The organism is Streptomyces sp. NPDC051217 (assembly GCF_044455465.1).
Classification (GTDB): Bacteria; Actinomycetota; Actinomycetes; order Streptomycetales; family Streptomycetaceae; genus Streptomyces.
This window is the reverse complement of the sequence record NZ_JBITEV010000020.1, coordinates 100,139-142,940: the sequence shown is the minus strand read 5'-3', so window position 1 is coordinate 142,940 and position 42,802 is coordinate 100,139. Positions and strand designations below refer to the sequence as shown.

The window sequence follows — 42,802 nt, the reverse complement described above, 5'->3', positions numbered from 1 at the left end:
GTCTTGCTGTCCTGCGTTTCCGACTCTATCAGAACCTTTCGGCGCCTGATTCCCAGTCGGCGGGTTTGTCTTTCCGGCCCTGCGGCCGTTCCGACGTTTCAAACTCTAGCCCGTTTCCCCGCCGTCTCACAAATCGAGTCCCGGTAATGGATTTTCGGCATGCCGAAATTGTTCCCGGTCGAGAGGGTCCCGCAGAGTTTGTGTGCCGCATTCAAGCGGCCGGAGTGCGTCGTAGAACCGTTACGGCTCCATGACAACTCGAAGAACCTTACGGACCGGCCCCTGTGGTGTCAACTTGGACTGTTCGCCCTGCGTCAATCCAGGTCGGTCAGACGCCCGCCGGCGTCCGGCTGCTCGTGTTCCACGCGGCGGAGCAGGCGGATCAGCAGCTCTCCCAGCACTCCGCGTTCCGCCCCCGAGAGGTCCTGGAGCAGGTCCTCCTCGAAGTGCGAGGCCATGCGCATGGCTTCCAGCCACTTGGTGCGGCCCTCGTCCGTCAGCTCGACGATCACGCGTACCCGGTTGTTCTCGTCCCGGTCCCGTGTGACCAGGCCCTCGCCCGCCATGCGGTCGATCCGGTGGGTCATCGCCGCCGGGGTGAGGCCCAGACGCTTTGCCAGTTCCCCCGGGCCGAGGCGGTACGGGGCTCCCGCCAGGACCAGTGTCTTGAGGACCTCCCACTCGGCGTTGCTGATGCCGAGGTCGGAGACCTGCCGTCCGTACGCCACGTTCATCCGGCGGTTGAGCCGGCCGAGGGCCGAGACGACCTTCTCCACCTGGGGGTCGAGGTCGTCGAACTCCCGCTGATAGGCGGCGATCTGTTCGTCGAGGCTCGGCTCCTCGGGGCTGTCTGACATGCGGCGCAGTATGGCACGCACGTCGTTCGCGTTGAAGTCCTTCGATGTGTATTGTTGAGGCTCTAACTTTAGCTTTGAAGTCTTCAGACCTCAGTAGTTCGTACTTCTCCTTCTTCATCAAGGCAGGTGAGTGTTGACCAGGGTGATGGGCGCCGCGATGCGCCGGATCCAGGCAGGGAACGCGCTGAGCGCGTTCGGGCTCGGGTTCACCGTCCCGTATCTCTATGTGTATGTGGCCCAGGTGCGGGACCTGGGCGCGAGTACGGCGGGGGCCGTGCTGGCCGTCTTCGCCATGGCCGCGCTCGTCGCCCTGCCCTTCACCGGTCGTGTGATCGACCGGCGCGGTCCGCTGCCCGTCGTCGTCGGTGGTGCGGCTCTCGCTGCCGTGGGTGCCGTGGGCATGGGGGTGGCGGCCGACGTGCCGGCCACCGTGCTCTCGGCCGCGCTGCTCGGCGGCGGTACCGCCGTCATGCAGCCCGCGCTCGCCACGATGATCGTGTGGTGCTCGGCGCCGTCCGCCCGTACGCGGGCCTTCGCCACGCAGTTCTTCCTGCAGAACCTGGGGCTCGGTGTCGGTGGTCTGATCGGCGGGCAGATCGTCGACGTCAACAGGCCGGGGAGCTTCACCCTGCTTTTCGGTGTCGAGGCCGCGATGTTCCTGGTGCTGGCCGCCCTTGCCGGGACGGTCCGGCTCCCCCGTACGTCCTCCGCCTTGTCCGCGCTTCCCAAAGAGGCGGCGCGAGCCGGCGGTGGTGGGCCCCGGGCGCTGCTCGGGCACCGGGCGATGGTGCAGCTGTGCGTGCTGGGCTTCGTGCTGTTCTTCGCCTGCTACGGACAGTTCGAGTCCGGGCTGGCCGCGTACGGGACCGAGGCGGCCGGGATCGGCCCGTCGACGCTCGGTATCGCGCTTGCCGCCAACACCGCCGTGATCGTCGTCGCGCAGTTCGTCGTGCTCAGGCTGGTCGAGCGGCGCAGGCGGAGCCGGGTCATCGCCTCGGTCGGGCTGATCTGGGCGGTCGCCTGGATCGTCGCGGGGTACGCGGGCCTGGGGCACGGGAGCCAGACGATGGCGACCGCGGCCTTCATCTCCACGTACGCGCTCTTCGGACTCGGTGAGTCGATGCTGTCGCCGACCGTGGCTCCGCTGGTGGCCGATCTGGCGCCGGACGGGATGGTCGGGCAGTACAACGCCGCTTTCGCTCTCGTCAAGCAGCTCGCGCTGGCCGTCGGACCGGCTGTGGGCGGGCCGATGGGGGCCGCGCTGCACGGCCCGTACATCGTGACGTTCGTGCTCTTCTCGCTCGGCGTGAGTGTGCTGGCGCTGCGGCTGGGGCGGCGGCTCACCCCCGTACAGGACCGGCCTTCGCTCGCGCGGAAGTCGCGTGTGGTGGCCGTGCACAAGCCGGAGACCGTCGCCCTTCCTCAGTAGGAGAGGCGGTCAGTGGGGCAGGGCGAACTCGCACCAGACCGCCTTGCCGCCGCCCGGTGTGCGGCGGGAGCCCCAGGAGGAGGCGATCGTCGCGACGATCGAGATGCCGCGGCCCGCCTCGTCCGCCGGTTCGGCGTGGCGGCGCAGTGGCAGATGGTCGTCGCCGTCGGTGACCTCGATGATCAGCCGGCGATCCGTACGGCGGAGTCTGAGCCGCATGGGCGGGGTGCCGTGCTGGAGGGAGTTGGCGACGAGTTCGCTGGTGGCGAGCACGCCGAGGTCTCTGAGCTCGACGGGGAAGCGCCACGAGGAGAGGACTCCCGAGGCGAACGCGCGGGCGCGTGGCGCTGCCTCGATACCGCCGAGCAGGTCGAGCGCTGCGTTGTGAAACAGCTCGGCGGCCTGGCCGGTACGGGCGGGGTGCTGGAGGACCAGTACCGCCACGTCGTCGTCGTGCTCGGCCGTGACGCCCATCGCGCGGATCAGCCGGTCGCAGACCACCTGGGGTGATCCCTTGGCCCCGGCGAGCGCGCGCTCCAGAGATGCCACGCCCTCGTCGATGTCCTCGCTGCGGCGCTCGACGAGCCCATCCGTATAGAGGACGGCGGTGGAGCCGGGCGCCAGCTCGATGCTGCCGGAGGTGTGGATCCAGCCGCCGGTGCCGAGCGGGGGGCCTGTCGGGTCGGCGGCGCGCGCGACCGTGCCGTCCTCGGCGCGTACGAGGATCGGCAGATGGCCCGCGGACGCGTAGACGAGACGGCCCTCGTTGGGGTCGTGGACGGCGTAGACGCAGGTGGCGATCTGGCTGGCGTCGATCTCCGCGGCGAGTCCGTCGAGCAGTTGCAGTACTTCGTGCGGCGGCAGGTCGAGGCGTGCGTACGCGCGGACGGCGGTGCGCAGCTGGCCCATGACGGCCGCCGCGCGGACGCCGCGGCCCATGACGTCGCCGATGACCAGGGCCGTGCGGCCGGCGCCGAGGGTGATGACGTCGTACCAGTCGCCGCCGACCGCCGCGTCCGTACCGCCCGGCTGGTATGTGGCGGCGACGCGTAGGTCGTCGGGCTGTTCCAACTCCTGCGGGAGGAGCGAGCGCTGGAGGGCGACGGCCGTCTCTCGGAGTCTGCGCTCGCTGGCGCGCAGACGCTCGGCGGCCTCGGCGTGGTCGGTGACGTCGGCGGCGAAGATGAGGACGCCGCCGGATCCGCTGGTGTCGACGGGGGTGCAGGTCACCGTGTACGAGCCGTCGCGCGCCACGGTGGCGGCGCCGTTGGCCGAGGCGTGGGGCGCGCCGGATGTGGCCGCCTGGACCTTGCGGGACTTGACCGTACGGGGCTTTCCGCTGCGCAGGACCTGGTCCATGAGGGGCATCAGGCCCAGCTCGATCAGCTCGGGGCAGCTCTCGGCCGCGGTCGTGCCCGGCTCGCGTGGTCCGAAGGCGTCCTCGTAGGCGTCGTTGACGTACGCGACGCGGTGGTCGGGGCCGTACACCAGCGCGACGAGGGCGGGGAGGCCGCCGAGGACGTCGCGGACGGTCAGCTCTTCGAGCTCGGGGATTCCGGCCGGTCTGCGGTCGCTCCCGTCGCTGCCGCCTCTGCTGTCTTTTCCGCCTCTGCCGCCCTGGCGCTCACCGCGGCGTCCGTCGTGGCGCTCGCCGTGTCGTTCGAATTCACCACGGGCGGCGGGCACGGAACCGGCGGAACCCGACGAGTGCGCGGAATTCTCCCGTGGCTTCGCCTGGGAGTCTCCAGGGTCCGTCCGCGCGGCGATGCGGCGCTGTGTACCGGGGAGCCGGGCGCTCCAACGCGTGAAATTCACGGATTTTCAGGCCTCATGGTGTCGTTGCTGTTCGCCTTGGCGGGCTACCGGGTCGCTCTCTGCGGAATCACGCTGTGCAGATGTGAACCCACCTATGGTCACACGTTCAGTGTTGCCGACCGCACTGACATTGGACGTCAGACGTCTCTGGGTCGTTCCCGTCCGGCGGCGAGTTCGAATTCGGCACGTGGGTGCTCCAGAGAGCCGAGGGAGACGATCTCCCGTTTGAAGAGCCCGGCAAGGGTCCATTCCGCCAGTACTCGCGCCTTGCGGTTGAAGGTCGGTACGCGGCTGAGGTGGTACACGCGGTGCATCAGCCAGGCCGGATATCCCTTGAGTTTACGGCCATACACCTGTGCGACGCCCTTGTGGAGACCGAGTGACGCGACGGAACCGGCGTACCGGTGACGGTAGTCGTGCTGCTGCTCGCCTCTTAGTGAGGCGACGATGTTCTCGGCGAGGACCCGGGCCTGGCGGACGGCGTGTTGCGCGTTGGGAGCGCATTCGGCGCCGGGCCCGTCCGCCGCCAGGTCGGGGACGGCGGCGGCGTCACCGGCCGACCAGGCGTGTTCGGCGCCGTCGACGGCGAGCTTGGCCGTACAGACGAGGCGGCCGCGTTTGTCGAGGGGCAGATCGCTGGCGGCGAGGATCGGATGCGGTTTGACGCCGGCCGTCCAGACGAGGGTGCGGGTGGGGAAGCGGGTGCCGTCGGAGAGGACGGCGACCCGGTTCTCGCAGGAGTCGAGCCGGGTTTCGAGGCGTACGTCGATGTTGCGGGCGCGCAGCTCGCGGACCGCGTACTTGCCCATGTCGTGACCGACCTCGGGAAGGATGTGGTCCGAGGCCTCGACGAGGATCCACTTCAGGTCGTCGGCTTTGACGTTGTGGTAGTAGCGGGTGGCGTAGCGGGCCATGTCGGCCAGCTCGGCGAGGGCTTCGACGCCCGCGTAGCCGCCGCCGACGAAGACGTAGGTGAGGGCGGCGTCGCGCAGTTCCGGGTCGCGGGTGGAGGAGGCGATGTCCATCTGCTCCAGGACGTGGTTGCGCAGGGCGATGGCCTCCTCGACGGTCTTGAAGCCGATGCCGTGTTCGGCGAGGCCGGGGACCGGGAGGGTGCGCGAGATCGAGCCCGGGGCGAGGACGAGTTCGTCGTACGTCATCTCGAAGGCGCCGGGGGGCTGGTCCGAGCCAATGGCGTCCCGGCCACCGGCGTTCGCGCCGTTGGTCTTCAAGCCGTTGGCGGCCGCTCTCGACTCGGCCTCTTCCTCCGACGCGGCGGTGACGAGCGTCGCGACGCGCTTGCTGTGGTCGATGGCTCTCGCCTCACCGACGATGATCGTGCAGTCCGGCAGGACCCGGCGCAGCGGCACCACGACATGGCGTGGTGAGATCGAGCCCGCGGCGGCCTCGGGCAGGAACGGCTGGTAGGTCATGTACGCGTTGGGCGACACGACCACGACCTCCGCCTCGCCGCGCCGGAGCTTCCGCTGGAGCCGGAGCGCGGTGTACATCCCGACGCAGCCGCCCCCGATGACGAGAACGCGTGCGCGGGGCGGTTGTGCGGGGGTCGTCCCCCGGGAGATCTCTGCCTTCACCACCCCATGAGGCAACGGGCTCCTTGGTTTGTCCACAGCCCCGGCAAATTGTGTGACCGGAGCCCTTCGGCGGCCCGACGTGCGCAAATCCCCCTGTGGTGGGGAAGGTTCGCAGGTCAGGCGGTACGGACCCGGTGGTGGGAGAGTGCCGAATCAGGCATCTTCCGGTCCTTGCTCCGATCGGGGGGCGCACTGTGCGGAACCACCCCCTTCTGAATTCCCCGGGGCTCAACTATGTTCGTACTTCGTCGGGGGCGTCGACCGTGACTTGGTCGGACGGTCCCGGCTGTCAAGGCGGGGAGGTCTCCGGGGGGAGACGTCATTACCGGGGGAACGCTTATGCACATTCAGGATTCTCATTGGCAGGCCGTCGTGTCCGTGGACGGCAACGGACGCGCGAGCGCGGGCGGGATCGGCCGTGCCGCACCGCTGCGTGTCGACGCACAGCGCAATCTTGAGCATGTCCTGCGGGCGGCTCGTGAGGTGTTCGGCGAGCTCGGTTACGGGGCGCCGATGGAGGACGTGGCGCGCCGTGCCCGGGTCGGGGTCGGCACGGTCTACCGGCGGTTTCCCAGCAAGGACGTGCTGGTCCGCCGTATAGCCGAGGAGGAGACTTCCCGGCTGACGGAGCAGGCGCGTGCCGCTCTGGGGCAGGAGGACGAGCCGTGGTCCGCGCTCGCCCGCTTCCTGCGGACGTCGGTGGCTTCCGGCGCGGGCAGGCTGCTGCCGCCGCAGGTGCTGAGGGTCGGGGTGGACGTCGACGAGTCGACAGTCGGCCCGGAACCGGCCGACGAGGCACGCGTGCCGCACCAGCGGCAGTCCGGGCACCCGGATCTGCGGGTGGTCGGTCCCGGCGAGCATGCCGGGCAGCATGCCTCGGTGCCGCTGGGGTCGGCGGAAACGGCCGAGTCGGCGGGATCCCTGGGCGACGACCTGGCGGATCCGGCTTCGGGCACGGTCGAACTGCTCGATGTCGTGGGGCAGTTGGTCGAGCGCGCGCGGGCGGCCGGCGAGCTTCGGCCCGGCGTGACGGTGGCCGATGTCCTGCTGGTGATAGCCACGGCGGCCCCGGCGCTGCCGGACGCGGCGCAGCAGGCGGCGGCTTCCGCACGGCTGCTGGACATCCTGCTCGAAGGACTTCGGTCCCGGGCGGCGTAGAGCGGGCCGGGGCCCGACGGATGCCGGCCGAGGTGGTCGGCGCGTCAACTTGAGGCTGTGGGGCGGTCGCCGGACACCTGTTCGTCCGACGACCGTGCCGCCCTTGCCGTGAACCGGCCGTCGTGGGTCGCGCGCCCCAGGCGGGCCAGGCACGTGCGCTGCGGAACATCCTGGTGGACGGCGTGGGTGCCGCACCCGGTCGAGTCCTTGGCGCACGGCCGCGGGCCGACGCCCTGTTCCGGTGCCGAATCACGTAAGAGTGGTCGCTGTCCACAGGGGTTTGGCGGTGGCGGGCGCTGTGGCACGCTGGCCAGGTGTTTCGGGTCTGCAGGACGCTACGGGGGCTTCCGCGATGAGCGGTGACGGACGGGACGGGCCACTGGGTGGTGGCGATGCCGGGGGTACGGAGACGGGCGGGCTGCCGTCCGGGCAGGTGCCGTACCAGGGCGGGCGGGGAGGTTCCTCCGGAGCCGCCGGTCCTGCTCTTCCCGGGCCGCCCCCGGGCGAGGCGGACCCGAGTGTGCCGCAGCAGCGCGAGGGCGCTCCGGGGACGGCCGAGGCCGAGGCTCTTACCGAGGGACCGGTCACCGATCTGCCGCCCTCCGACGCCGAGTTGATCCAGCGCATGCGGGCCGGCGACGACGGTGCGTACGAGGAGCTGTACCGGCGGCACGCGGCGGCCGTCCTGCGTTACGCGCGGACCTGCTGCCGGGACGGTCACACCGCCGACGACCTGACGGCCGAGGTGTTCGCGCGCACGCTCCAGGCGGTGCGCGGGGGCGCCGGGCCGGAGCAGGCAGTGCGCGCGTATCTGCTCACGACCGTGCGGCGTGTCGCCGCCGCGTGGACGAAGACCGCCAAGCGCGAGCAACTGGTCGAGGACTTCGCGGTGTTCGCGGCGGAGTCGGCCCGCTCGGCCGAGGTGTCGGACGACGAGACCCTCGACCTGGGCGCCGACGTACGGGCGATGCACGAGGCCGAACGGTCGCTCGCGATGCAGGCGTTCCGCAGTCTGCCCGAGCGCTGGCAGGCGGTGCTCTGGCACACCACCGTCGAGGAGGAGTCGCCGAGCGCGATCGCGCCGCTGTTCGGTCTGACGGCCAACGCCACCGCCGTGCTGGCCAGTCGGGCGCGTGAGGGCCTCAAGCAGGCGTATCTCCAGGCGCATGTGAACACGGCGGTCGCCTCGGCCGGTGACTGCGCGCAGTACGCGGACCGGCTGGGCGCGTACGCGCGGGGCGGTCTGCGGATCCGGGCCGAGCGCGGGCTGAGCAAGCACTTGGACGAGTGCGCGAAGTGCCGCGTCGTGGCCGGCGAGTTGGCCCATGTCAACGCCGGGATTCCGGCGGTGCTTCCGCTCGCGGTCATCGGTTGGTTCGCGGCCGGTTACTCGCTCAAGGCCGCCGGGGTCGTCGCCGGCGGGGCGGCGGGTGCCGCGGGAGCGGGGGCGGCGGCAGCTGCGGCAGGTGGTGCGTCGGGCTCCGCGGGAGGCGCAGCGGGCGGTGCGGCGGCCGAAGGGCTCGGCGCGCCGTTGAAGGCCGGGATCGCGGCCGTGGTCGCTCTCGCCGCGGCGGCGGGGCTGGTGTGGGCCCTGTCCGGGGACGAGGTCCCCGACAAGCCGAAGGCGAAGCCGCCCGTCGTACAGCCCGTCGTACCGGAAGGGCCCGCGCCGCCACCGGAGTTGAAGCCGCCGGCCGCGCCCGCTCCGCCGCCCCCGACGGCACCGCCCCGGGCCGACAAGCCGACGACTTCGTCTGCGCCGAAACCGAGTCCCACGCCGACGAAGGCGAAGCCGACACCGCCCAAGCCCCAACCCCCGGCGCCGCCCCCCGCCCGTCCGAAGCCTCCCGCTCCACCGCCTCCGCCTCCGCCTCCGCCTCCGCCCGCGCCCGCGCCGGAGGTCTATCAGGTGAACCGGCTCAAGTTCGACGTGGCGGGTGACGGGTCCGGGCCCGAGGTGCGGATCGGGCAGAGCAGCTGGCTCTGGCAGCGCCCCGGGATGTCGATCGGCGGCACGCGGTACGGGCACGGGGCCTCCATGCACGCCTCCGGTTCGGTGACGATCGACCTCAACCGCCGGTGCGCCACCTACCAGGCGCTGGTCGGCATCGACGACATGACGCTGGGGCTGGGCGCGGTGCGCTTCTCCGTGTACGGCGACGGCAGCCGGCTCTGGCGCTCCCCCGTGGTGCGCGGCGGCGACGCGGCCGTCCCGGTGACCGTGGGGATCGGCGGCCGGAAGACGATCCGTATGGTGGTCGAGGCGCACACGCCGTTCGAGGCAGTGGCGGTCGCGGACTGGGCACAGTCCAGGATCAGCTGCGGCTGAGAGACAGCCCCCGGCGGGGACCGCGCCGGACCGAGGGCCCGACCGGTCGTCGGCGCGGGCCGGTCGTCCTCCTACGGATGCAGCGTCGGGCGGGGCATCACGCCGCCCGCCACGGCGCGTTGGCGAGGCGCCGCCGTGCCCGTCCAGCAGGTGCCGCGGCGCGAGAGCAGCCGCCTGAGCCACAGTTCCGTGGAGACCAGGTCCGCGATGCCGTCCAGCGGGATCGGCTCGCCCTCGGCCGCCTTGCGCAGCGCCTTGCGCACCACGCGCGCCTCGATCAGGCCCGCGTCAGCGAGCAGCGGCGCGTCGAACAGCGCCATCAGGTCGTTGACGGCCGCCCGCAGCCCGGTGCGGGTCGCGGCCACCGACGTCGCGTGCGTCGTGGCACCCCAGCCCGGCGGCAGGTCGTGGATGCCCGCCCCGGCGAGGACCGCGCGCAGCACGTCGGAGCGGGCGCCGGGCTGGACCCGTAGCGATTCGGGGAGCGCCCGGCAGGCCCGTACGACCTGGTTGTCGAAGAACGGCGCGTGCAGCCGCTGGCTGCGGATCTCGGCGGCCTGCTCGAAGATACGGTGATCGGCGGCCTGCCGGGCCAGAGCGGCCCGTGCGCGGGCCTCGCCGGGCCGCTGGACGGAGGTGGGGCGGATCGCCGCCGCCGTCAGGCGAACCGATACTTCAGCCAGAGCCTCCCCCGTCAGCCACCGGGCAGCCGGTCCGGGACGCGACCAGGTGAGCGCGGCGAGGGAGGCGCCCAACGGGCCTTGCGCGGCGGGGGCGTTGCGGTCGCGGTGCACGCCGGGGAGCTGGGCGGCAGCCTCTTCGAGGCCGGTGCGGTACGGCGTACGGGCGAGTCGGCGGGCCGCGCGGTAGACGGTCAGCGGCACGAACAGCGAGCCCGGCGCGGACCCCTGGGCCTTGGCGAGCGCGGTGGTCGGCCGCAGCAGATCGCGGCGGCGACGGTCGATCAGCAGGTCCGCCAGGCGCGCCGGGTGGGCGTCCAGCACCTCGCGGGCCCCGGCACCGGTGAAGTGGTCGGCGCTGCCTGCGGCGAGCCGGCGGCGGTGGCGTTCGGCGGTGACGAGGGACGGGCCGGGCTCGTCGGTCAGGGGGCCTTCCAAGTCCGCGTACGGCAGGGCCTCTTCGCCGGCCGCGACGACCACGTGGTGCAGCCGGGGGTTGGAGGCCATGGCGCGGGCCCGTTCCAGCTCGGCCTCGCGCCCGCCGGTGACGAGGTCGTTGAAGGTGACGGCGAGGAGCCGTTCGCCGGCGCCGGTGCCGTGGCCGAGGACGGTGCCCGGCGCGCCCGGCAGCCCGGCGGCGAGCAGGGCGAGCGTGCCGGACGCGCTGCCGCCCGACAGGTCGGCGCCGATGCCCGGGACGGGTCCGCCGCGCGCGGCCCGCCGGTCGGCGGGTCCCATGCCCGGCACGGGCCCGGGGTCGGGCGGCGCCGTGTCGGGCGCGTGGCGCGGCGCCAGGAGCCTGGCGCGTACGGCTTCCACGAGGGCGTCCCTGACGCCCTCGACGGCCCGTTCGGGGTCGGTCTGGGGCGCGGCGACGGCGAGGGAGGCGACCTGTTCGTACCCGGTGATCTCGCGGGATCCCTCGCGCAGCACGAGCGCGTGGCCGGGCGGGACGCGTTTGACGCCCGCGTACGGCGTGGAGTCGCGCAGCGCCTCGGGGGTCTCGGGGCAGGCGAGCAGCGCGGCGAGATGCCCGATGTCCAGTTGCGCCTCGATGAGGTCGGCGAGCGGCAGGGCGGCGGTGGCGTACGCGGTGCCGCTCGCCCACGGCGTGTGGAAGACGGGTCTCGCGCCCGCCAGATCGCCCGCGACGGTGATCCGCCGGCCGATCTGGGCGACGGCCGTGTAACTGCCCGGCCAGGCGGTGAGATGGCGCAGGGCGCCGCCGCGGGCCGCGAACAGACCGATCTTCAGCTGTTCGTCGGTGGCTCCGCAGCAGCCGAAGACGGCGAGCCTGGTGAAGGGGTCGACGCTGACGACGCGGACCTCGTCGTCGCGCCAGTCGCCGACGGCCCACAGCGGATCCGGGTCGCCCCACAGGAGTTGGGAGCCGACGGGGTGGACCGTACGGCCCTCGGACTGATCGCCGACGGAGCCCGCCGTGCCGAAGCTCGCGGCGATACTGCTCCACCCCACCAACCAGCGCATCGCCGCCTCCACAGCCTGTGGATCAAGAGTCGTACCCGTTGTCATCAGTCGTTCGTGAACATGCTGCCACGACAACGGCACACAGGAGGGGCCCCGGGGCGGGAGCGCGAAACACGAATGCGCCCCTGGCAAAGGACAATTGGCGCGCTGAGGGGCTCAGGTCGGACAGGCAGCATTCAGCCAATCTCCGAGCCCGATCGGCCGACAGAACGTCGGCAAACGTACAGTCCGGGAGGCGCCTTCGCCTCCCGGACCGATCCGCCACCCGCGGGGAAATGAGGCGGCGGTGTCCCCCAGCCCACTGGTTCCAGTACGCAGTGGGCCGACCCACGCAGCACTCATGGAAGCGCTCCCGGTCTCTTTTGGCCAAGAGCGCACGGCCGGGCGCACGGCCACACACCCGGAGCACGTGTCGGCCGGGGCGAGTTTCGCGCGTACTCGCGTACGGACAACAATCCCGCCATCCGGACCTCCGCCCCTTAACGGTAGGGATGCGGCGAACTACGCTGGGTTTACGAATGCCACGGGGTCCCTCACAAGAGGGGTCGGCGGGGCGGCCGTCTGTGTGTCGAGGGGTGGCGCATGTCCAGGGAGCTACGCGGGCCGAACGAGAAACTCGGCACCGTTCTCGCCCTCGCGGGAATCAGCAACGCCGGTCTCGCCCGGCGGGTCAACGACCTCGGGTCGCAGCGCGGTCTGACGCTTCGATACGACAAAACCTCAGTGGCGCGGTGGGTTTCGAAGGGGATGGTTCCGCAGGGTGCGGCGCCCCATCTGATCGCCGCGGCCATCGGCGCCAAGCTGGGCCGTCCCGTACCGCTGCACGAAATCGGCCTGGCCGACGCCGATCCGGCGCCTGAGGTGGGTCTCGCCTTCCCGCGCGACGTGGGTGAGGCGGTGCGCTCGGCGACGGATCTGTACCGGCTGGACCTGGCGGGCCGGCGGGCCGGCAGCGGTGGCATCTGGCAGTCGCTGGCCGGTTCTTTCGCGGTCAGCGCGTACGCCACGCCCGCTTCACGGTGGCTGATATCGCCCGCCGACTCGTCCGTCGCGCGGGACGCGGCGATGGCCGAGGCGGCACGGCGAGCGCACGCGGCGCACGGCGGACCGGGGTTGACCGGACCACCGCCTTCCACCACCGGCTCCGGCTCGGCGGGAGCGACCGGCCCACCGGCCGCCCCGGGGGCGCCCGGGGCCTCAGCGGCCGACGCCGCCGGCGAGGTCTCGCCACTGCGCGTGGGCCACAGCGATGTCGCCAAACTCCGCGAGGCGGCGGCCGACGCGCGGCGCTGGGACTCCAAGTACGGCGGCGGGGACTGGCGTTCGTCGATGGTGCCCGAGTGTCTGCGGGTCGACGCGGCGCCGCTGCTGCTCGCCGCGTACAGCGACGAGGTCGGCCGCGGCCTCTTCGGCGCGACCGCCGAACTGACCCGGCTGGCCGGGTGGATGGCCTTCGACACCGGACAGCAGGAGGCCGCGCAGCGCTACTACATCCAGGCGCTTCGGCTCGCCCGCGCGGCGGCCGACGTGCCGCTCGGCGGCTACGTCCTGGCCTCCATGTCCCTCCAGGCGACCTACCGCGGCTTCGCCGACGAGGGCGTCGACCTGGCCCAGGCGGCGCTGGAGCGCAACAGGGGCCTCGCGACGGCCCGCACCATGAGTTTCTTCCGGCTGGTTGAGGCACGCGCGCACGCGAAGGCGGGCGACGCGGCGGCCGCCGGAGCGGCGCTGAAGGCGGCGGAGGGGTGGCTGGAGCGCTCGCGGTCGGGCGACGCGGATCCCAGCTGGCTGGGCTTCTACTCGTACGATCGCTTCGCCGCCGACGCCGCCGAGTGCTATCGCGATCTGAAGGCGCCGCGGCAGATGCGGCGTTTCACGGAGCAGGCGCTGTCCCGTCCGACGGAGGAGTTCGCGCGCTCGCACGGGCTGCGCCTGGTGGTGAGCGCGGTCGCGGAGCTGGAGTCCGGCAATCTGGACGCGGCGTGCGCGGCGGGGACCCGGGCCGTGGAGGTGGCGGGGCGGATCTCGTCGGCGCGCACCACGGAGTACGTACGGGACCTGCTGCACCGCCTTGAGCCGTACGGCGACGAGCCGAGGGTCGCGGAGCTGCGGGAGCGGGCGCGCCCGCTGCTGGTGGCGCCGGCGTAGCGGAGGGCGGGGACGGGGGCGGTTCCGGCTGAGGCGAGGGCCGGCGGCCTGCGCCCCCGACCTGGCGCCGGGCCACCGCCCGAATGCTTGGTGAACGATGTAAGACACGCGTGGTACCCCGATGGTTTAAGGGCATTGTCAGTGGGCCAGTGCACTATCGGGTGGGAGGTTGCGCGGGTGAAGAACGACGGCTCGGGTCGCGTCGGCGGCCACGGCTACGGCTATGACTGCGACGTGCTGGTGATCGGTGGCGGCATCGTCGGTCTGTCGACGGCCTACGCCCTCACCCGCGCGGCGCCCGGCACCCGAGTCACGGTCCTGGAGAAGGAGCCCGGTCCCGCGCGGCACCAGACGGGGCACAACAGCGGAGTCATCCACAGCGGCGTGTACTACCGGCCGGGCTCCCTCAAGGCGCGGTACGCGATCAAGGGCGCGGCCGAGATGGTCAAGTTCTGCGCGGAGTACGGCATCGCGCACGAGGTCACCGGCAAGCTCATCGTCGCCACCGGCCGCGACGAGCTGCCCCGGCTGCACGCCCTGGTCCAGCGCGGCCGGGAGAACGGCGTTCCGGTGCGGGAGCTGGGCCCGGCGCAGATCATGGAGTACGAGCCGGAGGTGCGCGGCCTGGCCGCGATCCACGTCGGTACGACCGGGGTGTGCGACTTCGTCGCCGTCACGGCGCGGCTGGCCGATTCGGCGGAGGCGTCCGGCGCGTCCGTGCGGTACGGCATGGAGGTCACCGTCGTCGACCGGCGGGCGTGGGGCGTCGCCGTCCGTACGTCCTCCGGAGAGGTGGTCAGGGCCCGCGCCCTCGTCAACTGCGCGGGGCTCCAGTGCGACCAGGTGGCGCGGCTGACCGGCGACGACCCGGGCATGCGGATCGTCCCGTTCCGGGGCGAGTACTACGAACTGGCCCGGCCCGGTCTCGTCCGGGGGCTGGTCTATCCGGTGCCGGATCCGGCCTTTCCGTTCCTGGGGGTGCATCTGACGCGCGGCGTCGACGGCGGCGTCCACGTCGGCCCGAACGCGGTGCCCGCACTGGCCAGGGAGGGCTACTCCTGGTCCACCGTGCGCCCCCGTGAGCTGGCGGGCACGCTCCGCTGGCCCGGATCCTGGCGGACAGCGCGCAGACACTGGCGGTACGGCGCGGGCGAGCTGCGCCGCTCGTTCTCCAAGCGCGCCTTCGCCACCGCCGTACGCCGGCTGCTGCCCGAGGTGACGGACGCGGATCTGCGCCCGGCGGCGGCCGGGGTGCGGGCCCAGGCGGTGCTGCGGGACGGCACGCTGGCCGACGACTTCCTGATCCAGGAGGCACCGCGCGCGGTGCACGTGCTCAACGCCCCGTCGCCGGCGGCGACGGCCGCGCTCCCGATCGGCCGCGAGGTGGCAAGGCGGGCGCTGACGATGCTGAGGGACGCGGGCAGGGTGTAGGGCGTCGGTGGGCGGCTGATCTTTTCGGGCCGCCCGGACGGGTCCGTAGAATCGGAGGTCCCTGCCCCATTCCGACGTGGCTGAGAAAACGTGTCCGAGACCCAGATGAACGTGAACAGCGACCGCGACGGCGCGCGCGCCGGCGACACCCACCCCTGGTCCCGGATGTTCCCCGGGGGCACGGGACCGGCCGCCGACCCCGCCGGATCGCACTTCGAGCGCCGTATCCGCAGCTTCCAGCCGCGCCGCAGCCGGGTCACGACCGGTCAGGCCGAGGTCCTGCGGCGGCTGTGGCCGTTCTGGGGGCTGGACATCGACGGACAGCGGGTCCTCGACCTCGACGCCCTGTTCGACGGGCTCCCGGTCGTCCTGGAGATCGGCTTCGGCATGGGCGAGGCGACCGCGCGGATGGCGGCGGACGATCCCGGCACCGGGATCCTCGCCGCCGACGTCCACACGCCGGGGCAGGGCAACCTGCTGCGGCTTGCGGAGCGGACCGGGCTGTCCAACATCCGGGTGGCCAACGGCGACGCGATCATCCTGCTGCGGGAGATGCTGGCGCCGGAGTCGCTTGACGGGATACGCGTCTACTTCCCCGACCCGTGGCCCAAGACACGCCACCACAAACGGCGGCTGATCCAGCCCGAGTTCCTCACGCTGGCGGCGCCCGTGCTCAAGCCGGGGGCCGTACTGCACTGCGCGACGGACTGGGAGCCGTACGCCGAGCGGATGCTCGACGTGCTGAGCGCGCACCCCGCGTTCGAGAACACCGCCCCGGACGGGGGCTACGCGCCGCGGCCCGTCTCGCGGCCGCTGACGCGGTTCGAGGGCCAGGGCCTCGAAAAGGGCCATGCCGTACGGGACCTGGTCTTCCGCCGCGTCGCGGGCGAAGGGGCGGCGGAGGGTGCGGCGGCGGACGACGCGGCGGACAGGGCGGCTTCGGACGGCGCGCCCGCCGAGTAGGGCCGGGGTTGGCCGGGACGAGCCGGACGCCGTCGCGGGTTGTCGGTGGCCCTCGTTAGGGTCAGTAGGTGTCCGAACCGCCCCGACCGCCCCCGTACGACCCTCAAGTCCCCGAGCCGGCGATCCCCGCCGCCGAGCGGCAACAGCAGCTCGGCGACATGTGGGCCGCCGTTCCGGAGCGCTCCCGCTGGCGCTACCGGCCGTACCGCGCGTTCTGGCGGCACCCGGCCGTGCGCGCGGGCGCCGTGATCATCCTGCTCGCGCTCTGCGGCCTGCTGCTCATGTCGCTCGTACGGGAACAGACCGGCACACAGGGCTTTCTGGTCGGTCTCGGGCTGGCGATCCTGCCCGTACCGCTGCTGATGGCGGCCTTCCGCTGGCTTGACCGGGTGGAGCCGGGCCCCTGGCGGAATCTCCTGTTCTCCTTCGCCTGGGGCGCCTGCGCCGCCGCGCTCGTGGCGATCACGGCGAACTCCTTCGCGACCCGGTGGATAGCCACCGCGACCGCCGACCCCGCGGGCGCGGAGTCCCTGGGGGCCACGGTGGTCGCGCCGATCGTCGAGGAGAGCGCGAAAGCCGCCGCGATCCTGCTGATCTTCCTCTTCCGGCGGCGGTCCTTCACCGGTCTCGTCGACGGAGTCGTCGTCGCGGGCTTCACCGCGACCGGCTTCGCGTTCACCGAGAACATCCTCTATCTCGGCAGCGCCTACGGAGAGGACCAGCAGATCGGCAACTCGGGGCTGCCTGCCGTGACCGCGGCGACCTTCTTCGTACGGGTCGTGATGTCGCCGTTCGCGCACCCGCTCTTCACGGTCCTGACGGGCATCGGCTTCGGCATCGCCGCTCTCGCCACCCGCCGCCAGCGCGTGCGCCGGTGGCTGATGCCGGTGCTGGGCCTGCTGCTCGCGATGGGCACGCACGCGCTGTGGAACGGTTCCTCGTCGCTGTTCGGCCCGTACGGCTTCTACGCGGTGTACGCGGCCTTCATGGTCCCCGCCTTCGCCCTGCTCACCTGGCTGGCGATATGGACCCGGCAGCGCGAACTGCACATGGTTTCGGCCGAGCTGCCCGCGTACGCGGCGGCAGGCTGGCTCGCCGAGACCGAGCCGCTCGCCCTGTCCTCGATGCGGGCGCGCTCGATGGCGCGCGACGTGGCGGGACGCGCGTACGGCCCGAAGGCGGCCCGTACGGTCGGCGAGTACCAGGCGTTCGCGACCGCTCTGGCGTTCCTGCGCCACCGGGCCGGGCGCGGCACGGCGGGCCCCGACTTCGCCGCGCGCGAGCAGGAGCTGCTGCACCACATGTGGCAGCGCCGGGAAACGGCGTCGCCCGCGCTGACGTACGCGGCGCGGGCGACGGGGCGGGTGTGGTCTCCGCCGCCGTACATCGACTACGGCGGCTACAACCCGTATCGGAGCTAGGGTCTGTCGTTTGGATCAGGCCGGATCAGGCTGGACGGACCGACCTGATCAACCACGTACTACGGCGTGAGTCCCTTGCTGCTCAGCCAGCTCATCGGGTCGATGCCACTGCCGCCCGCGGTGTGCACCTCCAGGTGCAGGTGCGGGCCGGTGACGTTGCCGGTGGCTCCCACGCGTCCGATGGTCTCGCCGGTGGTGACCTTCTGGCCGGCGCCGACGGTCATCGAGGACAGGTGGGCGTACCAGATCTCCGTACCGTCATCGAGCTCAAGCACCACGCGGTAGCCGTACGAACCCGACCAGCCGGCCGACTTGACGGTCCCGCTGTGGACGGCCTTGGTGGGCGTGCCCGTGGGGGCGGCGAAGTCCAGGCCGGTGTGCTGGCCGGAGGACCACATGGAGCCGGCCTGGCCGAAGGTGGAGGTGAGCGTGTACGAGGAGGTGGGGAGCGAGAAGCTGGCGGCCAGCTTCTCCAGGCGCTCCTGCTCGGCCTTGCGCTCGGCCTCTTCCTCCGCCTTGCGCTTCGCCTCGGCGGCCTTCTTCTCCGCGTCGGTCTGCTGCTTCCGGGCCTCGGCTGCCGCCTTCTCGGCGGCGGCCTTCTCGACGCTCGCCTTCTGGGCGGCGTCGGCCTCGGCCTGCTGCTGCTCCGCCTGCTGGAGGATGCGGGCGCGCAGCGCCTCGCCGGAGTCGGTGGTGCCCTGCTGGGTGTCCGCGGCGGTGAGGCCCGCCGTGGTCAGCGGGGAGGGAGTCTCGTCGGTCTTCTTGTCGCCGTCGGACATGAAAGACCCGACACCGGGAAGGGACTTGGCGTCGGGAAGGTTGTCCGAGAGCGCGTCGGGAAGTGATATCGAGACCGCGGGCTTGTCCTGGGCGGAGGCGATGCCTCCGGCGCCGACCGCGGCGATGACACCCACTCCGAGGACCGTGGAGCTGCGGGCCAGCGCGTTGCGCTGCTTGGCGACACGGTGCTTGCCGCGTACGGGACGGATGGACTCCGCGGTGGGATTCCACTCCTCCCAGTCCCTGTTCGCCTCGCCATCGGCGAGATCGGTACCGGCGAGCCGGCTCCCGGGGCCGAAACGGACCGGGACTGAGGCTTCGGGAGCAGGCCTGTTGGACGCCACTGGGGCGCTCTCCTTTCCTTCCTTCTCGCCTACCGGGTTAGCTGACGGGTTCGGAGCAGGAAGGTCTCCTACGAGCGTGTTTCGCCGCACGAGGCAACAAAAGACGCCCGATTCACCCCAATTGGTGGTTCCCCGGTTTCCTAGCGGAATTCGGCGCGTGCGCACGGTGCCGTCTCTTTCGACGGCTGGGACAACCGCGCTGCGTTATCGAACGTTAATAGACGACGGGGACTTATTCCAAGCTGTTCCCGGTGATCGTTAGCGAGCACGGCGGGGATCAACCGGGACACAAGCTGGCGCAATCGGGCGAGTTGATCGCGGTTCGGGCCGTGTGCGATCACACACTCGATCTGACGGTGCGTCAAATATTATGCGGAGTGGTGTGTCTCAACTACGCAGCGTGGCGGGGGAGATGACATCACGGCACGCGGGTCCCACGCGTCCGACGGTCTCGTCGCAACGAAGGGCCGACGCGGGCGGACCCACACGGGCGGACCCACGCGATCGCGTCACGGCACGACGGGCATCGTCCGGCGCCGCTCCGGCTGCCGCTCGGTGGGCCGGCTGATGGCCAGCAGCGCCATGTCGTCCGTACTGCCGCCGCCGGTGTGCAGCCGTACGTCCCCGACGATCGCCTCCAGCAGGTCGTCGGGACCGGGAAAGATCCGTCCCGCGAGCCGTTCGCCCGGGTCGTAGAAGACGCCCTCCGCGTTGCGCGCCTCGGAGAGCCCGTCCGTGTAGAGGAGCAGCGTCGCCCCGGGCCGGTACGGGATCTCCTCCGCGCGGTCCGGCCATGTCCCCAGCTCCCCCATCCCGAGCGGCAGTGCCGGGTCGGTGGGGGCCAGCACGGTCACCGCGCCGTCGGGGCCGAGCAGCAGCGGCTCCGGGTGCCCGCGGTTCAGCACGCGCGCTATGCCCTCGCCGTGCGGTACCTCCGCCAGTACGGCGGTGGTGAAGCCCTCGAACAGGTCGATCCCGCTGCGCCGCCTGCCTTCGCGCGCCAGCGCCCGCTCCAGCCGCCGCGCGACGCCTTCGAGCGACCTCTCCTGCTCGGCGGCCTCCCGGAATGCGCCGATGACGACGGCCACGGTCTCGATGGCGCCCATGCCCTTGCCGCGTACGTCGCCGACCACCACCCGTACGCCGTACTCCGTGTCCTGGACGGCGAACAGGTCACCGCCGATGTAGGCGCCCTCCTCGGCCGCCTCGTAGCGCGCGGCGATGTGCAGCCCGCCGATCCGGGCCTCGGGTGTCGGCAGGACGGCGCGCTGGGCGGCCTCGGCGATGACCCTCGCCGAGGCCAGGCGTTCACCACTGCGGCGTACGACACCGTTGATGGCCAGTGCGAGGACGGAGACGGTGAAGACGGTCAGCGATTCGGTGATCATCTCGACCCCGTCCCCGGAGTTGTTGACGTAGCGCAGTCCGAGAACGGCGCCGACGGACAGGATGCCGATGACGAGAGTGCGCGTGAACGAGAAGAAGGGGGCGGCCACCAGCGGCGCCGCCGAGAAGAACGGGGACGCGGTGAAGGCGGTCGGGGTCGCCTGATCCAGGATGATCCCCGCCACGATGATCAGACCGGGCAGCAGTTCCACGAGCGGATGCGTCGGCCGGGCGGCGAGCCGACCGCTCCCCCGCCTGGGCGGCCGGGGGTCTTCGGGACCGAAGCCGGGCGGGTGCTTCTCGGCGGGATGCGAGCGGTTCCAGGTGGGGTCGTCCGGGCCGGCGTCCGCCGGCCGGAAACCTTCGTCGGCGCGGCGGAAACCGCGCTGGATGCCACGCCGGAGGCTGCCGCTGAGCCGGCGGAGCCTGGAGGGGACGTGGGGGTGGTGGGGCGGGGCCTTACGGGTGGGCCCCCCGGCGGAGGGGCTGGGGACGGCCCCCTCGGCGGGAGGGTGCTCGCTCCCGCCGAGGGGGCCGTCCCCGGTCCCGTCGTCCCCGCTGTCTCTCAGGTGCCCCACCAGTGGCCTCCTGCCCGGTCCGTCGACGGCCGCGGACGGTACCGCGTCCCCCCAGGCTGGCCTCTTACGCGCCGGGCGGCTACCCGCTGTCGACCGACTGGGCTACCGGTGGGCCGGTGCGGTGACGGCGGCCCGGCCCACCGTCACCGCACCGGCGTACCTCGTCGTACCTCCCCGTCGTACGCCGGTCGTAAGTCCGTCAGTCGTCGGTGAGATGGCGCTCGGCGTAGACCTTCATCGCGTCCCGTACGAGGACGGCGGTGCCCTCCTCGTACTTGTCGTAGTTGCGGCCGAAGCGCGGATCGTCGACGTACATCGCGGTGACCCCGATGACGTACGACCTCGCGGGGCTCGTCGTGGTCGACAGCCAGTCGCAGTGTCTGCGGGCGATGGCCTGCGCCTCCTCGCTGTCGGCGGCGAGACCGTCCTTCCTGGCCCGGCCCCAGTCCCGGGCGATGCTCTCGTGCCGTTCCATGAACTCCTTCCGTTCGCGCTCGCTCAGGGACCGCCACCAGCGGTCACCCTTCTCGTACGCGTCCCGGCCCCACCGCTCGGTCACCTCCTGCTCGTACCGCGTGTGATCGAAGCCGTCGAGAATTTCCTCGGCCATGAGTTCTTCTCCCCTCTGCGTCTTGTGGAGAGTGGTCCGCACCGACGCGATCAGCCGTCCCACGCGCTCACGTTCCTGTTCGAGCAGCGCGAGATGGGTGCGCAGTGCGGCGGCCGTGTCCTGTTGGCCGTCGAGGATCCCGGCGATCGCGGGCAGGCTCAGACCGAGCTCACGCAGCAGCAGGATCCGCTGGAGACGGACGAGGGCGTCCTGGTCGTAGTAGCGGTAACCGTTGCTCCCGACCCTGCTCGGGTCGAGCAGCCCCACCTCGTCGTAGTGCCTGAGCGTGCGGCTCGTCGTGCCGGCCTTCCTCGCGATGTCCTGGATCGACCACTCCATGACCGGAACGCTAAATCTTGACGTTGCGTAAAGGTCAAGCGCGATTCGTCGGGGGTCAGGGTTCGAGGGTCGGGCGCACACGACGAAGGCCCGGATCCAGTGGATCCGGGCCTTCGTCTTCTGCCAGTAGCGGGGACAGGATTTGAACCTGCGACCTCTGGGTTATGAGCCCAGCGAGCTACCGAGCTGCTCCACCCCGCGCCGTTGAATGCAACACTACGCCATCCGGACCAAGATCATCTCCATTTACCCGTCGGCGGCCCCGATCGGCCTAGGCGGCCTCCACCACATCGGCGCGGATCGCCGCGGCCCACTCGACCAGCAGCCTTTGATACTCCTCCTGCTCGGCGGGGGACAGCGCCCGGCCCGCGCGCGCCCACAGGGCACGGATCTCCGTGTTGACGACGGCGGCGGGACGGACGGAAGCACTGGCATCAGAGGAAGCTGACATGGAGTAAGGCTACGGCCAGCCACTGACAATGGGCAGAGCGTGTGCCCCACGACCTCGCACAGTCACCATCCGGAGCCCTCGCAACCCCTAGGCTTACCCCGGTGATCGAAACCATCGTGTTCGACGTCGGCGAGACTCTCGTCCGCGACGACCGCTACTGGGCCTCCTGGGCCGACTGGCTCGGCATCCCCCGCCACACCATCTCCGCGCTGGTCGGCGCCGTCACCACGCAGGGCAGGGACAACGACGACGCCCTCCACCTCATCAAGCCGGGCATAGATGTCGGCGAGGCGTACCGGGCGAGAGAAGCCGCGGGCCGGGGCGAGCACCTGGACGAGTCCGACCTCTATCCCGACGTACGGCCCGCCCTGGCCGGTCTGCACCAGCTCGGCGTACGCGTGATCATCGCGGGCAACCAGACCGTCAAGGCCGGTGAGCTGCTGCGGGGCCTCGATCTGCCCGCCGATCTGGTCGCCACGTCCGGCGAGTGGGGTGTCGCCAAGCCGTCGGAGGAGTTCTTCGCGCGGGTCGTGGAGGCGGCGGACACCGCGCCGGAACGGATTCTGTACGTGGGCGACCACCCCATGCACGACCTGTTCCCCGCCCAGCGGACCGGTCTGCGGGCGGCGCATCTGCGGCGCGGCCACTGGGGCTATCTGACGGCGGACGATCCGGACGTCGTCGCGGCGGCGGACTGGCGGATCGACGCGCTCACACAGCTGATGCCGATCGTGGCGGATCAGCGGCAGCCGGCCTGAGCGGGGGCCCGAGGCAGATGCCTGAGGGAGGGCGGTCCGTCACTCGGAGCCGTATTCGTGCGGCTGCCCGCCCTGCCACTCGACCCAGGAGGGGTCGTCGAGCAGTTCCCACGCGTCGGGCAGCCCGGCGAGCCGGAGGAATTCGATCAGGTGGTCGTCGCTGTGGGCGAGTCCCATGATCCGGCCGCGGACAGTGACCCTCCGGCCGCCCGTCCCGGACGGCCGGTGTACGACGATCGGTGCGTCACTCATATGGTCAAGAGTGCGACTCCCGGGGCTGGAGCGCAGCCTCGGGGGCCAGTCTTTGCCCGGAGATCCTGGCGAAATGAGGCGCTTACTCGCCGTTCCGTGCGCTTTGTCGCCGCCCGGATGCGGGATACGGAGGGCGCCCCGATGCTGGGAGGGGAGCAACCCCACAAGGGAGGACGACCCATGTCGATGCTCGACAAACTCAAGGGCCTGATGAAGGGCCACGAGGACACCGCTCGAAAAGGCGTCGACAAGGCCGGTGACGCCGTCGACAAGACGACCGGTGGCAAGTATGAGAGCCAGGTCGACAAGGCCCAGGAGAAGCTCAACGAACAGATGGGCTCCCAGGACCGGCCCACGCCGGGCGACGACCGCCCGCCACAGAGCTGATCCGGGGCGAAGCGCGCGCGGCTCCACGCCCGCGCGTACGCGCCACGAAGGCTCCGACCGGTCCGCGTTCCGGTCGGAGCCTTCGCCGCGCCGCTACGGCGAGGACGTGCCGGCACCGACGTACTGGTGCGCGAACTCCCACGTCGGCTCGACCGGCGTGATGATGTCGATCAGCACCCCGCCGGGGTCCGCGACGGTGAAGTGCCGTGCCCGAAGTCCTCGCTGCGCAGCCCGAGTACGGGCCTCAGCCCCGCGCTGGGGCGGTTGCTCGGGGCGCTGCGGGTGGAGTCGGTGCGACACTCCACCGCCGGGCCGAGGGCGGGCGGGCGGTTCAGCGGGCGATGAGCTCCCGTACGGCCCTGACGACCTCCCCCGGTGCCTCCTCGGCCATGAAGTGGCCGCAGCTGACGGTCGCGTGCTTCAGGTCCGGCGCCCACGCGCGCCAGCGCGCGGCGGCGTCGAAGCCCAGCGCCGTACCCCAGTCCTGCTGGAGTACTGAGACCGGCATCCGCAGCTGGTTGCCGGCGTCGCGGTCGGCCTGGTCGTGAGCGACGTCCACCCCGGCGGAGGCGCGGTAGTCGGCGACGATGGAAGGGACGGCCGCGCGGGAGGCCGCCAGGTACTCGGCCCGGATCGCGGCCGGAATCGCCTGCGGGTCGCGCGTCCAGATGTCGAGGAAGTGGCCGAAGAAGGCGTCGGCGCTCGCGGCGATCATCTGCTCGGGCAGACCGGGCGGCTGGGCCATCAGATAGAGATGGAAGCCGACGGCGGCGGTGGTGCCGTGCATGACGTCCCAGGTGTCCAGCGTGGGCAGGACGTCGAGCGAGGCGAGGTGGGTGATCACGTCCGGGTGGTCCAGGGCCGCGCGGATCGCCACGAGGGCGCCCCGGTCGTGGCCGGCCAGCGCGAACCGGTCGTGCCCCAGGGCGCGGGCGAGCGCGACGGTGTCGGCGGCCATGGTGCGCTTGGCGTACGTGACCCCATCGGCCTGGGCGTCCTCGGCGGGCTTGTCGCTCGCGCCGTAACCGCGCAGGTCGGGGCAGATGACGGTGTGATGGGAGGCGAGTTCCGCGGCGACGTGCCGCCACATGAGGTGGGTCTGCGGAAAGCCGTGCAGGAGCACGACCGGGGTGCCGGAGCCCCCGACGGCGACGTTGAGGGTGACGTCGTCGGCGACGGGGACGCGCCGGTAGGTGAAGCCGGGGATGGTGGGGTGCATGGTGCGCTCTTTCGTAGGCTGGCGTGCGTGGGTCGCGCGGCTGCGCGGCTGCGCGGCTCTCGTGCTGCGCGTGGCTTCAAGCCTGTGGGCCGCGAATCAGCAGTCGGTCAGCGCGGAGGGCCGCGGGGCGTCGCAGGCATCGCGAGGCGGGCGGAGGGTCGGATGGAACGGGAGCCGGAAGGGGAACAGGTCCTGTTCGGTGTGCTCGGCCCCGTGACCGCCGAGGACCGGCAGGGCCCGATCGCGCTCAAGGGGCCGCGCCACCGTGCCGTACTGGCCCGCCTGATCGTCGCTCGCCGCCGTGTCGTCCCCGTCGCCCGGCTGGTCTCCGACCTGTGGCCGGACTCGCCGCCGTCCGGCGCGGTCGGCTCCGTACAGACCTTCGTCGCCGCACTCCGCCGCGCCCTGGAACCGGACCGTGCGCCCCGTACCCCCGCCAGGCTGCTCGTCACCGACGGCCCCGGCTACGCGCTGCGGGCCGGACCTGACGCCGTCGACGCCTGGCGGTTCGAGACGGCGGTCGACGAGGCGGCGAAGCTGCCGCCCGCGCGGGTGCTGCGGCGGCTGGACGAGGCGCTGGAGCTGTGGCGGGGGCCCTCGTACGCCGACTTCGCGCGGGAGGAGTGGGTACGGGGCGAACGCGCCCGCCTGGCCGAACTGCGGCTCCAGGCGGTCGAGCGCAGGGCCGAGGCGCGGCTGGCCCTCGGCCTCACCGCCGAGGCCGTCCCCGACCTGGACGCGCATCTGGCCGACCACCCCTGGCGCGAGGACGCGTGGCGGTTGCTGGCGCTGGCGCTGTACCGGACGGGACGGCAGGGAGACGCGCTCGCCGTCCTACGGAGGGCACGGTCGACGCTGGTGGAACAGCTCGGGCTGGACCCGGGGCCGGGGCTGCGGAGACTGGAGGCGGACATTCTGGCGCAGGACGAGGCGCTCGACGCCGTTCCGGATCGGCCGAGTTGGGAGCCCTCGACCGGTCGCACCGACCCCGGCGAAACGGCGGCGCGCCTGTGGACGCGGGCCGCCGCCGCGTACGACCGCACGGTCGCGGCCGGCGCCCGCGCCCGCCTGGAGACGACGGTGGGCCTGCTCCGCGACCTCGCGGTGACCGGCGGCGGCGGTCTGACGGCCGCCCGCGAACACCGCCTGGCGGCCATCACCGCCGCCGAGGAGTTCGGCGACCCCGAACTGACCGGCCGGGTGATCGGTGCCTTCGACGTCCCCGCGATCTGGACGCGCGGCGATGATCCGGAGCTCGCCGGGCGGATCGTCGCCGCCGCCGAACGCACCCTGGCCGCGCTGCCGCCGCCCGACGGACACGGCGGCTACGACGCGGTGCGCTGCCGGCTGCTCGCCACCGTCGCCGTGGAGATGCGCGGCTCGCACTCCTCGCGTGGCCCCCAGGCCGCGGCCCAGGCGGAGGGGATCGCCCGCCGGCTCGACGATCCGGCACTGCTGGCGTTCGCGCTGAACGGCACGTTCATGCAGTCCTTCACCCGCGCGGGCCTCGCACCACGCCGCGCGGAGACCGGCGCGGAACTGGTCGCGCTGGGCGCCCGGCACGGCCTGGTGACCTTCGAGGTCCTCGGCCATCTGATCCTGCTTCAGGCGCGCGGCGCGCTGGGCGACTTCGCCGGGGCCGACACCCACGCCACCGCCGCCGACCGTCTGGCGGCCCTCCACGAACTGCCGCTGGTGGGCGTCTTCACCCGGTGGTACGGGGCATTGCGCCTGTCCGCGTCGGGCAACATGCCCGAGGCGAGGTCGGCGTACGAGAGTGCCGCCACCGACCTGCCGGACTCCGGCATGCCCGGCCTGACCCACGGCCTCCTCCCGCTCGCGCTGCTGTCCCTGCGCTTCTCCGCCGACGGCCCCCGGCTCCCGCCGCCCGACGCGGTCGACCCGCGTGCGGACTGGGGCCCGTACCGGCCCTGGATCACCCCGCTCGCCTCCCTGGCCACGGGCGACCGCCCCACCGCCCGCACCGCCCTGCACGCACTGCCGGAACCGCCCCACGACCTGCTGTACGAGGCGTGCTGCTGCCTGGAGGCGACGGCGGCACTGACGCTCGGCGACCGCGCCGTACTCACCCGCGTACGCGACCGCCTGGCCCCCGCGTCCGCCGAACTCGCGGGCGCGGGAAGCGGCTTGCTCACGCTCGGTCCGGTGAGCGGCTACCTCGGGGCGATCGGCGCGGCGCTGGGGCGCTGAGCAGGGGCGCTGAGCAGGGCCGACCCCCCGCTCGCGGGTGACGTGGACGGTGTCTGTCCCCCGTGCGAGCTACGTGCGGGTGTCCAGTCGAGGTCTGGTCGAGACGCTCGGGCGCCGCGCTCAGATAACGCGCGGTCTCGGCCTGCACGCCCATCGCCGTCACATGGTGGGTCACCACATCGTGCAATTCGCCGGCGGTGCTGGTGCGTTCGGCGGCAAGGGTCTCCTCGGCGGGACGACGCCGCCGCTCGGCCTCCGCGGCCCGGTGGGACGCAGCCGCGCCCCCGATACCCCACGCGAAAGCCGGCGCCGGACAACTCAGAGGAAGGGGGTGACCACGTCGGCGGAGTTGGCGTGCCAGTTGCTCACCCGGGGCTTGTCGACATTGACGGACTCGACCGTGAGCTGGCCCGCGTCGGCGGCGTCGTCGGAGGCGGAGACGATAAGCGTCTCGAACATCTTGCCGTCGTTGTTGTTGGTGCTCTTGGGGTTCACGCCCATGTAGGCGGCGGTGGAGCCCTTGAGCTTGACGGCGTCGCCGGAGCCCTCCTCGGCGTTGGACGCCACGGTGTCGGGGTCGGAGCCGAACATGACCTGCTCGGGCGCGCCTTCCAGGGTGCAGATGACGCCCGGCTTGGCCTTGGCCGTAACGAGGTAGTAGCCGCCGGCCTGGGACTCCAGCTTCACGGTGAAGTTCAGGTCACCGTTGTCGCACGGCTTGGCGTAGTAGTCCTGCTTGGCGCCGTCGACGTCGTTGTCCTTGCCGGCGGAGCCGTTGTCCTCGTCGTAGTAGTCGTCCTTGGCGCCGTCGACGTCGTTGTCCTTGCCCGCGGAACCCTTGTCCTCGTCGTAGTAGTCGTCCTTGGCGCGGTCGACATCGTTGTCCTTGGCAGTGGAGCCGGCGTTCGCCGCCTTGCCCGTGTCGCCGGCGGAGGTGTCCGCGCCGGAGTCGCAGGCGGTGAGGGTCGCGGTGAGGGCCACCATGACCACGGCGGCCAGGGCGAGGCGGGCGGACCGGGGGGACCGGGCGGCAAGGCGCGAACTCATCGGGTTCTCCATCGACTTGTTGATTCCTGGGGCTCTCCTGCTGACGTCGCCAACATTAGGCCGGAGATCATCCTCAAATGATCGCGCGGATGTCCGGGTTCCGTTTCATCCCTCTGTCCCCATGTACCGCCCCCTGGGAGCTTTCTGACGAGCCGTCAGTTTGCTGCGGGTCTGTCGAGTCGCCGTGCGCGACCCCGGTGGCGCTCAGTCGACGGTCGGGCTGCGGCGTTCGACGAGGACGACGTCGCGCCACCGGCCGTGGTGAAGGCCGATGCGCCGGCGGGTGCCGATGACACGGAAGCCGGCCTTCTCGTGGAGCGCGAGACTGGCGGTGTTCTCGGGAAAGATGCCGGACTGTACCGTCCAGATCCCGGCGGCCTCGGTGGAGGCCAACAGGGCGGTCAGCAGGGCGAGTCCCACGCCTCGGCCACGGGCGTCCGGGCCGACGTAGAGGGAGTGTTCGACCACTCCGGCGTACGCGCGACGGTCGGAGACCGTGGCGACGGCGGCCCAGCCCCGTACGCGGTCGTCCTCGTCGAGAGCGACCATGCGGTGACGCGGCAGCTTGGCCGCGTCGAATCCCCGCCAGTCCGGAGCGGCGGTCTCGAAGGTGGCGTTGCCCTCGTCGATGCCCAGTTGATAGATCGCCAGGACCTGTCCGGCATGCTCGGGCCGCATCGCCGTGATGCGCGCGCCCGTGGCTGTCACATCGGTGGTCATGCCGTTTGTACGCCGAGTTCGGCGAGCAGGCCGCGGATACGCCGCTCGATCTCGTCCCGGATCGGCCGGACCGCGTCGACGCCCTGACCGGCGGGGTCGTCAAGTTTCCAGTCGAGGTACCGCTTGCCGGGGAAGACGGGGCAGGTGTCGCCGCAGCCCATGGTGATTACGACGTCGGACGCCTGTACGGCTTCCACCGTCAGCACCTTGGGTGTCTGGGCCGAGATGTCGATGCCGGCCTCCGCCATCGCCTCGACCACCGACTGGTTCAGGGTGTCGGCCGGCGTGGAGCCCGCGGAGCGGACTTCCACGGTGTCGCCCGCGAGGTGGGAGAGGAAGGCGGCGGCCATCTGGGAGCGGCCGGCGTTGTGGACGCAGACGAACAGTACGGACGGTGTGGTCTCAGACACGGGCGGGACCTTCCAGGGTGGCGGCCGGTCCGGCCGCCGGTGGGGGCTGGGGGAAGAAGCGCCGGGCGGCCAGGGCGACGTAGACCAGGCCGATCAGCACCGGGACTTCGATGAGGGGGCCGACGACGCCGGCGAGGGCCTGGCCGGAGGTGGCACCGAAGGTGGCGATGGCGACAGCGATGGCGAGTTCGAAGTTGTTGCCCGCGGCCGTGAAGGCGAGGGTGGTGGTCTTGGGGTAGTTGAGTCCGATCGCGCGTCCCAGCGCCATCGATCCGGCCCACATGAGGGCGAAGTACACCAGCAGCGGTAGCGCGATCCGTACGACGTCGAGCGGCCGGGAGGTGATGGCGTCGCCCTGGAGGGCGAAGAGCACGACGACGGTGAACAGCAGCCCGTACAGGGCGAAGGGGCCGATGCGCGGGATCAGCTTCGTCTCGTACCAGGTGCGCCCCTTGGTCTTCTCGCCGATCCGGCGGGTGAGGAACCCGGCCAGGAGCGGAATGCCGAGGAAGATCAGCACGCTGCGGCTGATCTCCCACACGGACACGTCGAGAACCGTCTGCTGAAGGCCGAGCAGGCCGGGCAGCACGCTCAGGTAGAACCAGCCGAGCAGGCTGAACGCCAGGACCTGGAACACCGAGTTCAGGGCGACGAGGACGGCGGCGGCCTCGCGGTCGCCGCAGGCGAGGTCGTTCCAGATGATGACCATCGCGATGCAGCGGGCGAGACCGACGATGATCAGCCCGGTGCGGTACTCGGGCAGGTCCGGCAGGAACATCCACGCCAGGGCGAACATCAGCGCCGGGCCGACGATCCAGTTCAGCAGCAAGGAGGAGATCAGCAGGCGCCGGTCGCGGGTGACGGTGTCGAGCCGGTCGTAGCGGACCTTCGCCAGGACCGGATACATCATCACCAGCAGGCCGAGCGCGATCGGCAGCGAGACCCCGGTGACGGTGACCTTCGCCAGCGCGGCCCCCAGGCCCGGGACCAGTCGCCCGAGCCCGAGACCGGCGGCCATCGCGGCGAGAATCCACACCGCGAGGAACCGGTCCAGGAATGACAGTCGCCCGGCGACCGGGCCCGCGGTCCGCGTGCTCACAAGGCGGCGCCGGCGTGCTCGGTCAGGGATGCTCCGGCGGGGCGCGTGAGGATCGCGGCCAGACGGTCCGTCATCTCGGGCAGCAGCCGGTAGTACACCCACGTCCCGCGCCGCTCGGAATCGATGAGACCGGCCTGCTTCAGGAGCTTCAGGTGATGGGAGATCGTCGGCTGGGACAGGTCGAAGGCCGGGGTGAGGTCGCAGACGCAGACCTCCCCGCCCGCCCGTGAGGCGATCAGCGACAGCAGCCGCAGCCGCACCGGGTCGCCCAGCGCCTTGAACACCTTCGCCAGCGTCTCGGCCTGGCCGGTGTCCAGCGGGGCGGTCAGAAGGGTGGGGCAGCACCCGCCGGGGCCGTCCTGGCCGAGCACCACAAGCTCTTGTTTCGACATGCCTCTATGTTGACGTTTTTCGATACAGGACGCAAGGTTGACTTAACAGGCATCGACAGACATCAATGCAACCTGATCAGGGAGACAGTCATGTCCCGCGCCCAGCTCGCCCTCAACGTCGCCGACCTCGAAGCCTCGGTCGCCTTCTACTCCAAGCTCTTCGGCGTCGAACCCGCCAAGCGCCGCCCCGGCTACGCGAACTTCGCCATCACCACCCCGCCGCTCAAGCTTGTTCTCATCGAGGGCGACCCCGGCCAGGAAACCCGCCTCGACCACCTGGGCGTCGAGGTCGACACCACCGACGAGGTCACCGCCGCCACCACCCGCCTCAAGGACGCCGGCCTCGCCACCTTCGAGGAGAACGACACTTCCTGCTGCTACGCCCTCCAGGACAAGGTGTGGGTCCACGGCCCCGGCAAGGAGCCCTGGGAGGTCTACGTCGTCAAGGCCGACGCCGACCAGCTCGGCAAGAGCCCGGCCCCGAACGGCGACACCGGCCGCACCGGACAGAACGAGCCCACCGAACCCGAGCCGGTCGCCGCAGGCTGCTCCTGCGGCAGCTGAACGGCGCCCGCCGAACCTCGCCCCACCTGGCCGAGCGCGCCGGCCTCCGACGGACCGAGCCGCGGTACCGGACCTGTTCACGAGCGGCCCCGTGGGGCGTGCGGGGGGGATGCGTAGTGGATCGGATAAGCGTCCAGTGCCCCCTGTACTGGTGGTTTACCGCACGGAAGATCATGTAAGCAGTGATAGCGCCCATGGCGTGTGACGTGCCGCGGCCCGTGGAGGTGGCGGTATCGCACAGGAGGGCACCTGCATGTTCAAGAGCAAGAGGACCCGCGCGGTCGTCTGGACCAGCGCCGCGCTCGGTGTCGCGGCTACGGCGATCGGGGGTGTGGCGATCGCCGCTGCGGGAGGAGTGACCGCTCCCTACGCTCAGGCGTCCGGGGTGATCAACGCGGACGGAAGCATCTTGCGGTCCAAGGGCATCAGTTCGGTGTCCCTCGGGGCCGCCGCGGGCCGGTTCTGCGTGAAGTTCAGCGACACACGCCTGAACGTCAACGAGATCACTCCGGTCGCCACGCTGACCACCGGCGGGTACCCGGGCTTCATCTACGTCCACCCCGGCGCAACCAGTGAGTGCGGCAATGCCTCGGACACCCTCCTGATCGTCACCGCCAACGACAGTCAGGGCGGGGCGTACAAGCAGTTCTCCCTCCTGGTCCCGTAGCTACCCGTCGATGACAGCGACCCTGTCGGCGACCGGGTGAGTGGATCGCCGGAGCCCCGTCCACCGATGCACCGGGTGGGCGGGGCTTCGCCATGCCGTGATCGTTTGCACTTCGATTGAGCATCGGAGGAACAAGTTCCCGAAAGGGGCTCGAACATGAGGCAGCCCCAGCTCTGGAAACCTGTCCGAGCTGGGGCTGAGCGGTAGGCCGTGTGGGACTCGAACCCACAACCAACGGATTAAAAGTCCGCTGCTCTGCCAATTGAGCTAACGGCCCCTGACGAGTCATCCACGAGCATAGCCCGCCCGGGGCGCCCGGCCGATCGGGTATCCCCCCGGTGGCGGGGAAGACCACGGGGCGGGGCCCGTACCGCAGCCGGTTTCGGTGCGGTACGGGCCCCGTCGGGTGTGGGCTCAGGCCAGTGGTCAGCCGTTGCGCTTCCAGCGCGGCTTGTCGTCACGGCGGCCGAACGAGCCCGTGCTCGTGCCGGTGCCGGTCGTGCCTCCGCGGTGGTCGTCGCGGCGGCCCGACGGGCGGTCGTGGCCGCCCGAGCGGAAGCTGCCCGAGGGGCGGTCGTCGCGGCGGTCGCGGTTGAACGGGCGGTCACCGGTGGGACGGTGCTCGCGGCGCTCGAAGGGGCGGGCGCCGTCGCGGCGGTCGCCGCCCGAGGGGCGGTCGTCCCGGCGCTGGAAGCCGCCACTCGCCGGACGGTCGTCACGACGCGGGTAGCCACCACCGGACGGACGGTCGTCACGACGCGGGTAGCCACCACTCGCCGGACGGTCGTCGCGACGCTGGTACCCACCACCGGCCGGACGGTCGTCACGGCGGTCGTCGCGGCGCTGGAAGCCGCCACGGTCGCCACCACGCTCACCGCCACGGTCGTCACGACGGTCGTCACGACGGCCGTAGCTGCCACGGTCGTCCCGGCGCTGGAAGCCGCCACGGTCGCCGCTGCCGCCGTCGCGCGGCGTGTAACCCTTCGCGCCGCCACGGCCGCTGCGCTCGCCGCGGTCGTCCCGGCGGTCGTCCCGGCGCGCGTAGTTGCCGCGGTCGTCGCGGGTTGTCTGGGCCGGTACGGACGCGGCTGCCGCCGCTGCCTCGATGGCCGCCACGGCCTCGGCCGCGACCTCCGCCACCGCCGCCTCCGGGTCGTCCCCACGCTCGCGCGCCGCACGGGCGACGAGGCGGTCGGCCTCCTCGCGCAGTTCGCCGGCCCTGCGCTGGAGGCGCTCCAGCTCCTTGGTCAGGTCGGCGACCTCGCGCTCCGCCTGCTTGGCGGAGTTGTTCGCGGAGTCGGCCTGGACCTCGGTCAGCGAACGGGCGCCGGTGATCTCGGCGACCTCCGGCTCGAAAGCACCCGCCCCGGCGACCATGTGACGCGCGGCGTCGACGCCCGCGTCCTCCATCAGCCGGAAGATCTGGCGGCGCTGGTGCGGCAGGGCCAGCGAGACGACGACGCCGGACTTGCCGGCGCGTGCCGTACGGCCCGAGCGGTGCAGGTAGTCCTTGTGGTCACCGGCCGGGTCCACGTTCAGGACCAGGTCGATGCCGTCGACGTGGATACCGCGGGCGGCCACGTCGGTCGCGACGAGCGCGTTGACGTGACCCTCCTTGAAGTCCGCCAGCGTCCGGGTGCGCGCGCCCTGCGTCATGCCGCCGTGCAGCGCGTCGGCCTTCACGCCGGAGTCGCGGAGCTGCTCGGCGATACGGTCGGCGCCCAGCTGCGTACGGACGAAGATGATCGTGCGGCCCTTGCGCGCCGCGATCGCCGCCGTGACCGGCGCCTTGTCCTTGGGCTTCACGACGAGCACGTGGTGGCTCATGGTCGTGACGTTGCCCTGCGCGCTGTCGACCTCGTGGTGCACGGGGTTCTTCAGGTAGCGCTTGACCAGCGTGCTGATCTCGTTCTCCATCGTGGCGGAGAAGAGCATGCGCTGGCCGCCGGACGGCACCAGGTCGAGCAGCTCGGTGACCTCGGGCAGGAAGCCCAGGTCGGACATCTGGTCGGCCTCGTCGAGGATCGCGATCTGTACGTTCTCGAGCGAGCACGCGCCGCGGTTGATGATGTCGCGCAGCCGGCCCGGGGTGGCGACGAGGACGTCGACACCGCGCTCCAGCGCGTAGATCTGGTTGCCCATCGACGTACCGCCGCAGACGACCTTCATCTTCAGGCCGAGCACGTCGCCGTACGGCTGGAGGGCGTCGGCGACCTGCATCGCCAGCTCGCGGGTCGGCGTCAGGATGACGCCGCGGGGCTTCTTCTTCTCGGTGTGGCCCTCGGCGAGGGTCGCCAGCAGCGGCAGACCGAACGCGAGGGTCTTGCCGGAGCCGGTACGGCCGCGGCCCAGGATGTCCTTGCCGGCCAGGGCGTCCGGGATGGTCGCGGCCTGGATCGGGAAGGGGGCGATGACGCCGTTCTGGGTGAGCTTGCGGACGATTCCTTCGGGCAACCCCAGGTCGCCGAAGGTGACTTCGGGGGTCTTCGGGGTCGCGGGGGCCTCGGTCGCGTCGGCGGCCTCGGTCGCCTCCACGGCGTCCGCCGTGATGTTCTCGGTCGGGTCGGTCGAGTCGTTGGAGTCGATCGGCTCGTTGGAGTCGTTCTCGGGCATGACGGCGTGGTCAGTACTGGAAATGGACATGCGAAATGCGAAACCTTCCGGAGTCTCGGCACGCGCCCAAACTCCGTGATTCGCAATTCGACCGCCTCAATGCGGTCAGCCACGGCAAGGGAGAGTACGCGCCACGCGGCGCTCTTCTGTGTCGGCGCCAGGCAATGATCAAACGATCTACTACCATACGCACCGCTCCCCCTCCCTGGCAAACCGCTTCCACGCGATCCGCCTCACACCGGCCACCCGCGCCCCCTCGCCCCAGCCCCCGGCCGTCACACCGGCCCCAACTGCGGCGACGCCGCGGGCTCCTTCCGCATCCCGCCCCCGTCGCCCGGCCCCTGCGCGTTCGCCCGTACGTCCGCCGCCGGTGACGCCGACGGCAGGTCCGGCGGGCTGCTCGGCTCGGGCTGCGCCGGAGGCTCCGCCGGAGGGTTCGGCGGGGGCGGCTCGGAGGGCGGCAGCGGGGTCCAGGTCGGCTGCTCCGCGGGCGGTACGTCGACGCCGGGCGGCCTCGGCGCGGGAGGCAGCGGCCTGCCGTCCGGGCCCTTGGACGGCTTCGTGGACGGGTCGCCCGAGGCTTTCGGATCACCCGGCTTCCCCTTCTCGCCGTGCTCGCCGGTCCCCTCGGCGCCCTTCGGCCCCGCCCCGCCGCGGCCGCCGGCCGGCACACCCGCGCCGGCGTCCGCCGCCGTACCGCCGTCTTCCTCGGCGGCGGCCCCGGGCCGCTCGGCCGACCGCGAGGGGGCCGGCTTCCCTTCGTCGTTACCGACGCTCATACAGCCGGTGGAGGTGGCGACAGCCAGCGAGGTGACGATCCAGACGGCGAAACGGCCGGGGGCGGACAACTGGCGCACGCGGGGCACCTCCGGGGCGTGAAACGGCTCGCCCGCCGAGGGGAGCCCGACGGCAGGGAGAGGATTGCCCTGCCCAACTTCCTTTTCCCCACAAGGGACACGCCCGCCACGCGCCGAAGCCGGACCGGCCGGCCCGCGCCGGCCGGCCTCAGAGCGCCCCCAGCTCCCACCCCGCCCACACCGCGCCGAGGCCCACCAGCACCGACGCCGTCACATACGCGCCGGCCACCAGCCCCGCCCCGCGCTCGGCCAGCCGCAAGGTCTCGTACGAGAACGTCGAGTACGTCGTCAGCGCCCCGCACAGCCCCGTGCCGATGAGCGCGTACGTCGCCGACGACACGGCCGCCCCGGCCAGCACACCCAGCACCAGACTCCCCACCGCGTTCACGGCGAACGTCCCCCAGGGGAACAGGGTTTGATGCCGCGCCTGCACCGCACGGTCCGTCAGATAGCGCAGCGGCGCCCCGACCGCGCCTCCCACGACCACCAGCAGCCAGTTCACGGCGCCGCCACCCGCCCCACCGCCCGGCGCGTGAGCGTCGCCGTCAGCCACACGGCCGCCATCGCGCCCGCGAGCGTCACGGCCGCGTACCCCAGCGCGGCCGGAGCCTCGCCGTGCCGGACCAGCCGCAGGAAGTCCAGCGTGTACGTCGAGAACGTGGTGAAACCGCCCAGCACCCCCACCCCCAGGAACGGCCGCACCAGCGGATGGACCGACCGGCCGCCCTCGGCGACCAGCACCATCAGCACACCGATCAGCCCGCACCCCACGACGTTCACCAGGAACGTCGTCCAGGGGAACGCGCCGTCCGCGGTGGGCCACAGCCGCTCGGCGCCGTACCGCGCCGTCGCGCCCGCCGCACCGCCCGCCGAGATGACGGCCAGCACCTGCCACAGCCGGTGCCCGGCCGTTTCGGCGCGCTGACCGGCCACCCGCAGATCGACGTCGGGGTCGACGGGCTCCGCGGCGGACCCGGCGGACCCGTCCTCGGGGCCCGGACTCACCCGTACCCCAGCTCGTGCAGCCGGTCGTCGTCGATCCCGAAGTGGTGTGCGATCTCGTGCACCACCGTGATCTCCGTCTCGGCCACCACGTCCTCGCGCGTCTCGCACATCCGCAGCGTCGGCCCCCGGTAGATCGTGATCCGGTCCGGCAGCACCCCCGCGTACCACTCGCCGCGATCGGTCAGCGGAGTCCCCTCGTAGAGCCCGAGCAGATCGGGGTCGAACTCCTCCCCCGAGTCCTTCGCGGCCGCGGGATCGGGTTCGTCCTCCACGAATACCGCGACGTTGTCCATCAGCCGCATGAGCTCCGGCGGGATCCGGTCGAGCGCCTCGGCCACCAATTCCTCGAACTCCTCGCGCGTCATCTCCAGCACCCCGCCATTGTCACGCAGGTGACCAAGATCGGGGCACGGCGGCGCCCACGCATGATCGCGGGGCCCCCTGGGCATACGCGCCCAATGGCCCGCGACGTACGCCGTGTCCCGTTCCGTACCGCGATCACAGCGATCAGCCGAATCCGGCGGCACTACCGGTCCCGCGGCGACGGACCCACCAGCGCCCTCGTCAGCTCCCCGCACCCCTACACCCGCGCGCTCGGCCTCATCGCCGTCGTCCTGCTCGGCGCCTGGCTCGGGCTGCTGATCGTCGGCAGTGTGCGTACGCCGGTGGGCCCCATGGACACCAAGATGACCCTGCGTCCCTCCCTCACCGGCGGCACGAAGATCAACGTCTCGCCGCTGGGCGCGCTGGAACTCGACTCCCACACGGCCCCCATCCGCCTCGACGTCGACGTCGACCAGCTCGACCCGGTCCGCTCACAGGCCCTCGTCGAGCACCCCGAGCGCCTCGCCGGCCTCCAGGAGGAAGTCGCGAGCGACGTCTCGGCCGGGACGACCGAGCTGGCCGTTCGGTCCTGTGTGGCCGTCGTCTCGGGCGCCACCGCCCTCGGGCTGGCCGTCTACCGCCGCCCCCGCCGCGCGCTGGCCGCCGGAGGGCTCGCGCTCGTGCTGCTGAGCGCGGCCGGCATCAGCGCGTTCGCGACCTGGAACCCGAAGTCCGTGCTGGAGCCCCGCTTCTCCGGGCTGCTCTCCTCGGCCCCGCAGGTCGTCGGCAGCGCGCGCTCGATCGTCACCGAATTCGACGTCTACCAGAAGGAGTTGGCGAGGCTGGTCACCAACGTGACCAAGCTGTACGACGCGACGTCGACCCTGCCCTCGTACCAGCCGGACCCGGGCACCCTGCGGGTCCTCCAGGTGTCCGACATCCATCTCAACCCGGCCGCCTGGCACATCATCGGCTCGCTGGTCGAGCAGTACCGGATCGACCTGATCATCGACTCCGGCGACACCATGGACCACGGCTCGGCCGCCGAGAACAGCTTCCTCGACCCGATCCCGGACCTCGGCGCTCCGTACGTCTGGGTGCGCGGCAACCACGACTCGGCCGACACCCAGAAGTATCTGGAGGGCCTGAAGAACGTCCATGTCCTCGACCACGGCCGCGCCGTCACCGTCGCCGGGATCCGGGTGGCGGGCACGGGCGACCCGCAGTTCACCCCCGACCGCTCGCTGGTCAACGCCGGTGACCCGGCGGAGGAGATGGCGGGCATCCGGCTGGCGTCGGCCATCCGCGACCAGGAGCGCGCGGGCACCCCGGTGGACATCGCCGTCGCGCACAACCCGATCGCGGCCAGGGAGACCGACGGCACGGTGCCGCTCGTGCTGGCCGGCCATGTGCACCGCCGCGACACCGAGATCATGCCGCTCGGTACGCGGCTGAAGATCGAGGGCTCGGCGGGCGGCGGCGGGCTGCGCGCGGTCCAGAACGACCAGCCGGAGAAGGTCCGGGCCTCGCTGCTCTATCTGGACAGCACGACGAAACGGCTCCAGGCGTGGGACGAGATCACGCTGGGCGGACTGGGACTGACGACGGCGGAGGTGAGCCGCCATCTGCCGGAGGAGGCGGGCGTACCGGGGACGGACCCGTCACCGTCGCCGTCCGGTGAACCGTCCGGCCAACCGTCCGGTCAGCCCTCCGGGTCGGCGTCCGGAACACCATCCGGATCACTTTCCCCAGGGCCGTCCGGCACCCGCTCCCCCTCCACCCCGACGGGCCCGCCCCCCGCCCGCTAAACCGTTTTGGCGATAGCTCCCCGCATCCCATATGCTTCTCACGTCCCCGACGCGCTACCAAGCGCCCAGGCGGGCCCTTAGCCCTCATCGTCTAGTGGCCCAGGACGCCGCCCTTTCAAGGCGGTAGCACGGGTTCGAATCCCGTTGGGGGCACGCAACACCGTGTGCGAGACTCGTCTCGCACATTGCTTGGTCCTGTGGAGCAGTTTGGAGTGCTCGCCACCCTGTCAAGGTGGAGGCCGCGGGTTCAAATCCCGTCAGGACCGCTGTGGCTCGCGAGAGCCGCGTGGCTGGGTAGCTCAGTTGGTACGAGCGATCGCCTGAAAAGCGATAGGTCGCCGGTTCGATCCCGGCCCCAGCCACTCCTCTTCTTCAGTGCAGATGCCCCTGCCGAGAGCTTCGGTAGGGGCATTTCGTGTACCCGCCCCGCGAAATGGGTTCGCCACCCGCCCGGCCCGGGTGAGACCCTGGGTTCGGTATGTCTACTTCCCTCGCCGACCTTCAGTCCCTGCTGGCCGAGGTGTCGCTGCGCGACTCGCAGCGCCTCGGCCGCCGTCTCGAAGGCGTCCGGCGCATCCGTCAGCCCGAAGCACGGCAGGCCGTCCTCGACGAGATCGCGGCCGAGGCCGGCAAGTCCGCCGAGCGCGTGCGCTCCCGGGCGGCCCGGATGCCGGCGATCACGTACCCCGAGCAACTGCCCGTCAGCCAGAAGAAGGACGTGATTCTTCAGGCGATACGCGACCACCAGGTCGTGATCGTCGCCGGTGAGACCGGGTCGGGCAAGACCACCCAGATCCCCAAGATGTGCATGGAGCTCGGCCGGGGCGTCCGGGGCATGATCGGTCACACCCAGCCCCGCCGGATCGCCGCCCGCACCGTCGCCGAGCGCGTCGCCGACGAGCTGAGGAGCCCGCTCGGCGAGGCCGTCGGATGGAAGGTCCGCTTCACCGACCAGGTGAACCAGGACTCGACGTTCGTCAAGATCATGACGGACGGCATCCTGCTCGCCGAGATCCAGTCGGACCGCGACCTGCGCGCGTACGACACGATCATCATCGACGAGGCCCACGAGCGCAGCCTCAACATCGACTTCCTGCTCGGCTATCTCGCCCGGCTCCTCCCCAGGCGCCCGGATCTGAAGCTCGTCATCACCTCGGCGACGATCGACCCCGAGCGCTTCTCCCGCCACTTCGGCGACGCGCCGATCGTGGAGGTCTCCGGCCGTACGTTCCCGGTCGAGGTCCGCTATCGCCCGCTCCTCGAAGAGGAGGGCGACGAGGGCGACCGCGACCAGATCACCGCGATCTGCGACGCCGTCGACGAGCTCCAGTCGGAGGGCCCCGGCGACGTCCTGGTCTTCCTCTCCGGCGAGCGGGAGATCCGCGACACCGCCGACGCCCTCGACAAGCGCAAACTCCGGCACACCGAAGTGCTGCCCCTGTACGCGCGCCTCTCGCACGCCGAGCAGCACCGTGTCTTCCAGAGACCCGGCGGCGGCGCGACCCGCAGGATCGTCCTGGCGACGAACGTGGCGGAGACCTCGCTGACCGTGCCGGGCATCAAGTACGTGATCGACCCCGGCACCGCCCGTATCTCCCGCTACTCCCACCGCACCAAGGTCCAGCGCCTGCCGATCGAGCGGATCTCGCAGGCCAGTGCCAACCAGCGCAAGGGCCGCTGCGGCCGTACGTCCGACGGCATCTGCATCCGGCTCTTCTCCGAGGACGACTTCGACTCGCGGCCCGAGTTCACGGACGCCGAGATCCTCCGTACGAATCTGGCCTCGGTCATCCTCCAGATGACGGCGGCCGGCCTGGGCGACATCGAGAAGTTCCCCTTCATCGACCCGCCGGACCACCGCAACATCCGCGACGGTGTCCAACTCCTCCAGGAACTCGGCGCGTTCGACGCCTCGCAGAAGGATCCGCGCAAGCAGCTCACCCAGCTCGGCCGCAAGCTCTCGCAGCTGCCCGTCGACCCGCGCCTGGCGCGCATGGTCATCGAGGCCGAGCGCAACGGCTGCGTACGCGAGGTCATGGTGATCGCCGCCGCGCTCTCCATCCAGGACCCGCGCGAGCGCCCGTCGGAGAAGCAGACCCAGGCCGACCAGCAGCATGCCCGCTTCCGGGACGAGACGTCCGACTTCCTGGCCTTCCTCAACCTGTGGCGCTACATCCGTGAGCAGCAGAAGGCCCGCGGCTCCTCGGCCTTCCGCCGGATGTGCAAGGCCGAGTATCTGAACTTCCTGCGGATCCGCGAGTGGCAGGACATCTACTCCCAACTGCGTACGGTCGCGAAGCAGATGGGCATCAAGATCGACGAGAGCGACGACAGCGCCCCCGCGCCCGACCAGTCGGTGCACATCTCGCTGCTGGCGGGGCTGCTGTCGCACATCGGGCTCAAGGACGTGAAGGAAGGCGCGAAGAACGAGTACGTGGGCGCGCGCAACGCGAAGTTCGCGGTCTTCCCCGGCTCGGCCCTCTTCAAGAAGCCGCCGCGCGTCATCATGTCCGCGGAGCTCGTCGAGACGTCGCGGCTGTGGGCCCGGGTCAACGCGAAGATCGATCCCGACTGGATCGAGCCGCTCGCTCAGCACCTGATCAAGCGCACGTACAGCGAGCCGCACTGGGAGAAGGACCAGGCGGCCGTGATGGCGTACGAGAAGGTCACGCTGTACGGCGTACCGATCGTCGAGCGGCGCAAGGTGAACTTCGGCCGGATCGACGCGGAGGCCTCGCGCGACCTGTTCATCCGCAACGCGCTCGTCGAGGGCGACTGGCGGACGCACCATCAGTTTTTCCATGACAATCGCAAACTTCTGGGCGAGGTCGAGGAGTTGGAGCACCGCGCCCGGCGCCGCGACATCCTCGTGGACGACGAGACGCTCTTCGACTTCTACGACGAGAGGGTGCCCGACCACGTGGTCTCCGGCGCCCACTTCGACTCGTGGTGGAAGCACAAGCGCAAGGAGGAGCCGGAACTCCTCGACTTCGAGCGCTCGATGCTCATCAACGAGGCGGCGGGAGCCGTCACGAAGGACGACTATCCGGACTCCTGGCGGCAGGGCAGGCTCAAGTTCCGGGTGACGTACCAGTTCGAGCCGGGGGCCGACGCGGACGGTGTGACCGTCCACGTACCGCTCCAGGTGCTCAACCAGATCACCTCCGAGGGCTTCGACTGGCAGATCCCGGGACTGCGCGAGGAGGTGGTGGTGGAGCTGATACGCTCCCTGCCGAAGCCGATCCGCCGCCACTACGTCCCGGCGCCGAATTACGCAGCTAAGTTCCTGGAGCGGGCGGTGCCTCTTCAGGAAGCGCTTCCCGTGACGCTGGCGCGCGAGCTCCAGCGGATGGTCGGTGTGCCCGTCAGGGCCGACGATTTCGATCCGGGCCGGGTGCCGGATCATCTCAAGATCACCTTCCGGATCGTCGACGAGCGGCGCCGCAAGATCGCCGAGGACAAGGACCTGGAGGCGCTGCGGATCGCCCTCAAGCCCAAGGCCCGCCAGGCGATCTCGCAGGCCGCGGCGGCGGTGGCGGGGCCGACGGGCGAGTCGGTCGAACGCTCGGGCCTCACGGACTGGACGATCGGCACGCTCTCGCGCACCTTCGAGACCCGGCGGGCGGGGCAGCCGGTCAAGGCGTATCCGGCACTGGTCGACCAGGGCGCGACCGTGGCCGTACGGCTCTACGACACGGAGGCCGAGCAGCAGCGGGCCATGTGGCAGGGGACGCGCCGGCTGATCATGCTCAACATCCCTGTCAGTCCTGCCAAGTTCGCGTCCGACACCCTCACCAACAAGCAGAAGCTGGCCCTGTCCCGAAACCCGCACGGCTCGATCCAGGCGCTCTTCGAGGACTGCGCCACCGCCGCGGCGGACCGGCTGATCGCCGAGCACGGGGGGCCCGCGTGGGACGAGGAGTCGTACCGCAAGCTGTACGACAGGGTCCGCGCCGACCTGGTCGACCTGACCGTGCGCACGATCAGCCAGGCCGAGCAGATCCTGGCGGCCTGGCAGGCCTGTGAGCGGCGGCTGAAGACCACGAACAGCCTGGTCCTGATCAACAACGTCCAGGACGTGAAGGACCAGCTGGCGGAGCTGATGCCGGCGGGCTTCGTGACCCGTACGGGGCTGCGCAGGCTGCCCGACCTGATGCGCTACCTGGTCGCGGCGGACCGCAGGCTCCAGCAGATGCCGACGAACGTCCAGCGCGACACCACGCGCATGGCGAAGGTCCACGAGATGCGGGACGAGTACGCCTGGCTGCTCGAACAGCTCCCTCGGGGACGGCCGGTGCCGCAGCAGGTCCTGGACATCCGCTGGATGATCGAGGAGTTGCGGGTGAGCTACTTCGCGCACGCCCTGGGCACGGCGCAGCCGGTGTCGGACAAGCGGATCGTGAAGGCGATCGACGCGGCGGTGCCGTAGCCGCCGGGGCCGACCGATCCGGTTCGACCGCACCCTCCGAGCTGCTGTAGAGTCTCATTTCGCAGCCGCCGGTAGGAACAGCGCACCGGAGCCGCGAATTCTGGTCCTGTGGAGCAGCTTGGAGTGCTCGCCACCCTGTCAAGGTGGAGGCCGCGGGTTCAAATCCCGTCAGGACCGCGTCGCAGTACTCGGAGCCCGCATCCTTCTGGATGCGGGCTCCACTGCTACATCCGGCCGG

33 protein-coding genes, 6 tRNA genes, 3 pseudogenes and 1 riboswitch are annotated in these 42,802 nt (G+C 71.4%); of the genes and pseudogenes, 18 read left to right on the top strand and 24 right to left on the bottom strand.

Features of this window, described 5'->3' with window-relative positions; all coding sequences use genetic code 11:
- Positions 1 to 314 precede the first annotated feature (314 nt).
- Positions 315 to 857 (bottom strand): MarR family winged helix-turn-helix transcriptional regulator, encoded by a 543-nt coding sequence (locus ACIBBB_RS32885; protein WP_398988513.1) that lies wholly within the window; start codon positions 855 to 857, stop codon positions 315 to 317.
- A 145-nt stretch (positions 858 to 1,002) separates the two neighbouring features.
- On the opposite strand from ACIBBB_RS32885, the gene ACIBBB_RS32880 reads away from it, so the two are divergent.
- On the top strand, positions 1,003 to 2,286 hold the full coding sequence (locus tag ACIBBB_RS32880) for an MFS transporter (protein WP_398988535.1): 1,284 nt from the start codon (positions 1,003 to 1,005) through the stop codon (positions 2,284 to 2,286).
- A gap of 9 nt (positions 2,287 to 2,295) precedes the next feature.
- Here the strand turns inward: ACIBBB_RS32880 and ACIBBB_RS32875 are convergent, their stop codons facing one another.
- Positions 2,296 to 4,101, bottom strand: a complete 1,806-nt coding sequence (locus ACIBBB_RS32875; RefSeq protein WP_398988511.1) for a SpoIIE family protein phosphatase — start codon at positions 4,099 to 4,101, stop codon at positions 2,296 to 2,298.
- A gap of 137 nt (positions 4,102 to 4,238) precedes the next feature.
- On the bottom strand, positions 4,239 to 5,699 hold the full coding sequence (locus tag ACIBBB_RS32870; protein ID WP_398988533.1) for an NAD(P)/FAD-dependent oxidoreductase: 1,461 nt from the start codon (positions 5,697 to 5,699) through the stop codon (positions 4,239 to 4,241).
- A gap of 336 nt (positions 5,700 to 6,035) precedes the next feature.
- Between ACIBBB_RS32870 and ACIBBB_RS32865 the strand changes: the two genes are divergently transcribed.
- Both ACIBBB_RS32865 and ACIBBB_RS32860 read left to right on the top strand, forming a co-directional pair.
- On the top strand, positions 6,036 to 6,854 hold the full coding sequence (locus tag ACIBBB_RS32865) for a TetR/AcrR family transcriptional regulator (protein WP_398988509.1): 819 nt from the start codon (positions 6,036 to 6,038) through the stop codon (positions 6,852 to 6,854).
- Between the two features lie 352 nt (positions 6,855 to 7,206).
- The gene (locus ACIBBB_RS32860) at positions 7,207 to 9,183 is read left to right on the top strand and encodes a sigma-70 family RNA polymerase sigma factor (RefSeq protein ID WP_398988507.1); all 1,977 of its coding nucleotides are present in this window, start codon (positions 7,207 to 7,209) and stop codon (positions 9,181 to 9,183) included.
- Positions 9,184 to 9,254: 71 nt separating this feature from the next.
- Here the strand turns inward: ACIBBB_RS32860 and ACIBBB_RS32855 are convergent, their stop codons facing one another.
- Positions 9,255 to 11,351, bottom strand: coding sequence for an asparagine synthase-related protein (locus ACIBBB_RS32855; protein WP_398988505.1), 2,097 nt, complete (start codon positions 11,349 to 11,351; stop codon positions 9,255 to 9,257).
- Between the two features lie 582 nt (positions 11,352 to 11,933).
- On the opposite strand from ACIBBB_RS32855, the gene ACIBBB_RS32850 reads away from it, so the two are divergent.
- From ACIBBB_RS32850 to ACIBBB_RS32835, 4 genes and pseudogenes are all read left to right on the top strand, one after another.
- Positions 11,934 to 13,499, top strand: a complete 1,566-nt coding sequence (locus ACIBBB_RS32850; RefSeq protein ID WP_398988503.1) for a sporulation protein — start codon at positions 11,934 to 11,936, stop codon at positions 13,497 to 13,499.
- A 177-nt stretch (positions 13,500 to 13,676) separates the two neighbouring features.
- The gene (lhgO, locus tag ACIBBB_RS32845; RefSeq protein WP_398988501.1) at positions 13,677 to 14,930 is read left to right on the top strand and encodes an L-2-hydroxyglutarate oxidase; all 1,254 of its coding nucleotides are present in this window, start codon (positions 13,677 to 13,679) and stop codon (positions 14,928 to 14,930) included.
- 165 nt (positions 14,931 to 15,095) lie between these two features.
- Positions 15,096 to 15,812: pseudogene (gene trmB, locus ACIBBB_RS32840) on the top strand (tRNA (guanosine(46)-N7)-methyltransferase TrmB); the annotation flags it as partial.
- Positions 15,813 to 16,051: 239 nt separating this feature from the next.
- Positions 16,052 to 17,314: a PrsW family intramembrane metalloprotease gene (locus ACIBBB_RS32835; protein WP_398988531.1), complete on the top strand. Its 1,263-nt coding sequence runs from the start codon at positions 16,052 to 16,054 to the stop codon at positions 17,312 to 17,314.
- Between the two features lie 59 nt (positions 17,315 to 17,373).
- Here ACIBBB_RS32835 and ACIBBB_RS32830 read toward each other — a convergent pair whose 3' ends face one another.
- From ACIBBB_RS32830 to ACIBBB_RS32810, 5 genes are all read right to left on the bottom strand, one after another.
- Positions 17,374 to 18,438: a M23 family metallopeptidase gene (locus ACIBBB_RS32830; RefSeq protein ID WP_398988499.1), complete on the bottom strand. Its 1,065-nt coding sequence runs from the start codon at positions 18,436 to 18,438 to the stop codon at positions 17,374 to 17,376.
- Positions 18,439 to 18,449: 11 nt separating this feature from the next.
- Positions 18,450 to 18,604: riboswitch (cyclic di-AMP (ydaO/yuaA leader) on the bottom strand.
- 343 nt (positions 18,605 to 18,947) lie between these two features.
- Entirely contained in the window at positions 18,948 to 20,036 is a 1,089-nt protein-coding gene (locus tag ACIBBB_RS32825; protein WP_398988529.1) for a PP2C family protein-serine/threonine phosphatase, read from the bottom strand.
- A 565-nt stretch (positions 20,037 to 20,601) separates the two neighbouring features.
- Positions 20,602 to 21,351, bottom strand: coding sequence for a MerR family transcriptional regulator (locus tag ACIBBB_RS32820; RefSeq protein WP_398988497.1), 750 nt, complete (start codon positions 21,349 to 21,351; stop codon positions 20,602 to 20,604).
- A 127-nt stretch (positions 21,352 to 21,478) separates the two neighbouring features.
- A tRNA-Met gene (locus tag ACIBBB_RS32815) sits at positions 21,479 to 21,552 on the bottom strand.
- 70 nt (positions 21,553 to 21,622) lie between these two features.
- Positions 21,623 to 21,802: a hypothetical protein gene (locus tag ACIBBB_RS32810; protein WP_398988495.1), complete on the bottom strand. Its 180-nt coding sequence runs from the start codon at positions 21,800 to 21,802 to the stop codon at positions 21,623 to 21,625.
- A 101-nt stretch (positions 21,803 to 21,903) separates the two neighbouring features.
- On the opposite strand from ACIBBB_RS32810, the gene ACIBBB_RS32805 reads away from it, so the two are divergent.
- Entirely contained in the window at positions 21,904 to 22,560 is a 657-nt protein-coding gene (locus tag ACIBBB_RS32805) for an HAD family hydrolase (RefSeq protein WP_398988493.1), read from the top strand.
- A 39-nt stretch (positions 22,561 to 22,599) separates the two neighbouring features.
- On the opposite strand, the gene ACIBBB_RS32800 is transcribed toward ACIBBB_RS32805, so the two are convergent.
- A complete protein-coding gene (locus ACIBBB_RS32800; RefSeq protein WP_398988491.1) occupies positions 22,600 to 22,812 on the bottom strand; it encodes a hypothetical protein in 213 nt (70 codons plus the stop codon).
- A 180-nt stretch (positions 22,813 to 22,992) separates the two neighbouring features.
- On the opposite strand from ACIBBB_RS32800, the gene ACIBBB_RS32795 reads away from it, so the two are divergent.
- Positions 22,993 to 23,199 carry an antitoxin gene (locus ACIBBB_RS32795; protein ID WP_398988489.1) on the top strand — a complete coding sequence of 69 codons (207 nt, stop codon included), beginning with the start codon at positions 22,993 to 22,995 and terminating at the stop codon, positions 23,197 to 23,199.
- 93 nt (positions 23,200 to 23,292) lie between these two features.
- On the opposite strand, the pseudogene ACIBBB_RS32790 reads toward ACIBBB_RS32795, so the two are convergent.
- A pseudogene (locus ACIBBB_RS32790) lies at positions 23,293 to 23,450 on the bottom strand (glyoxalase/bleomycin resistance/extradiol dioxygenase family protein); the annotation flags it as partial.
- An 80-nt stretch (positions 23,451 to 23,530) separates the two neighbouring features.
- A complete protein-coding gene (locus tag ACIBBB_RS32785; RefSeq protein ID WP_398988488.1) occupies positions 23,531 to 24,418 on the bottom strand; it encodes an alpha/beta fold hydrolase in 888 nt (295 codons plus the stop codon).
- A gap of 162 nt (positions 24,419 to 24,580) precedes the next feature.
- On the opposite strand from ACIBBB_RS32785, the gene ACIBBB_RS32780 reads away from it, so the two are divergent.
- On the top strand, positions 24,581 to 26,629 hold the full coding sequence (locus tag ACIBBB_RS32780) for a BTAD domain-containing putative transcriptional regulator (RefSeq protein ID WP_398988486.1): 2,049 nt from the start codon (positions 24,581 to 24,583) through the stop codon (positions 26,627 to 26,629).
- Positions 26,630 to 26,681: 52 nt separating this feature from the next.
- On the opposite strand, the pseudogene ACIBBB_RS32775 reads toward ACIBBB_RS32780, so the two are convergent.
- The 6 genes and pseudogenes from ACIBBB_RS32775 to ACIBBB_RS32750 all read right to left on the bottom strand — a co-directional run.
- Positions 26,682 to 26,933: pseudogene (locus ACIBBB_RS32775) on the bottom strand (histidine kinase dimerization/phosphoacceptor domain-containing protein); the annotation flags it as partial.
- A 14-nt stretch (positions 26,934 to 26,947) separates the two neighbouring features.
- Positions 26,948 to 27,676, bottom strand: a complete 729-nt coding sequence (locus ACIBBB_RS32770; RefSeq protein ID WP_398988484.1) for a DUF4232 domain-containing protein — start codon at positions 27,674 to 27,676, stop codon at positions 26,948 to 26,950.
- Positions 27,677 to 27,880: 204 nt separating this feature from the next.
- Positions 27,881 to 28,396, bottom strand: coding sequence for a GNAT family N-acetyltransferase (locus ACIBBB_RS32765; RefSeq protein ID WP_398988482.1), 516 nt, complete (start codon positions 28,394 to 28,396; stop codon positions 27,881 to 27,883).
- Positions 28,393 to 28,806 carry an arsenate reductase ArsC gene (locus tag ACIBBB_RS32760; RefSeq protein ID WP_398988480.1) on the bottom strand — a complete coding sequence of 138 codons (414 nt, stop codon included), beginning with the start codon at positions 28,804 to 28,806 and terminating at the stop codon, positions 28,393 to 28,395. Before ACIBBB_RS32760 ends, ACIBBB_RS32765 begins: the two co-directional genes overlap by 4 nt.
- Positions 28,799 to 29,905 carry an ACR3 family arsenite efflux transporter gene (arsB, locus tag ACIBBB_RS32755; protein ID WP_398988478.1) on the bottom strand — a complete coding sequence of 369 codons (1,107 nt, stop codon included), beginning with the start codon at positions 29,903 to 29,905 and terminating at the stop codon, positions 28,799 to 28,801. The genes ACIBBB_RS32760 and arsB overlap by 8 nt, the downstream gene beginning before the upstream one ends.
- Positions 29,902 to 30,297 carry an ArsR/SmtB family transcription factor gene (locus ACIBBB_RS32750; protein WP_398988476.1) on the bottom strand — a complete coding sequence of 132 codons (396 nt, stop codon included), beginning with the start codon at positions 30,295 to 30,297 and terminating at the stop codon, positions 29,902 to 29,904. Before ACIBBB_RS32750 ends, arsB begins: the two co-directional genes overlap by 4 nt.
- Positions 30,298 to 30,387: 90 nt before the next feature.
- On the opposite strand from ACIBBB_RS32750, the gene ACIBBB_RS32745 reads away from it, so the two are divergent.
- Together ACIBBB_RS32745 and ACIBBB_RS32740 are read left to right on the top strand one after the other, a co-directional pair.
- On the top strand, positions 30,388 to 30,861 hold the full coding sequence (locus tag ACIBBB_RS32745; protein ID WP_398988474.1) for an ArsI/CadI family heavy metal resistance metalloenzyme: 474 nt from the start codon (positions 30,388 to 30,390) through the stop codon (positions 30,859 to 30,861).
- Positions 30,862 to 31,114: 253 nt separating this feature from the next.
- Positions 31,115 to 31,528, top strand: coding sequence for a hypothetical protein (locus ACIBBB_RS32740; RefSeq protein WP_398988472.1), 414 nt, complete (start codon positions 31,115 to 31,117; stop codon positions 31,526 to 31,528).
- Positions 31,529 to 31,732: 204 nt separating this feature from the next.
- Here ACIBBB_RS32740 and ACIBBB_RS32735 read toward each other — a convergent pair.
- The 6 genes from ACIBBB_RS32735 to ACIBBB_RS32710 form a co-directional block, all read right to left on the bottom strand.
- A tRNA-Lys gene (locus tag ACIBBB_RS32735) sits at positions 31,733 to 31,805 on the bottom strand.
- Positions 31,806 to 31,954: 149 nt separating this feature from the next.
- Positions 31,955 to 34,171: a DEAD/DEAH box helicase gene (locus ACIBBB_RS32730; RefSeq protein WP_398988470.1), complete on the bottom strand. Its 2,217-nt coding sequence runs from the start codon at positions 34,169 to 34,171 to the stop codon at positions 31,955 to 31,957.
- A 245-nt stretch (positions 34,172 to 34,416) separates the two neighbouring features.
- A complete protein-coding gene (locus tag ACIBBB_RS32725) occupies positions 34,417 to 34,998 on the bottom strand; it encodes a hypothetical protein (protein WP_398988468.1) in 582 nt (193 codons plus the stop codon).
- Between the two features lie 148 nt (positions 34,999 to 35,146).
- The gene (gene crcB / locus ACIBBB_RS32720) at positions 35,147 to 35,500 is read right to left on the bottom strand and encodes a fluoride efflux transporter CrcB (protein ID WP_398988466.1); all 354 of its coding nucleotides are present in this window, start codon (positions 35,498 to 35,500) and stop codon (positions 35,147 to 35,149) included.
- The gene (locus tag ACIBBB_RS32715) at positions 35,497 to 36,003 is read right to left on the bottom strand and encodes a fluoride efflux transporter FluC (RefSeq protein WP_398988464.1); all 507 of its coding nucleotides are present in this window, start codon (positions 36,001 to 36,003) and stop codon (positions 35,497 to 35,499) included. Before ACIBBB_RS32715 ends, crcB begins: the two co-directional genes overlap by 4 nt.
- On the bottom strand, positions 36,000 to 36,377 hold the full coding sequence (locus tag ACIBBB_RS32710) for a metallopeptidase family protein (RefSeq protein ID WP_189111165.1): 378 nt from the start codon (positions 36,375 to 36,377) through the stop codon (positions 36,000 to 36,002). Before ACIBBB_RS32710 ends, ACIBBB_RS32715 begins: the two co-directional genes overlap by 4 nt.
- An 84-nt stretch (positions 36,378 to 36,461) precedes the next feature.
- Here ACIBBB_RS32710 and ACIBBB_RS32705 point away from each other — a divergent pair, with 84 nt between their 5' ends.
- From ACIBBB_RS32705 to ACIBBB_RS32680, 6 genes are all read left to right on the top strand, one after another.
- On the top strand, positions 36,462 to 38,135 hold the full coding sequence (locus ACIBBB_RS32705) for a metallophosphoesterase (protein ID WP_398988462.1): 1,674 nt from the start codon (positions 36,462 to 36,464) through the stop codon (positions 38,133 to 38,135).
- A gap of 80 nt (positions 38,136 to 38,215) precedes the next feature.
- Positions 38,216 to 38,288 (top strand) — tRNA-Glu (locus ACIBBB_RS32700).
- A 38-nt stretch (positions 38,289 to 38,326) separates the two neighbouring features.
- Positions 38,327 to 38,401 (top strand) — tRNA-Asp (locus tag ACIBBB_RS32695).
- 22 nt (positions 38,402 to 38,423) lie between these two features.
- A tRNA-Phe gene (locus ACIBBB_RS32690) sits at positions 38,424 to 38,497 on the top strand.
- A 116-nt stretch (positions 38,498 to 38,613) separates the two neighbouring features.
- Positions 38,614 to 42,564: an ATP-dependent RNA helicase HrpA gene (gene hrpA, locus ACIBBB_RS32685; RefSeq protein WP_398988460.1), complete on the top strand. Its 3,951-nt coding sequence runs from the start codon at positions 38,614 to 38,616 to the stop codon at positions 42,562 to 42,564.
- Positions 42,565 to 42,666: 102 nt separating this feature from the next.
- Positions 42,667 to 42,741: transfer RNA gene (locus tag ACIBBB_RS32680), tRNA-Asp, on the top strand.
- Positions 42,742 to 42,802 lie beyond the last annotated feature (61 nt).

What these genes read in the sequence shown, in the direction of transcription:
- ACIBBB_RS32885 (WP_398988513.1), bottom strand. Translation starts at nt 857, where the DNA reads ATGTCAGACAGCCCCGAGGAGCCGAGCCTCGACGAACAGATCGCCGCC.
- ACIBBB_RS32880 (WP_398988535.1), top strand. Translation starts at nt 1,003, where the DNA reads ATGGGCGCCGCGATGCGCCGGATCCAGGCAGGGAACGCGCTGAGCGCG.
- ACIBBB_RS32865 (WP_398988509.1), top strand. Translation starts at nt 6,036, where the DNA reads ATGCACATTCAGGATTCTCATTGGCAGGCCGTCGTGTCCGTGGACGGC.
- ACIBBB_RS32860 (WP_398988507.1), top strand. Translation starts at nt 7,207, where the DNA reads ATGAGCGGTGACGGACGGGACGGGCCACTGGGTGGTGGCGATGCCGGG.
- ACIBBB_RS32855 (WP_398988505.1), bottom strand. Translation starts at nt 11,351, where the DNA reads ATGCGCTGGTTGGTGGGGTGGAGCAGTATCGCCGCGAGCTTCGGCACG.
- ACIBBB_RS32850 (WP_398988503.1), top strand. Translation starts at nt 11,934, where the DNA reads ATGTCCAGGGAGCTACGCGGGCCGAACGAGAAACTCGGCACCGTTCTC.
- ACIBBB_RS32835 (WP_398988531.1), top strand. Translation starts at nt 16,052, where the DNA reads ATGTGGGCCGCCGTTCCGGAGCGCTCCCGCTGGCGCTACCGGCCGTAC.
- ACIBBB_RS32820 (WP_398988497.1), bottom strand. Translation starts at nt 21,351, where the DNA reads ATGGAGTGGTCGATCCAGGACATCGCGAGGAAGGCCGGCACGACGAGC.
- ACIBBB_RS32810 (WP_398988495.1), bottom strand. Translation starts at nt 21,802, where the DNA reads ATGTCAGCTTCCTCTGATGCCAGTGCTTCCGTCCGTCCCGCCGCCGTC.
- ACIBBB_RS32800 (WP_398988491.1), bottom strand. Translation starts at nt 22,812, where the DNA reads ATGAGTGACGCACCGATCGTCGTACACCGGCCGTCCGGGACGGGCGGC.
- ACIBBB_RS32795 (WP_398988489.1), top strand. Translation starts at nt 22,993, where the DNA reads ATGTCGATGCTCGACAAACTCAAGGGCCTGATGAAGGGCCACGAGGAC.
- ACIBBB_RS32785 (WP_398988488.1), bottom strand. Translation starts at nt 24,418, where the DNA reads ATGCACCCCACCATCCCCGGCTTCACCTACCGGCGCGTCCCCGTCGCC.
- ACIBBB_RS32780 (WP_398988486.1), top strand. Translation starts at nt 24,581, where the DNA reads ATGGAACGGGAGCCGGAAGGGGAACAGGTCCTGTTCGGTGTGCTCGGC.
- ACIBBB_RS32770 (WP_398988484.1), bottom strand. Translation starts at nt 27,676, where the DNA reads ATGAGTTCGCGCCTTGCCGCCCGGTCCCCCCGGTCCGCCCGCCTCGCC.
- ACIBBB_RS32765 (WP_398988482.1), bottom strand. Translation starts at nt 28,396, where the DNA reads ATGACCACCGATGTGACAGCCACGGGCGCGCGCATCACGGCGATGCGG.
- ACIBBB_RS32750 (WP_398988476.1), bottom strand. Translation starts at nt 30,297, where the DNA reads ATGTCGAAACAAGAGCTTGTGGTGCTCGGCCAGGACGGCCCCGGCGGG.
- ACIBBB_RS32745 (WP_398988474.1), top strand. Translation starts at nt 30,388, where the DNA reads ATGTCCCGCGCCCAGCTCGCCCTCAACGTCGCCGACCTCGAAGCCTCG.
- ACIBBB_RS32740 (WP_398988472.1), top strand. Translation starts at nt 31,115, where the DNA reads ATGTTCAAGAGCAAGAGGACCCGCGCGGTCGTCTGGACCAGCGCCGCG.
- ACIBBB_RS32730 (WP_398988470.1), bottom strand. Translation starts at nt 34,171, where the DNA reads ATGTCCATTTCCAGTACTGACCACGCCGTCATGCCCGAGAACGACTCC.
- ACIBBB_RS32705 (WP_398988462.1), top strand. Translation starts at nt 36,462, where the DNA reads ATGGCCCGCGACGTACGCCGTGTCCCGTTCCGTACCGCGATCACAGCG.
- hrpA (WP_398988460.1), top strand. Translation starts at nt 38,614, where the DNA reads ATGTCTACTTCCCTCGCCGACCTTCAGTCCCTGCTGGCCGAGGTGTCG.